This is a genomic window from Rhodopila sp. (genome assembly GCF_035548095.1).
Lineage (GTDB): Bacteria > Pseudomonadota > Alphaproteobacteria > Acetobacterales > Acetobacteraceae > Rhodopila.
The window spans coordinates 115,344-170,956 of sequence record NZ_DASZUV010000008.1; the positions used below are offsets into that span (position 1 = coordinate 115,344).

At 66.1% G+C, this 55,613-nt stretch carries 56 protein-coding genes and 2 pseudogenes (2 of these 58 cut by a window edge); 29 read left to right on the top strand and 29 right to left on the bottom strand.

Features of this window, described 5'->3' with window-relative positions; all coding sequences use genetic code 11:
* A protein-coding gene (locus VHC04_RS08715) for an alpha/beta fold hydrolase (RefSeq protein ID WP_325680112.1) crosses the window boundary here: on the bottom strand, window positions 1–123 show its 5' portion. Its footprint begins 831 nt before the window's first position; the window shows 123 of its 954 coding nt (coding positions 1–123); its start codon is at window positions 121–123; the stop codon falls past the left edge of the window.
* 84 nt (window positions 124–207) lie between these two features.
* Here VHC04_RS08715 and VHC04_RS08720 point away from each other — a divergent pair, with 84 nt between their 5' ends.
* The 5 genes from VHC04_RS08720 (at window position 208) to rplI (ending at window position 3,213) form a co-directional block, all read left to right on the top strand.
* Window positions 208–1,401, top strand: a complete 1,194-nt coding sequence (locus VHC04_RS08720; protein WP_325680114.1) for a M20 aminoacylase family protein — start codon at window positions 208–210, stop codon at window positions 1,399–1,401.
* Window positions 1,401–1,694, top strand: a complete 294-nt coding sequence (locus tag VHC04_RS08725) for a (2Fe-2S)-binding protein (protein ID WP_325680116.1) — start codon at window positions 1,401–1,403, stop codon at window positions 1,692–1,694. The genes VHC04_RS08720 and VHC04_RS08725 overlap by 1 nt, the downstream gene beginning before the upstream one ends.
* A 196-nt stretch (window positions 1,695–1,890) precedes the next feature.
* Window positions 1,891–2,358, top strand: coding sequence for a 30S ribosomal protein S6 (gene rpsF / locus VHC04_RS08730; RefSeq protein WP_325680118.1), 468 nt, complete (start codon window positions 1,891–1,893; stop codon window positions 2,356–2,358).
* A 6-nt stretch (window positions 2,359–2,364) separates the two neighbouring features.
* The gene (rpsR, locus tag VHC04_RS08735) at window positions 2,365–2,637 is read left to right on the top strand and encodes a 30S ribosomal protein S18 (protein WP_325680120.1); all 273 of its coding nucleotides are present in this window, start codon (window positions 2,365–2,367) and stop codon (window positions 2,635–2,637) included.
* Window positions 2,638–2,649: 12 nt separating this feature from the next.
* Complete coding sequence (gene rplI, locus VHC04_RS08740) at window positions 2,650–3,213, top strand: 50S ribosomal protein L9 (RefSeq protein ID WP_325680122.1); 564 nt, start codon at window positions 2,650–2,652, stop codon at window positions 3,211–3,213.
* A 64-nt stretch (window positions 3,214–3,277) separates the two neighbouring features.
* On the opposite strand, the gene VHC04_RS08745 is transcribed toward rplI, so the two are convergent.
* On the bottom strand, window positions 3,278–3,658 hold the full coding sequence (locus VHC04_RS08745; protein WP_325680124.1) for a rhodanese-like domain-containing protein: 381 nt from the start codon (window positions 3,656–3,658) through the stop codon (window positions 3,278–3,280).
* A 308-nt stretch (window positions 3,659–3,966) separates the two neighbouring features.
* Here VHC04_RS08745 and VHC04_RS08750 point away from each other — a divergent pair, with 308 nt between their 5' ends.
* From VHC04_RS08750 to VHC04_RS08765, 4 genes are all read left to right on the top strand, one after another.
* Window positions 3,967–4,821 carry an LLM class F420-dependent oxidoreductase gene (locus tag VHC04_RS08750; protein ID WP_325680126.1) on the top strand — a complete coding sequence of 285 codons (855 nt, stop codon included), beginning with the start codon at window positions 3,967–3,969 and terminating at the stop codon, window positions 4,819–4,821.
* Between the two features lie 3 nt (window positions 4,822–4,824).
* On the top strand, window positions 4,825–5,253 hold the full coding sequence (locus VHC04_RS08755) for a RidA family protein (protein ID WP_325680128.1): 429 nt from the start codon (window positions 4,825–4,827) through the stop codon (window positions 5,251–5,253).
* A 208-nt stretch (window positions 5,254–5,461) separates the two neighbouring features.
* Window positions 5,462–6,724, top strand: coding sequence for an ammonium transporter (locus tag VHC04_RS08760; protein WP_325680130.1), 1,263 nt, complete (start codon window positions 5,462–5,464; stop codon window positions 6,722–6,724).
* Between the two features lie 113 nt (window positions 6,725–6,837).
* Window positions 6,838–7,878, top strand: a complete 1,041-nt coding sequence (locus tag VHC04_RS08765) for a TIGR03617 family F420-dependent LLM class oxidoreductase (protein ID WP_325680132.1) — start codon at window positions 6,838–6,840, stop codon at window positions 7,876–7,878.
* 94 nt (window positions 7,879–7,972) lie between these two features.
* Here VHC04_RS08765 and VHC04_RS08770 read toward each other — a convergent pair whose 3' ends face one another.
* Window positions 7,973–8,515: a flavin reductase family protein gene (locus tag VHC04_RS08770; protein ID WP_325680133.1), complete on the bottom strand. Its 543-nt coding sequence runs from the start codon at window positions 8,513–8,515 to the stop codon at window positions 7,973–7,975.
* Between the two features lie 212 nt (window positions 8,516–8,727).
* On the opposite strand from VHC04_RS08770, the gene VHC04_RS08775 reads away from it, so the two are divergent.
* Entirely contained in the window at window positions 8,728–10,674 is a 1,947-nt protein-coding gene (locus tag VHC04_RS08775; protein WP_325680134.1) for an elongation factor G, read from the top strand.
* On the opposite strand, the gene VHC04_RS23005 is transcribed toward VHC04_RS08775, so the two are convergent.
* The gene (locus VHC04_RS23005; RefSeq protein WP_349255088.1) at window positions 10,589–11,107 is read right to left on the bottom strand and encodes a manganese efflux pump MntP family protein; all 519 of its coding nucleotides are present in this window, start codon (window positions 11,105–11,107) and stop codon (window positions 10,589–10,591) included. The genes VHC04_RS08775 and VHC04_RS23005 overlap by 86 nt on opposite strands.
* 167 nt (window positions 11,108–11,274) lie before the next feature.
* Between VHC04_RS23005 and VHC04_RS08780 the strand changes: the two genes are divergently transcribed.
* The gene (locus VHC04_RS08780) at window positions 11,275–12,039 is read left to right on the top strand and encodes an SDR family NAD(P)-dependent oxidoreductase (RefSeq protein WP_325680136.1); all 765 of its coding nucleotides are present in this window, start codon (window positions 11,275–11,277) and stop codon (window positions 12,037–12,039) included.
* 327 nt (window positions 12,040–12,366) lie between these two features.
* Here VHC04_RS08780 and VHC04_RS08785 read toward each other — a convergent pair whose 3' ends face one another.
* Window positions 12,367–12,615 (bottom strand): hypothetical protein, encoded by a 249-nt coding sequence (locus tag VHC04_RS08785; protein WP_325680138.1) that lies wholly within the window; start codon window positions 12,613–12,615, stop codon window positions 12,367–12,369.
* Between the two features lie 10 nt (window positions 12,616–12,625).
* Between VHC04_RS08785 and VHC04_RS08790 the strand changes: the two genes are divergently transcribed.
* Window positions 12,626–12,937 carry a hypothetical protein gene (locus tag VHC04_RS08790; protein WP_325680140.1) on the top strand — a complete coding sequence of 104 codons (312 nt, stop codon included), beginning with the start codon at window positions 12,626–12,628 and terminating at the stop codon, window positions 12,935–12,937.
* A gap of 271 nt (window positions 12,938–13,208) precedes the next feature.
* Here VHC04_RS08790 and VHC04_RS08795 read toward each other — a convergent pair whose 3' ends face one another.
* The 4 genes from VHC04_RS08795 to VHC04_RS08810 are packed head-to-tail and all read right to left on the bottom strand — an operon-like array spanning window position 13,209 to window position 17,738.
* On the bottom strand, window positions 13,209–14,507 hold the full coding sequence (locus VHC04_RS08795; RefSeq protein WP_325680142.1) for a RuBisCO large subunit C-terminal-like domain-containing protein: 1,299 nt from the start codon (window positions 14,505–14,507) through the stop codon (window positions 13,209–13,211).
* Entirely contained in the window at window positions 14,504–14,932 is a 429-nt protein-coding gene (locus VHC04_RS08800) for a secondary thiamine-phosphate synthase enzyme YjbQ (protein WP_325680144.1), read from the bottom strand. The genes VHC04_RS08795 and VHC04_RS08800 overlap by 4 nt, the downstream gene beginning before the upstream one ends.
* 50 nt (window positions 14,933–14,982) lie before the next feature.
* A complete protein-coding gene (locus VHC04_RS08805) occupies window positions 14,983–16,341 on the bottom strand; it encodes an MmgE/PrpD family protein (RefSeq protein ID WP_325680146.1) in 1,359 nt (452 codons plus the stop codon).
* 11 nt (window positions 16,342–16,352) lie between these two features.
* A complete protein-coding gene (locus VHC04_RS08810; protein WP_325680148.1) occupies window positions 16,353–17,738 on the bottom strand; it encodes an LLM class flavin-dependent oxidoreductase in 1,386 nt (461 codons plus the stop codon).
* Window positions 17,739–18,248: 510 nt separating this feature from the next.
* Here VHC04_RS08810 and VHC04_RS08815 point away from each other — a divergent pair.
* Window positions 18,249–18,785: a hypothetical protein gene (locus VHC04_RS08815; protein ID WP_325680150.1), complete on the top strand. Its 537-nt coding sequence runs from the start codon at window positions 18,249–18,251 to the stop codon at window positions 18,783–18,785.
* A gap of 85 nt (window positions 18,786–18,870) precedes the next feature.
* On the opposite strand, the gene VHC04_RS08820 is transcribed toward VHC04_RS08815, so the two are convergent.
* The 9 genes from VHC04_RS08820 to VHC04_RS08860 all read right to left on the bottom strand — a co-directional run bounded on the left by VHC04_RS08820 (window position 18,871) and on the right by VHC04_RS08860 (window position 26,348).
* Window positions 18,871–19,659, bottom strand: a complete 789-nt coding sequence (locus tag VHC04_RS08820; protein WP_325680152.1) for an ABC transporter ATP-binding protein — start codon at window positions 19,657–19,659, stop codon at window positions 18,871–18,873.
* Window positions 19,660–19,662: 3 nt separating this feature from the next.
* Window positions 19,663–20,418 carry an aliphatic sulfonate ABC transporter permease SsuC gene (ssuC, locus tag VHC04_RS08825; RefSeq protein WP_325680155.1) on the bottom strand — a complete coding sequence of 252 codons (756 nt, stop codon included), beginning with the start codon at window positions 20,416–20,418 and terminating at the stop codon, window positions 19,663–19,665.
* Window positions 20,415–20,768 carry a hypothetical protein gene (locus VHC04_RS08830; protein ID WP_325680157.1) on the bottom strand — a complete coding sequence of 118 codons (354 nt, stop codon included), beginning with the start codon at window positions 20,766–20,768 and terminating at the stop codon, window positions 20,415–20,417. Before VHC04_RS08830 ends, ssuC begins: the two co-directional genes overlap by 4 nt.
* Window positions 20,769–20,823: 55 nt before the next feature.
* Window positions 20,824–21,999: an FMNH2-dependent alkanesulfonate monooxygenase gene (ssuD, locus tag VHC04_RS08835; RefSeq protein ID WP_325680159.1), complete on the bottom strand. Its 1,176-nt coding sequence runs from the start codon at window positions 21,997–21,999 to the stop codon at window positions 20,824–20,826.
* Between the two features lie 11 nt (window positions 22,000–22,010).
* Window positions 22,011–22,997 (bottom strand): aliphatic sulfonate ABC transporter substrate-binding protein, encoded by a 987-nt coding sequence (locus VHC04_RS08840; RefSeq protein WP_325680161.1) that lies wholly within the window; start codon window positions 22,995–22,997, stop codon window positions 22,011–22,013.
* A gap of 271 nt (window positions 22,998–23,268) precedes the next feature.
* Window positions 23,269–24,054 carry an ABC transporter ATP-binding protein gene (locus VHC04_RS08845; protein WP_325680163.1) on the bottom strand — a complete coding sequence of 262 codons (786 nt, stop codon included), beginning with the start codon at window positions 24,052–24,054 and terminating at the stop codon, window positions 23,269–23,271.
* Complete coding sequence (locus VHC04_RS08850; protein ID WP_325680165.1) at window positions 24,048–25,064, bottom strand: ABC transporter permease; 1,017 nt, start codon at window positions 25,062–25,064, stop codon at window positions 24,048–24,050. The genes VHC04_RS08845 and VHC04_RS08850 overlap by 7 nt, the downstream gene beginning before the upstream one ends.
* Complete coding sequence (locus tag VHC04_RS08855; protein WP_325680167.1) at window positions 25,051–26,124, bottom strand: ABC transporter substrate-binding protein; 1,074 nt, start codon at window positions 26,122–26,124, stop codon at window positions 25,051–25,053. The genes VHC04_RS08850 and VHC04_RS08855 overlap by 14 nt, the downstream gene beginning before the upstream one ends.
* 14 nt (window positions 26,125–26,138) lie before the next feature.
* Window positions 26,139–26,348 (bottom strand): hypothetical protein, encoded by a 210-nt coding sequence (locus VHC04_RS08860; protein WP_325680169.1) that lies wholly within the window; start codon window positions 26,346–26,348, stop codon window positions 26,139–26,141.
* A gap of 368 nt (window positions 26,349–26,716) precedes the next feature.
* Here VHC04_RS08860 and VHC04_RS08865 point away from each other — a divergent pair, with 368 nt between their 5' ends.
* Genes VHC04_RS08865 through VHC04_RS08880 form a run of 4 tightly spaced genes read left to right on the top strand, consistent with a single transcriptional unit; the run spans window position 26,717 to window position 30,711 of the window.
* On the top strand, window positions 26,717–27,949 hold the full coding sequence (locus tag VHC04_RS08865; protein WP_325680171.1) for an NAD(P)/FAD-dependent oxidoreductase: 1,233 nt from the start codon (window positions 26,717–26,719) through the stop codon (window positions 27,947–27,949).
* A 27-nt stretch (window positions 27,950–27,976) separates the two neighbouring features.
* The gene (locus VHC04_RS08870; protein ID WP_325680173.1) at window positions 27,977–28,303 is read left to right on the top strand and encodes a 2Fe-2S iron-sulfur cluster-binding protein; all 327 of its coding nucleotides are present in this window, start codon (window positions 27,977–27,979) and stop codon (window positions 28,301–28,303) included.
* Between the two features lie 39 nt (window positions 28,304–28,342).
* Window positions 28,343–29,599: a cytochrome P450 gene (locus VHC04_RS08875; protein WP_325680175.1), complete on the top strand. Its 1,257-nt coding sequence runs from the start codon at window positions 28,343–28,345 to the stop codon at window positions 29,597–29,599.
* A complete protein-coding gene (locus tag VHC04_RS08880; protein ID WP_325680176.1) occupies window positions 29,596–30,711 on the top strand; it encodes an alpha/beta fold hydrolase in 1,116 nt (371 codons plus the stop codon). The genes VHC04_RS08875 and VHC04_RS08880 overlap by 4 nt, the downstream gene beginning before the upstream one ends.
* A 110-nt stretch (window positions 30,712–30,821) precedes the next feature.
* On the opposite strand, the gene dnaN is transcribed toward VHC04_RS08880, so the two are convergent.
* Window positions 30,822–31,946: a DNA polymerase III subunit beta gene (dnaN, locus tag VHC04_RS08885; protein WP_325680178.1), complete on the bottom strand. Its 1,125-nt coding sequence runs from the start codon at window positions 31,944–31,946 to the stop codon at window positions 30,822–30,824.
* A 291-nt stretch (window positions 31,947–32,237) separates the two neighbouring features.
* On the opposite strand from dnaN, the gene VHC04_RS08890 reads away from it, so the two are divergent.
* On the top strand, window positions 32,238–32,966 hold the full coding sequence (locus tag VHC04_RS08890) for an SDR family NAD(P)-dependent oxidoreductase (protein WP_325680180.1): 729 nt from the start codon (window positions 32,238–32,240) through the stop codon (window positions 32,964–32,966).
* Between the two features lie 160 nt (window positions 32,967–33,126).
* Window positions 33,127–34,293 (top strand): acyl-CoA dehydrogenase family protein, encoded by a 1,167-nt coding sequence (locus VHC04_RS08895; RefSeq protein WP_325680182.1) that lies wholly within the window; start codon window positions 33,127–33,129, stop codon window positions 34,291–34,293.
* Between the two features lie 464 nt (window positions 34,294–34,757).
* Here VHC04_RS08895 and VHC04_RS08900 read toward each other — a convergent pair whose 3' ends face one another.
* Genes VHC04_RS08900 through VHC04_RS08910 form a run of 3 tightly spaced genes read right to left on the bottom strand, consistent with a single transcriptional unit; the run spans window position 34,758 to window position 37,927 of the window.
* Entirely contained in the window at window positions 34,758–35,510 is a 753-nt protein-coding gene (locus VHC04_RS08900; protein WP_325680274.1) for an amino acid ABC transporter ATP-binding protein, read from the bottom strand.
* Window positions 35,511–35,566: 56 nt separating this feature from the next.
* Window positions 35,567–36,712, bottom strand: coding sequence for an amino acid ABC transporter permease (locus VHC04_RS08905; protein ID WP_325680185.1), 1,146 nt, complete (start codon window positions 36,710–36,712; stop codon window positions 35,567–35,569).
* 3 nt (window positions 36,713–36,715) lie between these two features.
* Window positions 36,716–37,927 (bottom strand): amino acid ABC transporter permease, encoded by a 1,212-nt coding sequence (locus VHC04_RS08910; RefSeq protein WP_325680187.1) that lies wholly within the window; start codon window positions 37,925–37,927, stop codon window positions 36,716–36,718.
* 428 nt (window positions 37,928–38,355) lie between these two features.
* Here VHC04_RS08910 and VHC04_RS08915 point away from each other — a divergent pair, with 428 nt between their 5' ends.
* The 6 genes from VHC04_RS08915 (at window position 38,356) to VHC04_RS08940 (ending at window position 44,298) form a co-directional block, all read left to right on the top strand.
* Window positions 38,356–39,480, top strand: a complete 1,125-nt coding sequence (locus tag VHC04_RS08915) for an acyl-CoA dehydrogenase family protein (RefSeq protein WP_325680189.1) — start codon at window positions 38,356–38,358, stop codon at window positions 39,478–39,480.
* A 9-nt stretch (window positions 39,481–39,489) separates the two neighbouring features.
* Window positions 39,490–40,725, top strand: coding sequence for an acyl-CoA dehydrogenase family protein (locus VHC04_RS08920; RefSeq protein ID WP_325680191.1), 1,236 nt, complete (start codon window positions 39,490–39,492; stop codon window positions 40,723–40,725).
* A gap of 46 nt (window positions 40,726–40,771) precedes the next feature.
* Window positions 40,772–41,689: a TauD/TfdA dioxygenase family protein gene (locus VHC04_RS08925; protein WP_325680193.1), complete on the top strand. Its 918-nt coding sequence runs from the start codon at window positions 40,772–40,774 to the stop codon at window positions 41,687–41,689.
* 145 nt (window positions 41,690–41,834) lie between these two features.
* Complete coding sequence (gene aqpZ / locus VHC04_RS08930) at window positions 41,835–42,530, top strand: aquaporin Z (protein ID WP_325680195.1); 696 nt, start codon at window positions 41,835–41,837, stop codon at window positions 42,528–42,530.
* Window positions 42,531–42,589: 59 nt separating this feature from the next.
* Window positions 42,590–43,375 (top strand): fumarylacetoacetate hydrolase family protein, encoded by a 786-nt coding sequence (locus VHC04_RS08935; RefSeq protein ID WP_325680197.1) that lies wholly within the window; start codon window positions 42,590–42,592, stop codon window positions 43,373–43,375.
* Window positions 43,376–43,446: 71 nt separating this feature from the next.
* Entirely contained in the window at window positions 43,447–44,298 is an 852-nt protein-coding gene (locus VHC04_RS08940) for an SDR family NAD(P)-dependent oxidoreductase (RefSeq protein ID WP_325680199.1), read from the top strand.
* 67 nt (window positions 44,299–44,365) lie between these two features.
* On the opposite strand, the gene mctP is transcribed toward VHC04_RS08940, so the two are convergent.
* From mctP to VHC04_RS08965, 5 genes are all read right to left on the bottom strand, one after another.
* Window positions 44,366–45,904 carry a monocarboxylate uptake permease MctP gene (gene mctP, locus VHC04_RS08945; protein WP_325680201.1) on the bottom strand — a complete coding sequence of 513 codons (1,539 nt, stop codon included), beginning with the start codon at window positions 45,902–45,904 and terminating at the stop codon, window positions 44,366–44,368.
* 3 nt (window positions 45,905–45,907) lie between these two features.
* A complete protein-coding gene (locus VHC04_RS08950; RefSeq protein WP_325680203.1) occupies window positions 45,908–46,120 on the bottom strand; it encodes a DUF3311 domain-containing protein in 213 nt (70 codons plus the stop codon).
* Between the two features lie 421 nt (window positions 46,121–46,541).
* The gene (locus tag VHC04_RS08955) at window positions 46,542–48,026 is read right to left on the bottom strand and encodes an aldehyde dehydrogenase family protein (protein WP_325680205.1); all 1,485 of its coding nucleotides are present in this window, start codon (window positions 48,024–48,026) and stop codon (window positions 46,542–46,544) included.
* A gap of 81 nt (window positions 48,027–48,107) precedes the next feature.
* Complete coding sequence (locus VHC04_RS08960; RefSeq protein ID WP_325680207.1) at window positions 48,108–48,563, bottom strand: SAM-dependent methyltransferase; 456 nt, start codon at window positions 48,561–48,563, stop codon at window positions 48,108–48,110.
* Window positions 48,564–48,630: 67 nt separating this feature from the next.
* On the bottom strand, window positions 48,631–50,046 hold the full coding sequence (locus tag VHC04_RS08965) for an MFS transporter (protein ID WP_325680209.1): 1,416 nt from the start codon (window positions 50,044–50,046) through the stop codon (window positions 48,631–48,633).
* Window positions 50,047–50,181: 135 nt separating this feature from the next.
* Between VHC04_RS08965 and VHC04_RS23130 the strand changes: the two are divergent.
* A pseudogene (locus VHC04_RS23130) lies at window positions 50,182–50,607 on the top strand (CoA-binding protein); the annotation flags it as partial.
* Window positions 50,608–50,697: 90 nt separating this feature from the next.
* Complete coding sequence (locus tag VHC04_RS08970) at window positions 50,698–51,984, top strand: O-acetylhomoserine aminocarboxypropyltransferase (protein ID WP_413789070.1); 1,287 nt, start codon at window positions 50,698–50,700, stop codon at window positions 51,982–51,984.
* Between the two features lie 193 nt (window positions 51,985–52,177).
* Here the strand turns inward: VHC04_RS08970 and rfaE2 are convergent, their stop codons facing one another.
* The gene (rfaE2, locus tag VHC04_RS23135; RefSeq protein ID WP_413789071.1) at window positions 52,178–52,591 is read right to left on the bottom strand and encodes a D-glycero-beta-D-manno-heptose 1-phosphate adenylyltransferase; all 414 of its coding nucleotides are present in this window, start codon (window positions 52,589–52,591) and stop codon (window positions 52,178–52,180) included.
* Window positions 52,592–52,720: 129 nt separating this feature from the next.
* A pseudogene (locus VHC04_RS23140) lies at window positions 52,721–53,701 on the bottom strand (bifunctional heptose 7-phosphate kinase/heptose 1-phosphate adenyltransferase); the annotation flags it as partial.
* 165 nt (window positions 53,702–53,866) lie between these two features.
* Between VHC04_RS23140 and VHC04_RS08980 the strand changes: the two are divergent.
* A complete protein-coding gene (locus VHC04_RS08980) occupies window positions 53,867–54,262 on the top strand; it encodes a hypothetical protein (RefSeq protein ID WP_325680216.1) in 396 nt (131 codons plus the stop codon).
* A 197-nt stretch (window positions 54,263–54,459) separates the two neighbouring features.
* A protein-coding gene (locus tag VHC04_RS08985) for a glycosyltransferase family 9 protein (protein ID WP_325680218.1) crosses the window boundary here: on the top strand, window positions 54,460–55,613 show its beginning. Its footprint extends 3,535 nt past the window's final position; only the first 1,154 of its 4,689 coding nucleotides appear in the window; it begins with the start codon at window positions 54,460–54,462; its stop codon lies beyond the right edge, outside the window.

Here is a 55,613-nt window from a genome sequence, read left to right on the forward strand (position 1 = left end):
ATAGCGTATCGCCGGCTCGTGCGGAATCTTGAGGTCCGCGGCGCTGGTCAGCAGGCTGCGGAACTCGGCGGATCCGGTCATGTCGAGCGGATCGGTGGTCTCGGCGAACAGGTTCAGGTACATGGCGGAACAAGAGCCTGTCCCGTCTGGCGTGGCAAGAGTGGCGGGATTATCGTCCTGGCTCGAACCTCGCCAGGGACATGCCGCATGCCGACCGAAGCCCCCAAGGAAGCCGCGTTGGAAGCGCTTGAGCGCGCCCGCCAGTTCCAGCCCGAAATCGCCGCGATCCGCCGCGACATTCATGCCAATCCCGAACTGGGAATGGAGGAGTACCGCACCGCGGAGCTGGTGGCGCGCAAGTTGGAGGAATGGGGGATCGAGGTGCATCGCGGCGTCGGCAAGACCGGCGTGGTGGGTGTGTTGCGCAGCGGCAACGGGGATTCGGCGGTGGGATTGCGTGCCGACATGGACGCGCTGCCGATCCAGGAGGCGACCGGCCTGCCGCACGCCAGCACGCGGCCCGGCCTGATGCACGCCTGCGGCCATGACGGGCATACCGCCACGCTGCTGGGCGCCGCGAAATACCTGGCTGAAACGCGCAACTTCAACGGCACCGTCAACTTCATCTTCCAGCCGGCCGAGGAAGGGCTGGGTGGTGCCGAGGCGATGCTGAAGGACGGGCTATTCGAACGTTTCCCTTGTAACTATGTCTATGGCATGCACAACCGCCCGGGCTTGGACGTCGGAAAATTCATCATCGGCAAGGGCGTGCGGATGGCTGGCGGTGCCTTCTTCGACATCACCATCACCGGCCGCGGCGCGCATGGTGCGCGCCCGCAGGAAAGCATCGATCCTGTCGTCGTCGCCTGCCACCTGGGCGCGGCGCTGCAGTCTGTTGTCGCGCGGAATATCTCGGCCAATGACCAGGCGGTGCTCAGCATCACGAAAATCCAGGCCGGCGACGCCTATAACGTGATACCGGAGCGCGCCGTGATGTCCGGCACCGCCCGCACCTTGAAGCGGGAGGTGATGGAAACGATCGAGCAGCGGATGAAGCAACTCTCGGTCAATATCGCGGAAGGGTTTGGCGCCACCGCCGAGGTCGATTTCCGTTTCCTGTTCGCACCGCTGGTGAACGATGATGCCGAAGCGGAGGTCTACGGCGATGCCGCCGCCGAGCTGGTAGGGGAGGAAAACCTGAACCGCAACGCCGCCCCCGCCGCGGCGTCCGAAGACTTCAGCTTCATGCTGGAACGCGTTCCCGGCGCCCATATCAATTTCGGCAATGGCGCCAGTGCGGCGGTCCACAACGACAGGTACGACTTCAACGACGACTCGATCCCCTATGCGGTCGCCCTGTTCTCCCGCATCGTCGAAAAGAAGCTGCCGAAAGGCGCCTGATGCTGATCCGCACCGCGCCCGCCGCGCTGACGATCTGGTTCGACGGCAATCCCGTCGCCGCCAGCGCGGGGGACAGCGTGGCTGCCGCCCTGTTGGCGGCCGGCGTGACGGCGACACGCACCACGCCGGTGTCGGGCGCCTCGCGGGGGCCATACTGCATGATGGGCGCGTGCTTCGACTGCCTGGCCAAGGTCGATGGGCGCCCCAACGTGCAGACCTGCATGACGCAGGTCAGGGACGGCATGCGCGTGGAAACCCAGGACGGGGCGCGGACCATCGGCGGCATGGGCTGATCGGCCAACGCCGCGGCGAAGGCGCCGGACAAGGCATCCACGACCCGCCAAACCCCTTGCCATCCTATGCCGCCTGTGCCAGAAGCGCGCCCTTCCCTGCCGGGGGCGACGGCATCGCTCCCGGCTATGCCTGCTTGCCATCCCGGCAAGGGCCCGTTCGGGCCAGGGGCAGAGACAAGCCATAGGGGGTCCTATCATGCCGTTATATGAAACCGTGCTCATCGCGCGGAACGACGTCACGCAGCAGCAGGTCGAAGCTGTCGCGGATGAGATCAAGACCGAACTTGAAGCCGAGGGCGGCGCCGTCAAGAAGACGGAATACTGGGGCCTGCGCAGCCTCGCATACCGGATCAAGAAGAACCGCAAGGGGCACTACATGCTCCTGGGCCTCGACGCCAAGCCGGCCTTCATCACCGAGATGGAGCGCAAGCTGGGCCTCAATGAAGACATCCTGCGCTTCATGACCCTGCGGGTGGAGGAGATCGAGGAAGCCCCGTCCGCCATCCTGTCGCGCAAGTCCGACGAACGGGAGCGCGGGTTCCGCGGCCCCAAGCCGGCTGGCCGGTTCGAAAGCGGCCGCCGCCGTGGCTATGACGACCGAGAGGAGTTCCGCGCCCGCGACGAATTCCAGCGCGAAGAATTCCGTCCCGGCGGTGAGGAGTAAGCGATCATGTCGGATACCGAAGTCAATCCCGCTGCCCGCCGCACCGCTGTTGGCGCGCGCCGCCCCTTCTATCGCCGCCGCAAATCCTGCCCGTTCTCCGGCCCGAACGCGCCGAAGATCGACTACAAGGACGTGCGCCTGCTGTCCCGCTTCCTGTCGGAGCGCGGCAAGATCGTGCCGAGCCGGATCACCGCCGTGTCGGCGAAGAAGCAGCGGGAGCTGGCGGTAGCAATCAAGCGCGCCCGCTTCCTGGCCCTGCTGCCCTATATCGTGTCCTGAGGAGCGAGGATCATGGCAGCCGTTGAACTGATCCTGCTGCAGCGGGTGGAAAACCTGGGGCAGATGGGCGATGTGGTGAAGGTGAAGCCGGGCTATGCCCGCAATTTCCTTCTGCCGCAGAAGAAGGCCCTCCGTGCCAACAAGGACAATCTGGCGCACTTCGAAAGGCAGCGCGTCCAGTTGGAGGCGCAGAACCTGAAGCGTCGTGAGGAAGCGGAGCGTCTGGCGGAGCGTGTCGTCGGCATGACCGTCGTCATCATCCGTCAGGCCGGCGAGTCCGGCAGCCTGTACGGGTCGGTGTCCGCCCGAGATGTGGCGGAAGCCTGCAACGAGAACGGGCTGACGGTGAACCGCTCCCAAGTCGTGCTGGAACATCCGATCAAGAACCTGGGCCTCGCCAAGGTCCGTGTGGCGTTGCATCCGGAAGTGGTGATCGGCATCACCGTGAATGTCGCTCGCAGCCAGGATGAAGCGGAGCGGCAGGCGCGCGGTGAACGCGTCACCGGTGAGGAAGACGAGGATCAAATCCCCACCGCCGAGGACATCTTTGAGGGCGACACCCCCGAAGCCGTCTGATCCGGTTCGGTTCGGAGCCACGAGGCAGGGGCGTTACCGGCGGCGGTAGCGCCCCTTGTCGTCTTCAGATCTTTTCCACCGCCCAGCCGCCGCCGACCAGGTCCTTGAACCCGCCGGCATTGCGCACATCGGTGTAGCCCATGTCATGCAGCGTCTTGCCGGCCAGCGCCGCCCGGCCGCCAGAGCCACAGTACAGGATCACCGGCTTATCCTTCTGCAACGCTTTCTCATATGTCGGCAGATCGGGATCCGCCTTGAATTCCAGCAGCCCGCGGGAAATCGCCAACGCCCCTTGCACCTTGCCGGACGCGGCGATCTCTGTCCCGTCGCGGATATCCACGATCACGGCGCCCTTGGTCTTCACGAGCTCCGCCGCGTCCCGTGGGGTGATCGTGGGCACGACGGCGCGGGCGGCTTCGATCATCTGCTTGGCACTGGTCGGCATGGCTGCATCCTCCTGAAAGACATCGATCGGCAGACTACCCAGCCGGTGCAAGGCTCGCCAGCCCGCGCCATGCGCTGACCGCGCCGCATGGATTGGCGGGCCCATGATGTGGTCCGTTGTCATCCGGCTTGAACATGGTCGCAACGATGACGGGGCCGCTGTCAACTCCGGACGAAACGATGCCCGGGGTGTGTCCCGATGCCTGAGCGTCCCGCCACGCGCCGGAGGCAGCCGTCTCCCGCGTGACGACGCTATACGTGCATGCCAGACTATGCTCAGCATTCAGCCAGCACACAGGGAGACGGACCATGCATTTCGGCGCCTCTATGTTCCTGACCGACTATTCGATGACCCCCGCCGCACTGGCCAAGGCGCTGGAGGAGCGCGGCTTCGAATCCCTCTGGGCGCCGGAGCATTCGCATATCCCGCTATCCCGCAAGTCGCCCTGGCCGGGCGGTGGGGAACTGCCGAAACAATATTATGACGTGATGGACCCGTTCGTGACCCTGACGGCCGCGGCGGCCGCGACGACGAAGCTGAAGATCGGCACCGGCGTCTGTCTGGTGAACCAGCGCGACCCGATCCAGACGGCGAAACTGGTGGCCTCGATCGACCAGGTTTCAGGCGGGCGCTTTCTGTTCGGCATCGGGGTCGGCTGGAACGCTGAGGAAATGGAGAATCACGGCACCGCCTTCACCAGCAGAGCAAAGCTGGTGCGGGAGCGGATCGAGGCGATGAAGGCGATCTGGACCCAATCGAAACCGGAATATCATGGCGAGTTCGTCACTTTCGATCCGATGATGACCTGGCCGAAACCAGTGCAGAAGCCGCACCCGCCGGTCATCGTGGGCGGCGCCTTCCCGCATGGCGCGCGCCGCGCCGTCCGCTATGGCGATGGCTGGATTCCCTTGGCCGGGCGTCCCGGCCAGCACGGTGACGTGTTCGAGGTCGTACCGAAATTCCGCGCGATGCTGGCCGAGGCGGGCAGGGACGATGCCGCCTGTCCGGTTTCCATCTTCAACGCGCCGGAGGATCTGGACACGCTGAAGCGCTACCGGGAGCTGGGGATCGTTCGTGTCGCCACCAGCCTGCCGGCGGCGAAGGAGGATCAGGTGCTGCCGATACTGGACCGCTGGGCGGCGCTGATCCGGCAGGTCGGCTGAACCATGGCTGAGATTCAGCGCCTGATGGTGGATGGGCAACTCCCGCCGGTCAGTCATTACTGCCATGTTGTCCGCGCCGGGAATCTGGTCTGGGTCTCTGGTAGCGTCGGCGCCCGTCCAGATGGAACGGTGCCGGCGGATGCCGGGGAGCAGATGGAGGTCGCCTTGGCCAATATCGACGCCTGCCTGCGGGCGGCTGGCGCGGGACCGGAGCATGTCGTGAAGGTCAATGTCTACCTGACCGACATCAACGACCGGGCCAAGGTGAACCCGCCGCGCCAGCGCTATTTCGGAGAGCATCGCCCTGCCTCAACCCTGGTCGGTGTTACCGCCCTGGTGCTGCCGGCACTGAAAGTGGAGGTCGAGGTGACGGCGGTGGTCGCTTCCGAGGCCGGGGCCGGCGAGCCACCGGGCCAGATCGTCACATTCTGATCGGCAGAGGGCCCTCGCCGCTGCGCTGGTGCCCAGTAATCAGGCATCGTTTTCTGCGGTGCGCGCGGGCAATTGCCGTCATCCTGCCTGTCGGACGGCCAGCCTCGCCTGCCTGGTTTTGAGGCAGCTACGCTCCGCTGCCGCGTTCCGCCCCTCCGTGGCCTGGCACGCTTTTTGACTATTGGCGCGCCGGCCGAGGGGAAATGAAATGCAACGTGTCGACCCGGGTGATACCGCCTGGATGCTGCTATGCACCGTTCTGGTGCTGCTGATGACGATTCCGGGCCTGGCGCTGTTCTATGCCGGGATGGTCCGCAAGAAGAACGTGCTGGCGATCATGATGCAGTCGTTCAGCCTGTGCGCGGCGATGACCGTGGTCTGGATTGTCGCCGGCTACTCGCTGGCATTCACCAACGGCAACGCCTGGATCGGCGACACGTCGCGCCTGTTCCTCAGGGGGGTGGCGATCGACTGGGCGAAGCCGTTCACCCTGGGGGCGGGCACCGGAATGGCGCAGCCGACGACCATCCCGGAATCCGTCTTCATCATGTTCCAGATGGCCTTCGCCATTATCACCCCGGCCGTCATCACCGGCAGCTGTGCCGACCGCATGAAGTTCTCGGCACTGATGCTGTTCATGACGCTATGGTCGCTGCTGGTCTACGCGCCGCTGGCACACTGGGTCTGGGCACCGACCGGCTGGCTGGCGGCGCTGGGCGTGGCCGATTTCGCCGGCGGCACGGTGGTGGAGATCAACTGCGGCATCACCGGACTGGTCTGCGCGGTGATGCTGGGCCGGCGCATCGGGCTGGGTCAGGAGAATATGGCCCCCTGGAATCTCAGCTACGCCGTCGTCGGTGCCTCTCTGCTGTGGGTCGGCTGGATGGGCTTCAATGCCGGCGGTGCGTTGGGCGCCAATGGCAGGGCCGGGATGGCGGTGCTGGTCACCCAGGTCGCGGCGGCGGGGGCGACGCTGTCCTGGACCTTCGCCGAGTGGTTCCTGCATGGCAAACCCTCCGTCCTGGGGGCGATCTCGGGCGCGGTGGCCGGGTTGGTCACCATCACGCCCGCCGCCGGCTTCGTGCTGCCCGGACCGGCGCTGGCGATCGGGCTGGTGGCCGGCGCCGTCTGCTTCTGGGCGGCCACGAGCTTGAAACTGGCGCTGCGCTATGATGACAGCCTGGACGCATTCGGCGTGCACGGCGTTGGCGGCATCATCGGCATGCTGGCCACCGGCTGGTTCGCTTACGGGCCGCTGACCGCGACCCGGGCGCAGCCCGAGGGCATCATCATCGGCGGCCTGGGCCAACTGGGGGTGCAGGCTGCCGCCATTCTGGTGACGATCCTGTGGAGCGCCGGCACGAGCTGGATTCTGCTGACCCTGGTCGATCGCACGCTGGGCCTGCGCGTCACCGCCGAGGAGGAGCGGGAAGGGCTGGATATCGTCCTGCACGGCGAACAGGTCTTCTGATCCGCATCGCCCATCCGCATCGCGCCCACCCGCACTGCGCCCACCCGCACTGCGCAGGTTGCGACCGTGGCCCGCCTGCACGACACTGACCCGCGGGAGAGGAGACGGAATCCATGCGCGTATCGATCGGACTGCCGGTGGAGGATTGGCGTGCCTGTGGCGATGCCGCGCGCCAGGCCGAAGAAGATGGCGCCGACGCCGTCACCGCCAGTGAGCTGAAGCATGACCCGTTCGCCCCGCTCGCTTTCGCGGCGGTGGCGACGCAGCGTGTATCGCTGGTGACATCGGTCGCCATCGCCTTCCCGCGTAGTCCGATGATCGTCGCCAACCAGGCCTGGGACCTGCACAGCCATTCCAGGGGCCGCTTCGTCGTCGGCCTGGGCAGCCAGGTGAAGGCGCACAACGAACGCCGCTTCTCCACCCCCTGGATCGCGCCCGCTGCCCGGCTGGGCGAATACTGCGACGCCCTGCGGGCGATCTTCCGCTGCTGGGAATACGGGGAAAAGCTGGATTTCCACGGCAAATATTACAATTTCTCGCTGATGACGCCGGAATTCTCGCCGCCGCCGCAAAAACTGCCGCTGCCGCCGATCGCCATGGCCGCGGTTGGCCCGCTGATGCTGAAGATGGCGGCCCGCCACGCTGACAGCGTCCGCCTGCACAGCTTCGCGACGCGCGACTATCTGGAACAGGTGGTGCGGCCGATGCTGGCCGAGGAACTGGCCGCCTGCGGCAAGAGTTTTGACAATTTCGAAATCACCGGCGGCGGTTTCGTGGCCACCGGTCCGGACAGGGAGGCGGTCAGGCAGGCGGCCGAGAAGGTGCGCTACCGCGTGGCCTTCTATGGTTCGACCCCCGCCTATCGCGGCGTCTTCGACCTGCACGGCCTGTCCGATCTGGGCCCGCGGCTGACTGATCTGTCGAAACAGGGCAAATGGTCGGAGATGGCGGCCCAGGTGCCTGACGATGTGCTGGACCTGTTTGTGGCCCGAGCGACTTATGACGAACTGCCGGCAGCGATCGAGAAGCGGTACGGCGGCATCGTCGATGCGGTGTCGATCGACTTCGCGGCCGGCACGTCGTCCGCCACGCGGCGGGACGTGATTGCCGCGGTGCAGCGGATTTCCAGCAGGTTCAAGGGATTCCGGACGTAGTCCGGACAGGCGCGGACCGCATGTGCGACCGGCATTTCCCGCGTGCCATGGCGGGTAGGGACGACGGAACGCCCAGCATCAATGCCGCTCGGTGTCAGAGGCCCGGCGGCAGCTTCGACCGCATCATCTCCCGACGGTCGAATCGCCGTCCATCCACGACGAACGTGCCGTCGCCGATCGCATGGATCATCCGCTTTTCCTTGCGAGCTGGATCCATGTGCGCGGCGACGCCTTCCAGGACGACGATGCTGTGGCGGTCGATGATATCGACGACCCGGCATTCGATATGGGCGACGCACTGCCGGATCAGCGGCGCCTGCACCTGCTTTGCCGCCAGGCGCGTCAGGCGGAATTTTGCAAACTTGTCGGTATTCCGGCCAGAGCACGTTCCCACACCGACGACCGTATCCAGCAGGTCGATCGTTGGCACGGCGATCACGCAGGCTCTGGTGCTCTCCAGCGCGGCATAGGAAAAATTCCAGCTGCCTGTGGTGATCGCGAATGATGCAGCGAAGTCGAGCACCATCGTCCAACTGATCGTCATCACGTTGTCCTTGCCCGCGTCATGTGTCGTGACCAGCACGACCGGTCCGGGTTCGATCAGGGTAAAGGCTCGGCTGATCGGCAAGCTGTCCATGGTCACCTCCGTTCTGTTCCGGGGCTGATGATATCCCGGGTTTCCTCACCGCTCCGTGATTCGGGTGCAAGGGCGGGCCGTTGAAGACACCGCTTCTCAGCCCGACCGAAACCGGACTAGCATTCCGGTCGCGAGGGCGCGCCGAGGGCAAGCCTCGCGACAGACAGGTGAACCTCGGCCACCGCCTTCGACGACAAGAAGGAGGTATGGCCATGCCCGAAGCAAGAAACGTCCGCTCTCCCCGCGCCGTGGCGCTCGTCGGCCCGTACAGCAGCGGCAAGTCCTGCCTGTTCGAGGCGATGCTGGAAGCTGCCGGCGCCCCGGTGAAGCGGCCCGCTGACCCGCGCAACCGTCCTGCCACGACCGAGATCCGTGTCGGCCATTGCACCTACCTGGAGGACGCGTGGGCGGTGCTGGACTGCCCCGGCTCCATCGAGTTTGCCTTCGAAACCAATGCCGCCCTGGCGGTGGCCGATATCGCCGTGGTGGTGTGTGAGCCCAATCCGGCCAAGGCCGCCACGATCGCGCCGCTGATGAAGATGCTGCGTGATGAGGGGATTCCGCACCTGCTGTTCATCAACAAGATCGACACGCTGGACGCCGGGCTGGCCGAGACCCTGGCCGCGCTGCAGGCCCAGGCCGGCGCGCCGCTGGTACTGCGGCAGATGCCGATCATGCGGGATAACGCCGTCGCCGGCTATGTCGACCTGATGAGCGAGCGGGCCTATCAGTACCGCAAGGGCCAGGCATCGGAGCTGATCCAGATTCCCGCCGCGATGCTGGCCGAGGAGCAGGACGCCCGCGGCCGCCTGTTGGAAACGCTGGCCGACCACGACGATACGCTGCTGGAAAAGCTGCTGGAGGACGTGAAGCCGACGCCGGAGGAAATCTACCGCGACATGCACAAGGACCTGCTGGACGGGTCGGTGGTGGAGGTGCTGCTGGGCTGCGCCGAAAACGCCGGCGGCGTGCGGCGGCTATGGAAGACGCTGCGGCATGACACGCCCGAGGTTAACGAGACCGCCGATCGCAAATCCATCGATGCCGGCGGTCAGGTCGTGGCGCAGGTGTTCAAGACCGCCTATGCCGGTCACACGGGCAAGCTGTCCTACGCCCGTGTCTGGTACGGAACGATTGCCGATGGTGCCCAGCTGAACGGCAATCGCCTGGGCGGCGTGTATCGTTTCGTCAACGGCGATCTGGCGAAGGTGCCCGAGGCGAAAGCCGGTGAGGTGGTCGCGTTGGGTCGCCTGGAGACGGTGACGACCGGCGCGACGCTGTCAGCCAATGGATCCGCCGAGGCGCTGCCGTTTCCAGAGGCAACACCGCCGGTCTACGCATTGGCGATCACCACGACGGATCGCAAGGACGATGTGAAACTGTCCGGGGCCTTGCAGAAACTGGTAGAGGAGGATCCGTCGCTGTTCGTGACGCAGGAGCAGGAGACGGTTCTGCACGGCCAGGGCGAAATGCATCTGCAGGCTACTATTGCCCATCTGGCGAAGGCCTTTGGATTGAAGGTGAATACGCACAAGCCGCAGGTGGCGTATAAGGAAACGATCCGCAAGCCGGTGCATGAACATGGCCGGTTGAAGCGACAGACGGGAGGGCATGGCCAGTTCGCGGACGTAAAGATCGACGTTGCGCCGCGCCATCGCGGCGAAGGCTTTGCATTTGTCGACAAGATCGTCGGCGGGGCCGTGCCGCGCAATTTCATTCCGGCTGTCGGCGATGCCGCCGAGGAGGCGACGCAGAAAGGTCCGTTCGGCTACCCGGTGGTCGATATCGCGGTCACTCTGGTCGATGGCGGATTCCACGCCGTCGACAGTTCCGACATGGCGTTCAAGACCGCCACCCAGATCGCGATGAAGGAGGCGCTGGCGAAAGCCGACCCGGTGCTGCTGGAACCGGTGGACCGGGTCACCGTCAGCGTGCCGAACGACTATACCGCCAGGGCGCAGCGCCTGTTGACGGGGCGGCGCGGGCAGATCCTGGGCTTTGCCGAACGTGCGGGCTGGGCCGGGTGGGACGACGTGGAGGCGTTGGTGCCGGAAGCCGAGCTGCATGATCTGATCATCGAGCTTCGGTCGCAGACCATGGGTCTGGGGACGTTCCGGAAGCGCTTCGACCACCTGGCGGAGACGAAGCTGGCACCCTGATCAGACGGTACATTCGGATGCCGTACCATGGCGGCCAGTGTGCCGGCCGCCATGGACTGTCCGCTCGTGGACTGCCCCTCGTAGACTGCCCCCGTGGATTGGTCCCTGTGGACTGGCCGGCCGGACCCAACCAACGACCGGCAGATACCCCGACGGTCGCCACCAACCCCGTTGTCAACCCGATGGTCACCGCGGCCGCCAGGATGTTGACGTTCATGAAGGCGAGAGTGACGCCCATCGCCAAGGCATCGAGGCTGGTCGCCACTGCCGTCCCGACCAGCGCCGGCAGGGTGTGGCGGCTGCGTGCGGCTGATCTGTTGCCATCACCGCACCAGGCCCGAAGGCACATGCGCAGGCCCGCTCTCCCAACACCCGGCTTGCCATCCGCGGGCGGAGGCAGCGGGTTAGGAGCGTGCCGGACAGATGTCAACATATCAGTTTCGTTACGAAACGGTCAAGCCTGCACTCTGTAGCCCATGTTATATTCTCGGGTTTTCATCAAATTGCCTGGTCTTGCGTCGGGCGGTTCACCGGATCATGCTGTCCGTCGTCGTCGTCCGGCCATGCCGGCGCCATCCGCGCGCATAAGGAGAAAACGTGGTGAACCTGTTCGACCTGCGCGGCAAAGTCGCCGTCATCACCGGCGGCAATGGCGGCATTGGCCTGGGCATGGCACGGGGCATCGCCTCCTGCGGCGCCAATATCGTCGTGGTCGGCCGCAACGCCGAGAAGGCCGCCAGCGCCCTGGATTCGCTGCGTGAACTGGGGGTGGAAGCGGTCTTCGTCAGCGCCGATGTCACCCGCAAGGCCGACTGTGTCGCGATGATCGCACAGTCGGTGCAAGCCCTGGGCCGGGTGGATATCCTGGTGAACAACGCCGGCACGTCGATCCGCAAAATGCCCGAGGACTATTCCGAGGAGGAATGGCATCATGTGCTGGACACCAATCTGACCAGTGCCTTCCTGGCCTCGCAGGCGGCGTATCCGGCGTTGAAGCAGGCCGGCGGTGGCAAGATCATCAACATCGGTTCGATGATGTCGCTGTTTGGCGCGCCCTATGCGACGCCCTATGCCTCCAGCAAGGGCGGCATCGTGCAGATGAGCCGAGCGCTGGCGACCGCCTGGGCGAAGGACAATATCCAGGTGAATGCGGTGCTGCCAGGCTGGATCGATACCGATCTGACCAAGCGCGCCCGCCAGCAGGTCGACGGCCTGCATGAGAGCGTCGAGAAGCGCACGCCGTTCGGCCGTTGGGGCACGCCGCATGACATGGCCGGCGTGGCCGCGTTCCTGGCCAGCCCGGCATCCGATTTCGTGACCGGAACGGCAATCCCGGTTGATGGCGGCTTCTCGGTCGCGATGTAGTCAGGCGGTCGCGCGGTGGGCGATGCCCTGCACCGCCCATCCTGCGGTGGCAGGCGAATGACAGCGTCAGCCCCCCGCCCCCCTCAACGTGTTGGGCCAGCCAATCTGCCCGCTTCCCCCTGGAGCGTCGCGTAATCCGGCCCCTGGCCGATCGTCCCTCGCCTGGCCATGTCATCCGGGATTCATGCCGCCTCCGGGCCGGCGGGAGCGGCGTGGTACGGAGCGATCGCCACGCGCCACGCATGACCTCGGACGCTGCGCCCTGCCGCCTCGGATGCGCTTTCCGGTCCGGCGGCACCGTACCGGCCTACCGCTCGCTGCCCGGGTTCACACGATCAGGCTCACGCCGCTCTGCGCCGCCGATTGGCCCGACTGCGAAATCGCCGTCTGCAACGCCTGTAGTGTCTGGGACAGCAATTGCGCGGCCGACTGAGACGAATCGCTCAATGATGCCGAACCGGTCGTGCCGGATGACAACGCGGTGTTGTCGCCACCGCTGGTGCCGGTATCGTCCGGCTGGTTGCCATCCGGCGGTGGCGGCGGCCGATGATGATGCGCGCCGGATAGGCCGGACAAGTCCTTGCCAATGTCCGCAAGATCCTGCGCCAGCGCATCGGACGATGAAGTGGCGGACGATGTGGTATCCGAGGAGGCGGTGCCGCCGCTGTCGGACGCCGTCGACGGCGAGGACGACGTCGTGGTGGCCGCCGTGCTGCCGCCGTTCTCAGCGTTGTATTCATTCAGGAATTTCTGCATGTCGCTGACCAGGCGGCTCAGCCCGCTGCCGGATCCGTCGGTCGATGACGCGTCGCTGAATGCGTTGTCGCTGTCGCCGTCGCCGTCGGACGAGGAGGACGAAGGCGGCGGTCCAGGCGGGGGGCCGGGCGGCGTGCCCTGAACGCTGCCGCCCGATGAAGCATCGCTGGCCGACGGGGCATCCTGGCCGGACCTGGCCTGGGAGGATCGCAGCGATTGCAGATATTGTAGCAGGTCACCGCTGCTGCCGATCGCACTGACTGACACGGGCCGAGACTCCTTTTGCTCTACGTGCCGTGCCACCGCAGCAAACGTTGTGCCGCTGTTACAAAATCCGTGAGCGCGCGGAAATGGCTGTCCCCATGTAACCGTCGCCCTCTGATCGGCAGAAAATGCCGGGTCGAATTCGCCTGTCAGGGTGTCCCGAAGGCCTGCAGCGCAGCCGCGAGCTCGGCGTGGCGTGCCGCGTGATCCCGCACCGGCGTGCCGGTCGCGATGGCGTCCCAGGCCTGGCGGATGCTGGCTGCCCCGCCACGCGGTCCCATGGGATGGCCAAAGACGCCACGCCCGGGCACGAACCCGAAATCCACGTGGCCAACCTTCCGGAAGACCGTTTCCAGTGTTGCCGCCGAATCGCTGCCGCCGGGCACCGGCAGGACCGGCTTGATCGGTCCCATCGAATCCAGACAGGCATGCACGCAGTCCAGCACCTCCTGCTCCGGCGTCATCATGCGCGGGCCAAAACCCGGCATGATGACCGCGTCGAACCCGGCCAGCCGCTGCAGGCGCGTCATGACGCGCGAATGGACGCCGTGCATCGGCACACGGCTGAACGCCGCGATGAAGGGGAAATGCGCGATCAGTGGCACGGTGGCATGGCGGCGCAGCATCCGCGCCCCGCTCAGCCCGACCGGCATCGCGTTCGCCAGCACCGCCCCGGCCCCAGCCGCCACGGCTTCATCATGCAGTGCCGGCATCCGGTCGACCTCGTCGGTGACGTTGGCCAGGTACAGCTTCGGCGCCCCGGTTTCCCGTGCTGCTTGGCGGGCCGCCTGCCCCAGCAGCGCGGCGCGCTCCGCCAGCGGACACCACGCCATGTCCGCCAGCATCTCGTCATCCTTGGCGATATCCAGCCCGCCCAACCAGGCCTGGTAGCCCAACGCCGCGAAGGCATCGGGCGGCAGGCCGATATTGGGCTTGATCACGCCGAAGAAGATCGGGCGGCCATGTGCGTTCAGCCGCTCCCGCAACCCGGCCAGGCCGAAGCGCGGCCCCTCGAACGCCGCCAGATAGGCGTCAGGAAAGCGGATGTCCTGCAGCCGGATCAGCGGAATGCCAGGCGCGAAGAACACACCTTCCCCACCCACGGCCGACAACAGATTCGGCAGGCGCGGGCCGAAATTGCCGTGCGGATGGGCGATGGTGGCGCGGCACGCATGGACCGGGCCGGACGCTGCGCAGGTGACGGGAAGGCTGAACCCGGCCGGGCGCGGCGAGACTTCCAGCTCCACTACCCTGGCAGCGAAACGAGGCCGAAAATCCTCATCGATTCCAATGCGGTGCCATTGCGCGGTGGATTGCTCGCTGCAGAGATGCGCCGCCGCCGCGCGCGGGTCGCCGGCACATTCGAAGTCGAAGTCCAGTTCCAGATAGGCATCCGGGTCCAAGTCGCCGCGGCGGGCAAAGAAGCCGGCGATGTCATCGTCCGTCATGCCGGGCCCATCAATTGCAGGTCCAGCGACCGCGCCGGACGCGGCCCGTCCAGCTCCACGAAGAAGATCGACTGCCAACCGCCCAAGGTCAGTGCGCCGTCCGCCACCGGGATCGTTTCCGACGACGCCATGAACAACCCCAGCAGATGCGCATGCGCATTGTCACGGTCGTCCACCGTTTCCAGGTTGTGCAGCCAGTCCCCGTCGCGCGGCGCCAGCCGCTTCAGGAAACCGGTCATGTCGCGTTGCAACCGTTCCTCGGATTCGTTGATGTTGATCCGAGCGGTGGTGTGGGGGGACAGGAGGGTGAGCAGACCGTCGCGGAGGCCGCTGGCGGCGACCCAGTCGCGGACGGGTTGGGTCACATCCAGGAACTGGATCGGCGCCACGGTCCCTAGCGTCAAGCGATGCCGGAGGATTTTCACGTTCATTCCCTTGGCGGTAAGTCGGGCCGCGCCTGCAGGCGTCTTCGGGGTCAAGCCAGCAGCGCTGCCACTGCCTTGCCGTCGGGGACGGTTTCCAGCCCGTTCAGCAGTTCCAGCAGCCGGTCGACGGTCGTGGCCTTGATCGGGCGCACCGCATGCGCCGCGCAATCGCGGAATTTTTCCACCCGCTGCGCCTCGCTCAGCGGGTTTTCCGGCGCCCCCAGCGGAATCCCGAACATGCGGCTGGCGCTGCGTCCGTCACCACGGCGGGCGGTGATGCCCGGTGGTCCGTCCTCCGACACGCCCTGGATGCGCTGTGCCAGTTCCAGCACGCGCGGATCGGAGAACTGCGCGACCTGGTCGATGCCGACGCGGCCATACAGCAGGCCGGCGGCCAGCAGGTACGGCAGAGCAAATTGCGCCTCCACGATCTGCGTCGGCGCCCGCTTGTGCGGAGCGCCGAGGAAATACTCCGCCACGACCGAGGGGGCGGCGGTGACCGTCACGCTGTCCAGCGTGCCGCCGTCATCCAGGCCCAACGCCTGGTGCAGCGCGATGGCGCCGTCGATCGCGGCATGCAGCGGCCGGCCACAAGGATACGGCTTGAAGCTGACATCATCGCCACGCCACACGCGGCCCAGCTCGGCCGTCAACATGTCCAGATCGTTCGGGCCGGGTTGATACAGCGGATAGAAGCCGAAGCGGCCGGTAAAGACGTCGACCGCGCCGGTAAATCCGTCGGCGGCCAGCAGCGCGGCGACGATGCCGGCACTGGCTGCCTGGCCGGCCTGGAAGCGCTTGGTCAGCGCCCCGTCCACGATGCATTGCCGGCTGCCGGCGGCGCTGGACAGGGCGATGCCCAATGCATGATGCATCTGGCCGGCGGACAGCCCCAGCAGCTTGCCCGCGACGGCGGTGGCACCGAACACACCGATCGCCGAGGTGCGGTGCCACCCCCGATCCACTGTCGCGGCCAGCGCGATGCGACACGACACATCCAGGCCAAGCGCGGCGGCCAGGATCAGGTCGCGTCCGGTCACATTCGCGACGATCTCGGCGGTCGCCAGCGCCGCACCGAGCACCGAGGCGCCAGGATGGATTGATCCGCCGCGGTCATAGGTGTCGTCATAATCCAGCGCATGCGCCATTGCGCCGTGGATGAAAGCGGCCTGTGGCGCCGGCAGCCGGCCGTCCACCAGCAGCAGGCCGGATTCACCGGCGCCGCCCCAGCGCCGGAACAGTTTCAGCAGCGCGGCGATGCCGGGCGCGCCGCTGCCACCCAGGGCGCATCCCAGCGTATCCATCAGGTCGCGCTTGGTCGCCTCGACCGTGGCGTCGGGAAGGTCCTGGAAGCGGGTGCTCGCGACATGGGCGGCCAGGGCGGCGGCGGGATCGGGTTGGTCTGTCATGGCAGCGCCCGTCATTCCGCTGCCGTCCGCTGGACGGCGGTGACCGGACGGTAGCCGGCGGCGGGGTGGGAGGCCGGGAGGCGCGGCGCGCCGAACAGCTTCTGCCGCAATGGGCCGTCTTCGTAACCGTGCTTGAACGCGCCGCGTTCCTGCAACGCCGGCACCACCAGCGCGACGAAGTCTTCCAGCGATTCCGGCGAGACCGTGCGGCTGAGGTTGTAGCCGTCGATATCGGTTTCATCCACCAGGCGGATCAGCGCCTCGGCGACCTCGTCTCCTGATCCGACGATGGGGGCGTTGCGGCTGCCGAGGCCCATCTGTTCGATCAGCCGCCGTTTCGTCCACGGCGTGCTGGCCTGGCGCGTAATGGCGTCCACCGCCGAGTTCATCGCATTGGTCTTCTCGTAGCGGAACGGTTCATCCATCTCGTAGCGGGAGAAATCGATGCCGGAAGAACTCGAGAAATGCGCCAGTGCTGCTTCGACGTTGGCGTGACGGTGGTACTCCTCGTATTTCTCCCGTGCCTCCTTCGCCGTGCGGCCGACCACGGTGGTGCGGCTGAGGAAGACCAGCAGATCCCGCGGATCGCGTCCGCGCGCGGCGGTTCGGCGGCGCAGGTCGGTGACGGTCTCGCGGATATTCGCTTCGTCCATGCCGTTGATGAACACGCATTCGGCGTGCGTAGCGGCGAATTCCCGACCGCGGGCTGAGGATCCGGCCTGATACAATACCGGTGTCCGTTGCGGAGACGGTTCGGACAAGTGGATGGCATCCAGCCGGTAATGCGTGCCCTCATGCTGGACGCGATGCACCTTGGCGGGATCGGCGTAGACGCCGCCGGCGCGGTCGCGCCGCACCGCGTCATCCTCCCAGCTGCCTTCCCACAGCTTGTAGACGACCTGCATGTATTCCTCTGCCAGTTCGTAACGCGTGTCATGGTCGTGCTGCACCGGCAGCCCCATGCCGCGCGCCGCGCTGTCCAGGTAGCCGGTGACGATATTCCAGCCGAACCGGCCACCGGTCAGATGATCGAGCGTGGAGGCGCGGCGGGCGAACAGATAGGGTGGCTCGTAAGTCAGGTTGCTGGTGACGCCGAAGCCGACATGGGTGGTGACCGCGGCCATCGCCGGCACCAGCAGCATCGGGTCGTTCACCGGGATCTGCACGCCGCCGGCGATCGCCGTCTCCGGCCCGTTCTTGTAGACGTCGTAGACGCCCACGATGTCGGCCAGGAAGATGCCATCGAACAACCCACGCTCCGCCGTGCGCGCCAGATGCTGCCAATAAGCCAGCGAGGTGTAGTCCATCGCCCGGTCGCGCGGATGGGTCCACATGCCGTGCTGGATGTGGCCGACGCAGTTCATATCGAAGGCATTCAGGCGGATCTGCTTGGGCATTATCGTCATTCTCCTGTCCGGCGCCGTTCTGGTGCGGGCTTCGCGCATCCATCCCTAACCCGGCGCCCCGTCCGTTTCCAGCCAAGGCGGTGACTTATCCGGTTTTTCTCCCGTGTATGCGCGCATCGTGATAGGCTGCACGGGCTTCCCGACAAAGCCAGCCGGCCCGTGCGGTCCCGGCAACCGGCGGAAGGGCGCGGCATGACCGGACTGCGGCGACAACGACCACGAACCGGAGGCGCGTGGATTGGCGCCCCGCGGACCGGTCCCTGGGATCAGGGCCTTGGACATGGGGCCGATCATGATGGCGGCGACACCGGTTGTGGGACAAACCGACGGTCTCGCCGCCGCGCGTCAGGCCAAGGATGGTTTCGTGCGGACCTACCGGGTCGAAGGACGGCTTGATCCCGGCCCGGCGCGGGCGGCGATGTCCGCCCTGCGGCCACTGGCATCCTCGCCGGACGGTCGACACGGGCCCAGGCCCTGCTCGAACTGGGCAGTCTGCAGCGCATGACGAATGATTTTGCATCCGCCGTCCAGACTTTGACTTCGGCCGCGCGGGAAGCCTCCGCCAACGGCCTGCCGGATGAGGCGTTCAATGCCTGGACGGGCGTCACCAGGACACACGCTTATGGATCAGCCGATCACGCGGCCGCCGCGCTTGCCCTTGAGCAGGCGGTGTTGGCCGCAGGTGACTTGCCCAGCGCGAAACAGCGCTACGATCTGCTGTACTATCAGGCGGAGCTGGAGATCGGCCGAGGCGAAACCGATGCCGGCCTGATCGACTCACTGGAGGCGTACCGGATCGCGCCCGGCGAGGATGATCGTTTCTATGCAATGCCGGATATTTCCGATGCGCTTCGTCATTTTGCGGATGGCTGCGATTACCGTCCGTTGATCGACGCGCGCAGCGGAGAGGGCTTCGATGTTGTGCTGCTGAGGGGTGGTATCGTCCGCAACCTGACCGACCAGGGCAACGACCGGGGCGGCCAGCCGTCATTGACCGCCGACGGCCGAGCGGTGCTGTATATCAGCCAGGAACCGTAGGCTGAAGCGCGTGTACCGCATACTTGAAGCCAAGGGTTGCAGGGCAGAATCGGGCTGATCTGGTTCGGTCATGCTCCATGACGTGTCAGGCTTCATGACGTGCCAGCAGCCGATCCAGAATACGCCCTTCGATCGCCGCGGCGGCGGCATCGCCATGCCGGCGCGGGCGTGGGAGCTCGACCATCACGTCCTTCGCGACACGGCCATGGTCGAGCACAAGGATGCGGTCTGCCAGCGTGACTGCTTCGGCGACGTCATGGGTCACGACGATCGCCGTGAAACCTTTGTCGCACCACACCTGAACAATCAGCGCCTGCATGTCGATCCGGGTCAGCGCATCCAGCGCCCCCAGCGGTTCGTCGAAGGCCAGCACCGCCGGATGGCTGACCAGGGCACGCGCCAGCGCGACGCGCTGCTTCTGCCCACCGGACAGCAAAGATGGCCAATCGCCGCCACGGGTGCCCAGGCCGACCTGCTCCAGGGCATCCTGCGCGAGATCTCTGCGCTCGCTGCTGGACCGGGCGTGCGGCAGGCCGACCGCGACATTGGCGGCGACACGCTGCCAAGGCAGCAGCCGCGGTTCCTGGAACATCAGCCGCACGCGGTCGCGCCATTTCCCGGTTTCGCCATCGATCTCGATGCGTCCGGCGCTGGGCTGATCGAGCCCGGCCAGCAGGCGCAGCAACGTGCTCTTGCCGCAGCCGCTGCGTCCGACGATGGCGACGAACTGGCCGGCCGGGATCTCAAGGTCGATGTCATCCAGCACGGTCAGAGCGCCGAAGGACTTGGTCACTCCGTGCAAGCGCAGATGGGCGCCATCGGCGCTGATCCGGACCGCCGTGTCGGGCCGCGTGTCGAGGACGCTGACATTCATCGCTTACACCTCCACGTAGACCGGGTTCCAGGCCAGGCATGTGCGCTCCAGGATGCGCGCCACCGTATCCGCCAGCTTGCCCAGCGCGGCATAGATCAGGATCGATACCACAACGACGTCGGTCATCATGAACTCGCGCGCGTTCATCGCCATGAAGCCGATGCCGGAGGACGCCGAGATCGTTTCCGCCACGATCAGGGTCAGCCACATGATGCCCAGCCCGTAGCGCAGGCCGACGAAGATCGACGGCAGCGCGCCGGGAAACACCACGCGCCAGAAGGTGGCACTGCGGCTCATGCCATAGGCGCGGGCCATCTCCAGCAGATGCGGATCGATGGACCGGACGCCGTGCAGCGTGTTGATGTAGATCGGGAAGAACACGCCCAAGGCGACCAGGAACAGCTTGGCTTCCTCGCCGATGCCGAACCACAGGATGACCAGCGGAATCAGCGCCAGATGTGGAATGTTCCGCACCATCTGGAGAGTGGAATCCGTCAGTTTCTCAGACAGGTCGGACAAGCCATTGGCCATGCCGAAGGCGAAACCAAGACCGCCACCGATCGCGAAACCAGCGAAGGCACGCCAAGTGCTGACCTGGATGTCACGCCACAGCTCACCATTGCTGGCGACACGCCAGAAGGCCTCCGCGACCGCTGTGGGCGCCGGCATCACCTGCGCGCCGAGCCAGCCGGCCACAGCGGCGAATTGCCAGGCGAGCAGGATCAGCACCGGCGTGATCCAGGGCAGGGCGCGTTTCATGCGCACCGGTCCCTGTCGTATTCGTCCCGGTCCCTGTCGTAGAGGTCCAGCAGAAGCGGGTAGCCCATCCCCTGCAGATCCAGCACGGGGACATCCACCCAGATATCGGCGGCCGGTGGCCAGGAGACCGCGGCGAGCAGGCGTTGGAGCCGCGCCAGCAGCCCTTGCGGTTTCGCTTGTGGGTTGGCTGTGGCGACGGACGTGTCTCGGGCAGGCAGGGACACGCCGCGCCGGTCGGCCCAGCTCAGCCGGTTCGCAAGGCGATAGGATGGGCGATCCAGGCCACAGGCATGCGGCATGGCGCCGGCCGTGACGGGAGCCGGCTCTTCGTAGGCAAATCGGAATGACATTGTATCGATCTCCTCTGCCAACTGTATTATATCGGTTACGATACGGATGTCGTCGCTATTCCGCCGCTATCCGGGTCATCGGCCCGGCTAGCGGATCCATCGACGGCGCCGCCCTGAAGTCCCGCCCCGGTTCGGCCTTTCGCCCGCCAATTCCCAGGGCGGGGAACAGCAGTTCCGCGACGCGATAGGCTTCCTCCAGGTGCGGATAGCCCGACGCGATGATCGTCCGGATGCCCAGTGCTTGATACTCGCGCAGCCGGGCGGCCACCGTTGCGGGGCTGCCGACCAGGGCGGTGCCGACGCCGTGGCGGACAAGGCCGACGCCGGCCCACAGGTTCGGGCTGATCTCCAGCCTGTCGCGCCGGCCATTGTGCAGGTTCAGTTGTCGCAACTGGCCGATGGAGTCGGTGTCCGCTCGCATCCGCTGTTGCGCGGCGGCGATGGTTTCGTCCGACAAGTGGCTGATCAGCCGGTTCGCTGCGTCCCATGCCTCGGCATCCGTTTCGCGCACGATCAGATGGACGCGCATGCCGAACGCCAGCGCGCGTCCCCGGGTGGCCGCGGCAGCGCGGACCGTGTCCAGCTTCTGCCTGACGTCCGCGGGCGGTTCCGCCCAGGTCAGGTAGGTGTCACAATGTTCCGCCGCCGTGCGGATGCCGGCTTCCGACGAGCCGCCAAACCACAGTGGCGGGTAGGGTCTCTGGACGCTATCGAAATAACCCAGCCGAGCCTCTCGGGCGATGAGATGCTTGCCGGCGAAATCAATCTCGCCGTCGCGCAGCAGGCCACGCCAGACGGTCAGGAACTCTTCGGTCAGGGCATAGCGCTCGTCATGGTCCAGGAACAGGCCGTCGCCGCCCAGTTCCCTCGGGCTGCCACCGGTGACGATGTTCAGCAGCAGGCGTCCCTCGCTGATCCGGTCCAGCGCCGCCGATTGGCGCGCGGCGAGGCCGGGTGTAAGGAAGCCGGGCCGTAGCGCCAGCAGGAATTTCAGCCGCTGTGTCTGGGGCGCGAGGGCGGAGCCGACCATCCAGCCGTCCAGGCAGTTGGGGCCGGTGGGCAGCAGGGCGCCGCCAAAGCCCAGCCGGTCGGCCGCCTGGGCGATGTCGCGCAGATAGCCAATATCGGCCGGCCGGTGGCCCTTCTCGGTGCCCAGATAGGCGCCGTCGCCGCTGGTGGGCAGGAACCAGAAGACGTCCAAGGGATCGGTGTGGGGATCGGTGTGGGACATGGCGCGGAGTCCTAAACGTTCTGATGCCAGAATATATCGCCGGGCTTGATCGCAACCGGGATCAGGCCCTGTGCCTTGAACCGGTCGGCAACGACCTGCTGGCTGCGGGCCAGTTCATCACTCAACGGCAGCACATCCAGCGGATGCCGCTCCAAGGCTCGGTTCCACACGTCCTGGGCGATGCCGGTCGAACCTGCCAGCAGGGCGGCGATGGCCGGCTTCTCGGCGCGCGCCTTCTCGGCCACCACGGTCAACGTCCGCAACGCGGCGGCGGTCAAGGCCGGGTTGTCACGGACGAAACCGCCATTGGCCATGAAGTACGAATACTGCGTGCCGATCTCATTGTTGGTCGTCAGCGTGCGCACACCGGGGCGATTGTTGAACAGCGAGGCATAGGGTTCCCAGATGCTCCAGGCCTCGATCGCACCTTGCGAGAAGGCGGCGCCGGCATCGGCGGGTCCCAAATAGATCGGCTGGATGTCCTGGTAGGCCAGGCCGGCTTTCTCCAGCACCATCAGCGCGAAGTTGTGTGCCGAGGAGCCGCGGCCGAAGGCCAGCTTGCGGCCTTTCAGATCCTGCAAGGCCTGGATGGGGGAGTTTGGCGGCAACAGGATCGACTGCGGCGCGCCGCGGCCGGCGGCCACGTACATCAGATCGCCACGCGCCGCCTGGGCGAAGATCGGCGGCGTGTCGCCGACCGCGCCCAGATCGATGCCGCCGACGCGCATGGCTTCCAGCATCGGCGGGCCGAACTGGAATTCAATCCATTCCACCGACAGATCCAGCGGTGCCAGGGCTTTTTCCAGGTCGCGATTGGTCCGCGCGGCCATCAGGATGGGTTCACCTTTCTGAAACCCCAGGCGCAGGGTTTTCGGCGCGGCTTTGGGCGCCGCCTGGGCGGCGCGGCCGATGAACGGCGTGGCCAGGCCGGCGATCAGTGCGCGGCGGCGGGTCAGTGCCGGCCGGCGAGTATGGAGGGGGGGAACGGCGATCGGCATCGCATCGTTTCCTTTCCTGTCATGTGTTCCTGGAACCGCGAGCGGACACGCAAGCGGCCATGTCGTGGAAGCCACCCTGATGCGCCGGCGTTGGTCGCCGGACACATAACATATAAAACAGATAGGAATTATAGGGGCACGGGATGCCCTACGGAGTCAACAGCAAATGCAGGCAAAAGCAGGGTAAGGATCGCTGCCATAGATCTGCGACCAACCCCGGTCGATCGAATTCCATATATTCTTAATGTGATATAGCCACATGGGAGTCCTCCTACCAATCCGCGTCCAGGCCCAGCAGGCCCAGGATGCGCCGCCGCAGTTCCGCCAGCCGTGGATTGCCGCGATGGCGCGGGAACGGCAGATCGACACGGATATCTTCCTTGACCGCCGCCGGACGGGGCGTCAGCACGACGACGCGGTTGCACATGAACAGCGCCTCTTCCACGTCGTGGGTGACCAGCAGGGCGGTGAAGCCGGTGCGCTGCCACAACGCCACCAGTTCCTGCTGCATGCTGATACGGGTCATTGAATCGAGCTTGCCCAGCGGCTCATCCAGCAGCAGCAGGGTCGGGTCATTCACCAGCGCCCGTGCCAGGGACACACGCTGGGCCATGCCGCCGGAAAGCTGGTGCGGGTAGGCCTGCGCGAAAGCGCCGAGGCCGACCAGCTCCAATGCCTTGTCCACGCGGTGGGCCTGGCTGCGCAACAAGCCCCGTGCCTCCAGGCCTAGCGACACGTTCGCCTTGACTGTGCGCCAGGGATAGAGCGTGGGGTCCTGGAACATGATGACACGGGATGGGTCGGGCCCATCGATCGGCTTGCCGTCGACCAGCAGCGCGCCCAGGGTCGGCCGCTCCAGCCCCGCAACCAGGCGCAGCAGGGTGGATTTGCCGCAGCCGGAATGACCCAGCAGCGCGACCATCTCACCCGGTTCCACGCGCAACGACACGTGGTTCAGGACCGGCAGGAAACCGCCATCCAGATCGAAACGATGGCTGACATCCAACACATCCAGTGCGGCCCCGACGGGCTGGATGGATTCGGCAGGCGCTACCATTGGACCAATCCCTTCTGCCAGGCCAGCAAGCGGTCACGGATACGGAACAGCAACGTGATCAGGCCGGTGCACATCAGTGCCATGACCAGCAGCGCGGCATACATGTTGGCATACGCCGCCCAGCCCTGGGCCCATTGCAGGTACCAGCCCAGGCCGGACTTCACGCCCATCATCTCGGCCACCACCAGCACCGAGAACGATGCGCCCAGTCCCATGAACAGGCCGACGAAGACGGATGGGAGTGCCGCCGGAATCGCCACCTTGGTCACCAGGAAACGCTGGCTGGCGCCCATGGTGCGGGCGACATCGTAATATGCCTTGTTGACGCCGGTGACGCCGGACCAGGTCAGCACCGTCACCGGAAAGCCGGTGGCCAGCGCGACCAGGAAGGTGCTGGCGCTGTGACTGGTGGGGAATGCGAAGAAGGCCAGCGGCAGCCAGGCCGTCGCCGGCAGCGGCCCGACCAGCCGCAGCACCGGATGCGCCCAGTAGCCCACCACGCGCGACCAGCCGATCGCCACGCCGAAGATGAAGCCGACCGCCGCGCCAATCCCATAGCCGCCGCCCAGCAGCAGCAGGCTGTGCCAGACGCTGTCACCCAGCTTGGCGTAGTCGTCGGTGAAGACTTCCAGCAAGGCCTGCGGCGAGGCGAAGAACGGCCGTGGCAAGACCGCGTATTTCGCCGTCACCAGTTCCCACGCGATCAGCCCCAGCGGCAACACCAGCAGCCACGGACCCGCCCGGCGCAGCCGCGTCGGCAGGTCCCGCCGCAGCAACGCCTGTCCGATGACGGCAACGGCCAGCAATCCGCCGACCAAGGCCGCAATCCGGGCCAGCAGGGAAGTACGCTCGAAATCGTCGATATCGGGCAGGAACTGGATGACGGCCGCCGCGGCGCCCCAGCCGGTCGCCGCCATCAATCCGACATGCCAGAAGCCCTGGCGTCCCGCTTCGATCAGGGGAAAATCGGCAAGTTCGCTGCCGACTGGCAGCGTGCTAGCTGAGGACATCGGCATACACCTTCGCGGAGAATTTTTCCGAGCTTGTTCCAGGCCTGATCACCGAGATCGCCTTCAATTCCTCGGTGTAGAGCGCGATTTCCTGTTTCAGGTCGGCACCGGCGGGGTGGTGCCCGTGGGTGTGGCTGCGCAGCATGGCGGCCAGGTCGGATGCCTTTACCTTCGGCGAATAGGGCTCGAAGATCGCCGCCGACTCGTCGGGATGGGCGGTGACGAAGTCCTGCGCCTCCAGGATTGCCTCGGTGATCGCCGCCGCCGCCGGCCGGTCGTCACGGACCAGGCTGCCGCGCACGCCCAGCACGCAGCAGGCGCGATGCGCGTACTCCGCATCCAGGTTGGTCGCGACCTGCGTCAGCCCGTCGCGGTCGCGGATCACCCAGCCCAGCGGGTCACCGAGGGTGAAGGCCTGGATCTCGCCCTTTTGCAGCGCCACGGGCAGCAGGTCGGCGGGGTAGGCGCGCCAGTCCACCTCGGTCAGCGGATCGACACCCAGCCGAGCGAGGCGGATGGAAAAGAAGTTCTTGTCCGGCGCCGCCAGGTCGGACACGCCGACCGTCTTGCCCTTCAGGTCGGCCAGGCTTTTGACGCCGCCGTCCGCCCTGGCCAGCAGCCGCATGCAGCCGCCATGCGTGGCGGTGGTGATCTTGACGTCGAAACCCTGCTCCAGCGGCTTCAGCCAGCGCAGTGCCATGCCGACGCCCGCATCCGCCTTGCCGGTCGCGATCGCCTCCAGCAGTTGGTCGGTGGAGCCGCCGAAATTTATCAGCTCCACATCCAGGTTGCGCTTGGTGAACAGGCCTTTCGCCTGCGCCACCGGCACGCCGACCACGCAGATGGCGTTGGCATTCCAGGTCAGCTTCAGGGATTTCTTCTTCGGCACCACGGTCACCGGCACCGTGGCGGCGGTGCGGCAGATCGGGGGCGCGCCGGTCAGGCCGTCGGGGACGGCCAGGCGGCTGGCGGCGAAGCCGTGGGTTGCCGCCGCGCCGATCGGCAGTAGCGCGGCGGCGGCGCCAAGCATATGGCGCCGGGACAAGGTCGGACGAGACAATGGGGCCTCCTGGGTCAGTGATGCGTGACGCCGACGGGCGGCGGCATGCGGCCGCTCAGGTAAAGGCGGCGAGCCAGGCGCTGGACATCCGCGAGTGTCGGCCAGACGGACCCGTCCAGCTCATCCAGGCGCATATCGGTGGCGATGAAGCGGTAGCCGACATCCAGCCGGACCGCGGCACCGACAAAGGCACCATCGATGTCGATCACATGGGACTGCAGCATGGGGAAACTCCTTCCAGGGTTGGGGGCGCCTCAGCGCCGGCACATCGTCCGGAAGCGCCGACAGCTCATCATTGCCGGCCGCGGACCGGCTGTGACGCGGGTCTGGAACGAGGGCGACAGAACTGTGGACATGGGTTCGGTTTCTCCTGCGATCGGCCGGTTTCCGGCTGATCCGCAGGGATAAGAGGATATTTTTTCGTTTAAGCGCAATATGCCTACGAAAAAAAGATTTTTATTCTTTCTTGCTGCGGCTGCGAACAAAGCGGCTTCTTAGATCCGACCCACGGCGAGAACCCCACACCCCGGCGCTTGCCGGCCGCCGCCCCCGCTGCTCCTATGCACAGGCAGAACAACAGGAGCGTCCCCGCGTGAGCGACCCGTCCAGGCACATCGTCATCGTCGGCGCCGGCCACGCCGGAGGCTCCGCTGCCACGATGCTCCGCCAGCTTGGTTGGCAGGAGGCCATCACGCTGGTCGGCGAGGAGCCGTTGCTGCCCTATCAGCGCCCGCCGCTGTCCAAGCAATGGCTGAGCGGCGAGGCGACCGAGGAGTCGCTCGTCCTGCGGCCGGCGACCTTCTATGCCGGTGCCTCGATCGACATGCGGCTGGGCCTGCGGGTCACCGCGATCGACCGGACGGCGCGGACCGTCACACTGTCGGATGACGTGGTGCTGCCGTACGACATCTTGATCCTGGCGACCGGTGCGCGGCCGCGGCGCCTGGCGATGCCGGGCAGCGAGCTGGCCGGTGTTCTGGAACTGCGCACCGTCGCCGACGCCGAGGCGCTGAAGGCCGCGTTGCATCCCGGAGCGCGTCTGGCGGTGATCGGTGGCGGCTATATCGGCCTGGAAGCCGCCGCCTCGGCGCGGACGCTGGGTGCCGAGGTCACCATCGTGGAGCGGGAGCCCAGGGTCCTGGCTCGGGTCGCCTGTCCGTTGCTGTCCGGCTTCTTCGAGAAGTTCCATCGGGACAGGGGGGCCGCGATCGAGGTCAACGCCCAGGTCGAGGGGCTGGAAGGGGAGGGGGGGCACGTATCCGGCGTGCGCCTGGCGGACGGCCGCGTCATCCCGTGCACCGTCGCGCTGATCGGCGTCGGCGCGGTGCCGAACGACGAACTGGCGCGGTCGATCGGGCTGGCCTGCGACAACGGCGTCATCGTCGACCTCGCGGCCCGTACCGGTGACCCGGCGATCTTCGCCATCGGCGACTGCACCCGCCGCCCGTTGCCGCTCTATGACCGGGTCGGCCGGCTGGAAAGCGTGCCGAACGCGCTGGAACAGGCCAAGCAGGCCGCCAGCGCCATTTGCGGCAAGCCCGCCCCGGCGCCGGAAGTACCCTGGTTCTGGTCGGACCAGTATGAGTTGCGGCTGCAGATCGCCGGCATCCCGTTCGACGCCACCGAGATCGCCGTGCGCGGCCGCGTGGAGGACGGCAAATTCGCGCTGTTCCACCTGGCCGCCGACGGAACCGTGCAGGCGGTGGAGGCGGTGAATGCCTCGACCGAGTTCATGGGCGGGCGGCGGATCATCCAGCGGCGCAAACAGCTTACTCGCGTGCAGATCGAAGATATGGCAGTGTCGATGCAGCAGCTCGCGGCGTAACGTCCGCGACGACAAGAAGGAATGTCCATGCCGCGGATCACGTACATCGAATACAACGGCATTGAGCACACGGTCGATGTCCCGGTTGGCAAGTCAGTGATGCAGGGTGCCGTTGACAATAATATTCCAGGCATCGATGCCGATTGCGGTGGGGAGTGCGCCTGCGCCACGTGTCACGTCTACGTGGATGAAGCCTGGCTGGGGATCGTCGGCCTGCCGGAACCCGGCTCGCAGGAAGCCAGCATGCTGAGCTTCGCCGCCGTGACCCAGCCGGACTCCCGGCTGTCCTGCCAGATTCCGGTCACCCCGGGCCTGGACGGGCTGATCGTGCGGATGCCGGAAGGCCAGCACTGAAGCAGCGCCCGGACAAGCAGAACGCGAGGAGGCTACTCAATGAATGCTCCGGTGAATATCGACCCCGCCGCCGATGCCTGGTCCATCCCGCTGGACCAGATCGACGTCAGCAATCCCCGGCTTTACCAGCAGGACTGCTATTTCCCGTATTTTGAGCGGCTGCGGCGGGAGGATCCGGTCCATTATCGCAAGGACGGGATGTATGGCAGTTTCTGGTCCGTGACGAAGTTCAAGGACATCATGCAGGTCGAGACTCACCCCGGGATCTATTCCTCGGAAGCCAAGCTCGGCGGCATCTCCATTACCGATCGGCCGATGGAATTCCGGCGGTCCAGCTTCATCTCCTCGGACCCGCCGCGCCATGATGAGCAGCGCAAGGTGGTCAGCCCGATCGTGGCGCCGGCCAACTTGAACAATATGTCCTCCATCATCCGGGAACGCACCTGTCGGGTGCTGGATGGATTGCCGCGGAACGAAACCTTCGACTGGGTGCAGGAGGTCTCGATCGAACTGACGACGCTGATGCTGGCGACACTGTTCGACTTCCCGCTGGCCGACCGCAGCAAGCTGACCTGGTGGTCCGACCGCGCCACCGAGGACGTGAACGCCGGCGGCATCGTCAATTCTGAAGAGAAACGGCTGGAGATTTTGCGGGAAGCGCTGCAGGTCTTCACCGGAATGTGGCATGAGCGGGCGGCGCGGCCGCCGTCCTATGACCTGATCTCCATGCTGGCGCATGGTGAGGCGACCAGGAACCTGGTGAACGATCCGCAGGAGTTCCTGGGCAACCTGACCCTGCTGATCGTCGGCGGCAACGATACCACCCGCAATTCCATGAGCGGCGGGCTGGCGGCGCTGTGCAAGCACCCGGCCGAATATGACAAGCTGCGGGCCAATCCCGGCTTGATCCCGAGCATGGTGCCGGAGATCATTCGGTGGGTGTCGCCGATCATCCATATGCGGCGCACGGCGGTTGCCGACGCCGAGCTGGGCGGCAAGCAGATTCGCAAGGGCGACAAGGTGGTGATGTGGTACGTCTCGGGGAACCGCGACGAGGACTCCATCGACAACCCGAATGATTTCATCATCGATCGCGCTCGGCCTCGGCATCATCTGTCCTTCGGCTTCGGCGTACATCGCTGCGTCGGCAACCGCCTGGCGGAGATGCAGCTGAATATCCTGTGGGAAGAGATCATGAAACGCTTTCCGCGGATCGAATTGATGGAGGAGCCGAAGCGCCTGTACTCGAACTTCATCCACGGCATCACCGAGATGAAGGTGCGGATTCCGGCATGATGGCGCCGTTCGGGCCGGATATCCTGCCGGCCGGTATACGGGCGCGCATGGTTCCGGATGTAAACGGGCTGACCGTTCATCTGCTGGAGGCAGGGGAGCCAGGGCACCCCTGCGTGCTGTTGCTGCACGGGTTCCCGGAGCTCGCCTGGTCCTGGCGCAAGGTCATGCCGGGCCTGGCGCAAGCCGGCTATCGCGTGCTGGCCCCGGATCTGCGCGGCTACGGCCGCACGACCGGATGGGACGCGGCGTATGACACCGACCTGACGCCATTCGGTCTGTGTAACGAAGTGCTGGACATGCTGTGTCTGCTGGCGCGGCTGGATATTCCGCATGTCCGCGCGGTGGTGGGACATGATTACGGGGCCTCGGTGGCGGCCTGGTGCGCGCTGACGCGGCCCGACATCTTCCGGTCCATGACGATCATGAGTGCGCCGTTCGGCGGTCCGCCGGATGTCACCGCGCCCGCGGTCCCTGATCCGGCGATCCATCGCGCGCTGTCGCTGCTGGACCGGCCGCGCAAGCACTATCACTGGTATTACAGCACGCGGGAAGCCAACGCCGATATGTGGCATTGCCGGCAGGGGGTACACGACTTCCTGCGGGCCTATTACCACCATAAGAGTGGCGACTGGGCACCCAACAAGCCCTTCCGCCTGGCCGGCTGGACCGCCGAGGCGCTGGCGCGGATGCCAACCTACTACATCATGGACCATGACCGGACCATGGCCGAAACGGTGGCCCCGGAGATGCCGACTCCGTCGGAGATCGAAGCCAATACCTGGCTGACCGAGGCGGAGCTGCGTATCTACAGCAGTGAATACCAGCGCACCGGCTTCCAGGGCGGGTTGCAGCACTATCGCGTCCGCACCGCCGGTGTGGGCCTCGCGGAGCTGAAGCTGTTTGCCGGCAGGACGATCGACCAGAAATCGATGTTCGTCGCCGGACGCTCCGACTGGGGAATCTACCAGGCACCCGGGGCGATCGAGCGGATGCAGGAGGTCGTCTGTCCGTCGATGACCGGCGTGCATCTGCTGGATGGCGCCGGTCACTGGGTGCAGCAGGAAAAAGCGGCCGAGGTCACCGCGCTGCTGGTGGATTTCCTGAAAGGATGACGCCGCTTCGCCGCGCAAGGTGGCGGGCGGTAGCGATCATCGGCCGCATGACGGTTGCGCCTGGCACGGCCACGCATGGCCCCATCAGTGTTTGGCATCAGTGTTTGGCATCACACCCGCATGGGCATCAGCACATACAGCGCGCTGGCATCGCCGGCGTCCTGCACCACCGTGGGGGCGGAACCATCGGCGAAGCGGAACTCCACCTGATCCTCGATCTGGTCGGTGATGTCGTTCAGGTAGCGGGCCTGGAAGCCGATCTCCAGCGGGCTCGCTTCGTATTTCACGCGGTCCGCGTCCAGTTCCTCGCTGGCGGTGCCCTGTTCCGGGCTGCTGGCCGACAGGGTCAACAGGTCACGGGCCAGTGACAGTTTCACCGGCCGCGACCGCTCCGACGAGATGGCGGCGACGCGGGCCACCGCATCGGCGAAATCCTTCTTGCCGACGCGCAGCACCTTGTCGTTGCCGCGCGGGATCACCCGCTCGTATTCCGGGAAGGTGCCATCGATCAGCTTGCTGGTCAGCAGGATCTGGTCGGCCTTGAACTGAATCCGGGTATCCGACAGCGCGACCTCCACATTGCCGGTCACCTCGTCCAGCAGCTTGCGCAATTCGTTCACCGTCTTGCGCGGAATGATAACGCCCGGCATGGAAGCGGCGCCTTCCGGCAGCGGTTCCTCTACCCGCGCGAGGCGGTGGCCATCGGTGGCGACCGCGCGCAGCACCTGGGTGCCATCGCTATCGGCGCAGTGCAGATAGATGCCGTTGAGGTAGTAGCGGGTTTCCTCGGTGCTGATGGCAAAGCGCGTGCGGTCGATCAGCGATCGGATCTGCAGCGCCGTCAGGTGGAACCGGTGCGGCAGGGAGCCGGCGGTCATCGAGGGAAATTCCTCGGCCGGCAGAGCCACCAGCTTTGTGTCATAGCGGCCGGCACGCAGCGACAACTGGGCATCGCCGCCCGGATGGTCCAGCTCGACCTCGGCTCCCTCCGGCAGCTTGCGCACGATTTCATACAGCGTCGCGGCGGGCACGGTACAGGCACCGTTGCGGCTGGTGGAAGCCGGCACGTCCTCGACGATCGCGATTTCCATGTCCGTGGCCGTCAGCGTCAGGCGACCGTCACGCACGGCGATCATGACATTCGCCAGGATCGGAATGGTATTGCGGCGTTCCACCACGCTTTGGACATGCGCCAGGGCTTTCAGCAACGTGGCGCGGTCGGCCTTCAGCTTCATGGTCCTGTTCCTATGTCGGTTTGGCCGCCCATTGACCCTGGCGCCCGCCGCGAAACGAGCGAATCGCGTTCCTCAGTTTAGCAAGTGGCGTAGTTTTCCGCCAAGGACCGTCGTGCGCGGCACCAGCGCGATCCGGAAGACCGCTTCGCCGCATGACACGCCGGGCCGCAGGCATTCACCAGTGAGTCCCGCCTGGCCCGCTGTTCCAGGGTATTGCGTGGCTGTCGGCCGTGACGGGCGCCGGGAACGGCGATACGCTTGTGTCAGGAACCCGCAAGGATGGAGGAAACGATGGGTCGTCTCAACGGCAAAGTGATACTGATCAGTGGCGGCGCCCGCGGCCAGGGTGCCGCCGAGGCGCGGCTGTTCGTCGCCGAAGGGGCGCGCGTCGTCATCGGTGATGTGCTGGAACGGGATGGCCAGGCGCTGGCCGAGGAGCTGGGCGGCGCCGTCTTCGTACGCCAGGACGTGACGCAAGAGGCCGACTGGAAGGCGGCTGTCGATGCCGCCGCGAAAATCGGCGGCCTGCACGGGCTGGTGAACAATGCCGGCATCTACCAGCCAGCCCGTCTGATGGACACCGACACCGCGCTGTTCGAACGCCATATGCGGGTCAATCAGCTCGGCTGCTTCCTGGGCATGCAGGCCGTGGTCCCGCTGATGGAACGGTCCGGGGGCGGGTCGATCGTCAATATCTCCTCGGTGGCGGGGCTGCGCGGCTCTCCCGGGTCGCTGGCCTATTGCGCGACCAAATGGGCGCTGCGCGGCATGACCAAGGCAGCGGCCATCGATCTCGCGCCGAAGAAGATCCGTGTCAATTCGGTGCATCCCGGCCCGATCGATACCGAGATGCTGAAGGTGCGCACGCCGGAGCAGAACGACGCGCGGGTGCAACTGGTGCCGATGAAGCGCATGGGGACCGCCGACGAGGTGGCCAACCTCGTGCTGTTCCTGCTGTCGGATGAAAGCGGCTACATCACCGGCGCCGAGGTTGCGATCGACGGCGGCGCCACGCTTTAGGCTGCCGAGGGGCGTCCTCGCTCAAGTGGCGGTGCCTCGAGCCGATGGACGATCCGCTCCGGATTGCTGTGGATACCCAGCAGTCGCAGCACTCCATCGCCTGGATTGCGCATGCGGCGCATGCGTGGGCAGGGAGCTTTTGCCGGAGGACACGACCCTGATGAGCGAAGACGGCCAGGACGACGAACCGACCCCTGCCATTCTGCGCGCGGCGCAGCGCCTCGTGCCGGAAGTGCGGGCCGCGCGTGAGCAGGCGGAAGCGATGCGTCAGACCCCGCCGGACCTGGCCGCGCGCCTGACCGGCGCGGGGCTGTATCAGCTCTATCTGCCGCGGTCGATCGGTGGACCCGAGGTGCCGCCGCTGACGGCCTTCCGCGTCGTCGAGACGCTGTCCCGCGCCGACGGCTCTGTCGGGTGGTGCGTGATGATCGCGGCCGCCATGTCGCTGAATCTCGGCCGCCTGCCGCCCGCGGTCAGTCGCGCGCTGGCGGGCACGCCGCCGGATTATCGCGCTGCCGGATCGGCCCGCAGCGGCGGCGCCGCTCGGGCGGTGCCGGGCGGATTCCGTGTCAGCGGGCGGTGGAACTTCGCCAGCGGCATCCAGAACGCGCGCTGGTTGTATTGCACTTGCAACATGATGGACGGCGAGACCCGAACGCCGGTGCTGCGGGCCCTCTGGGTGCCGCGGGAGCAGGTGACCATCCTGGACACCTGGCAGGTGATGGGCATGCGCGGCACCGGCAGCCAGGACTTCGTCGTCGACGACGTCTTCGTGCCAGCGGAACGCAGCGTGTTGTCGACCGCCCTGCCGGCCGAGACCACGCCGCTGTTCCATCCCCGCGCATGGTATGTGCATCTGTGGACGCCATCGGCCGCCAACGCATTGGGTATCGCGCGCGGCGCTATCGACGCGTTGAAGGAGATCGCGGCGACCGAGGCATCCACCATGTCCGCCGCGCTGCTCCGCGACCGCCCTGCCGTGCAGGCTCATCTGGGCGAAGCAGAGGCAATCGTCCAGGCCGCCCGGTCCTACGTATGCGATGCGGTCGGCCGGCTGTGGCGCGTGCTGTGTGCCGGCCGGGAACCGTCTGACCAGCAGATCGCCCAGGCACGCCTGTCGCTGGTGCACGCGATGCACGAGAGCGTCCGAGCGGTGGACAAGGTGTTCCATGCCGCCGGCACCAACGCGATCTACCAGCGCCTGCCGCTGGAGCGTGCGTTCCGTGACGTGCACGTCGCCGTCCAGCATGGCGCCGCGCTGCCCGTGTATTTCGAGGCGGCGGCCAAGGTCATGCTGGGGTTGCGGCCGAGCGAGCCGGGGTGGTGAGCGGACGGCCGAAGGAGGATGCCTTTGCGGAGACGGCGGAACGGCTCGCCGGGACGCATCCGGGGTCATGGCGGGGTTGACAGAACGACGTCGGCGTGGTGGGCGCTTCAGCCCGTGAATCACCGACTTCGTCCACACGTCCGCGCTGATATGACAATCGGTTAACGCTGCCTTCTCACACGGATATGTGATCTTTTAAAATCAATAACTTACTTCCTGCCCAAATCTTCGGCAATCCATGAAAAGGGCGGTGAGGGGCCCCTTGGAAGACCTTTCTCACAGAGTCTTCCCCCGACTTATCCACAGGCTCTGGGGAAAATTCAAAGTCCGGTTCAAGGCGCCGGACAGGGCCAGTTCGTTGCGATATCCGCCAGCATGGAAAGATTTCTGGCGCCCCGCATGGCCGTGTCACCGTTCCACGGGCGGTGGCCGTGCTGTCGACCGGCCGGCGCGCCGGCCTGGTTTCAATGCCCCCGAAGGATCTGGCTCAGGAACAGCTTCAGGCGGTCCGTCTGCGGGTTCTCGAACAGCGCGTTCGGCTCCCCCGTTTCGACCACCTCGCCGCGATCCATGAACACGACCCTGTCGGCCACCTGGCGGGCAAAGCCCATTTCATGGGTAACGCACACCATGGTCATGCCCGTCTCCGCCAGGCCGATCATGGTGTCCAGCACCTCCTTGATCATTTCGGGATCGAGCGCCGAGGTCGGTTCGTCGAACAGCATGATCTTCGGCTTCATGCACAGCGCCCGGGCGATGGCCACGCGCTGTTGCTGGCCACCGGACAGCTGGCCGGGGAACTTGTTCGCCTGTTCGGGGATACGGACGCGGCTGAGATACTCCATCGCCAGTTCCTCGGCCTCGGCCTTCGGCATCTTGCGAACCCAGATCGGCGCCAGGGTGCAGTTCTGCAGGATCGTCAAATGCGGGAACAGGTTGAACGACTGGAACACCATGCCGACTTCCCGCCGGATCGTGTCCAGCGCGCGCAGATCGTCGGTCAGTTCCGTGCCGTCGACGATGATGCGGCCTTCCTGGTGTGTCTCCAGCCGGTTGATGCAACGGATCATGGTCGACTTTCCCGACCCGGAGGGTCCGCAGACCACCACGCGCTCCGACTGCCCGATGGTCAGGGACACGTCGCGCAGCACGTGCATCGATCCGTACCACTTGTTGACCTTGTCGAGGATGATCGCGGGTTCGGCATTGGCCGGCATGGCAGCGGCGCGGTCGGCGGCGGATTGCAGGGCAGCGCTCATGCTGGGTCTCTCCTTCAGCGGGCCTTGGCGCGGTTCAAGTCGCGCTCGAGGTTGCGGCTGTATTTCGACATGGCGAAGCAGAAGGCGATATAGATCACCGCCAGCGAGATGTACATTTCGGTCGAGAAACTCTGCCATGGCGGATCGCTCAAGGCGACCTTGCCCATGGTCAGCAGGTCGAAGATGCCGATGATCAGCACCAGGCTGGTGTCCTTGAAGAAGCCGATGAAGGTGTTGACCAGCGGCGGGATCACCAGCCGCAGGGCCTGGGGCAGGATGATCAGGCTGGTCTTCTGCCAATAGCCCAGGCCCAGCGCGTCGGCCGCTTCGGCCTGGCCTTTCGGCAGCGCCTGCAGGCCGCCGCGCACCACTTCCGCCAGGTAGGCGCCGGCGAACAGGATGAAGGCGATCTGCGCGCGCAGCAGCTTGTTGACGGTGATCCCTTCAGGCATGAACAGCGGGAACATCACGGAGGCCATGAACAGCACCGAGATCAGCGGCACGCCGCGGATCAGTTCCACGTACAGCACGCAGAGGAACTTCACCGCCGGCAGCCGGGTCGAGCGCCGGCCGAGCGCCACCAGGATGGCCAGCGGGAAGGAGAAGGCGGCGCCGAAGGTGGCCAGGATCAGGGTGATCGGCAGGCCGCCCCAGGAATCCTCGGGAACCGGCGTCAGGCCCAGGATGCCGCCCCACATCAGCACGCCGATCACCGTCAGCGTGACGATCCAGATCAGTATCAGCTCCTTCCGCCAGAAGCGGCGCATTCCCGACACGACGTACAGGCCTATGAACAGCAGTACAACCACGGCCGGCCGCCACTGTTCCTCATACGGGTAGCGGCCGAACAGTACCAACCGGTACTTATCCGTTATGATCGCCCAGCAGGCGCCGACGCCCTGGGCCATCTGGCAGGCGGCGGTATTGGCCGTGCCGGTCGGCGTGTAGGGCACGGTCCAGATCGCATTCACCACGCCCCACATCACCAGCGCGTACACGATGCGGACGATGATGTAACCCAGCGCCAGGGTGACCGCGGTCGACCACCAGGAGCCGAACAGGTTGGTTCGCATCCACGCCCAGGGTCCGATCAGTGCCGCCGGCGGCCGCTCACGGGACGGTTTGGGGATGCTGCCGGCGGTGGCCGTCGTCTGGCTCATGAATCAGCGCTCCACCAGCGCGATATGCGCGTTATACCAGTTCATGAACAGGCTGATCGACAGGCTGATTGTCAGGTACACGGCCATGATGATGGCAATGCCCTCGATCGCCTGGCCGGTCTGGTTCAGTGTCGTGTTGGCGATCGAAACGATATCCTGGTAGCCGATGGCGACGGCCAGCGAGCTGTTTTTCGTCAGGTTCAGATACTGGCTGGTCATGGGCGGAATGATCACCCGCAGTGCCTGCGGCAGCACGATTTTCCGCAGCACCAGGCCGCGGTACAGTCCCAGCGCTTCCGCCGCCTCCCACTGTCCCTTCGCGACCGCCTGGATGCCGGATCGCACGATTTCGGCGATGTAGGACGCGGTGTAGGTCACCAGACCGATCAGCAGGGCGAAATATTCCGGGGTGAGTGTGAGGCCGCCCTGGAAGTTGAAACCGCGCAGGACAGGTTTGTCGACCGCGAACGGGGCACCCATCAACGCCCAGATCGCCACCGGCAGGCCGATCATCAGCACCAGGGCGACCGGCCAGACCAATGGCGGCCGGCCGGTGGCCTCCTGCCGGCGGCGGGCGTGGCGGTTCCACAGGACGGTACCGCCGATGCCGGCCAGGAAACCCAGGAAAGCCCAGCCGAACGCCGTGTCCCAGTTCAGCACGGCCAACTTCATGCCGCGATTGGTCAGATAGAAGGCGTCGCCGATGTGAAACGCCTGCCGCGGCGCCGGCAGGCCTTGCAGGATCGTGTACCAGAACAGCAATTGCAGCAGCAGCGGGATATCGCGCAGCGTTTCCACGTAGAACGCCGTCAGTTTCGCCAGCAGCCAGTTGCCGGACAGCCGCCCGATGCCGATCAGCGTGCCCAGGATCGTCGCCAACACGACACCGACCGCCGAGACCTTCAACGTGTTCAGCACCCCGATCAGCAGCGCCCTGCCATAGGTGTCGAGCGCCGGATTGTAGGGGATCAGCGTCTCCCCGATCGGGATGCCCGCGACGCGGGCCAGGAAGCCGAAACCGGTGGCGATATGCCGGGCGGCCAGGTTCTGATTCGTGTTCCTGACCAGGTACCAGACGATCAGCGCGACGCAGCCGACAATGATGACCTGCCAGAAGAAGGCGCGGAACCGCGGATCGGACCAGGACAGGCGAAGTCGTTTCCTGGGTGCGGACCTGGCATTGACCAGGCGGGGGTCGGCGACGGCTTGGGACATCGGCGGTCGGTTCCTCGCTGGCAGGCAGGACGAAATGGGTCGGGACAAAACGCGACAGGGCGAAACGGGTTGGAAAAGCAAGATCAATGCCGCTGGGTGTTGCGTGCACCGCAAACCAGTTGCGCCGCCAACTGTGCGTCAACTGGATGCGAAAGATCAACCGGGTGCCCGAAAATCGGGACGCAGCGTCAACTCGCGCCACAACCTTGCCGGCCGGTCGGTGACGGTTCAAACCCTGCGCTGACCGCCACGGCGGCGGATGTCGTGACAGATGCCATGCCGGCGACCCGGCATCGGACGCCGGAAGGCCAGGACGCCAGGATATCAGGACGCACGGGGGATAGAACCGCGCCGCCGCCATGCCCTGGCCCTTGCCGCCGCGCTTTGAGGGGGCGACAATCGGGTCGGGACGGAAAAGGCCAGGATCCATGAACTTCGACTTCTCTGAGGAGATGCTGCAACTGCGCGATCAGGCGCGCAGGTTCCTGGCCGACCGTTGTCCCGGCGCCGTGCCGCGCCGCATCCTCGACGGGCCGGACGCCTACGCGGCCGACCTGTGGCGGGAAATCGCCGAGATGGGCTGGCTGGGAGCCGCCATCCCCGAAGAATATGGCGGCGTCGGTCTCGGGCGCCTCGCGGTATGCGTCCTGGCCGAGGAGCTGGGTCGCGCCGTCGCCCCGGTGCCGTTCTCGTCCTCGGTCTATCTGGCGACCGAGGCGCTGATGCTGTTCGGGTCGGAAGACCAGAAGCAGGACTGGCTGCCGCGGCTGGCCGCGGGCGAGGTGATCGGCACCTTTGCGATAGCGGAAAAGCCCGGCGCGACGGTGCCCGAACGCCTGGCCGCCTCTGTCAACGGCGGCCGCCTGACCGGCCGCAAGCTGGCGGTATCGGACGGCGACATCGCGGATTTCGTCATCGTCGCCGCGCCTGGAGACAGCGGGGTCTGGTTGCATCTGGTCGACTTGTCCGCCCCGGGCGTCACCCGCGAAATCGTCTCGACCATCGATCCCACCCGCTCCCACGCTCGGCTGGCGTTCTCCGGCGCGGCGGCGGAACCGTTGCCGGGCAGCACCACGCCGGCGGCGATCCGCACGCTGCTGGATCACGCCGCCGTGCCGATGGCGTTCGAGCAGGTGGGCTGTGCGCAGGCCGCGATGGACATGGCCAACGCCTACGCGAAGGAGCGGTTTGCCTTCGGCCGCCCGATCGGGTCGTTCCAGGCGATCAAGCACCGGATCGCCGACATGTATATCCAGGTCGAGCTGGCGCGCTCGAACGCCTATTACGGCGCCTGGGCGGTCCATACCGGCGCGGCGGAGTTGCCGATCGCCGCGGCCGTCGCCCGGATCGCCGCCAGCGAGGCGGGGTGGTTCACCACCAAGGAAAACATCCAGGTCCATGGCGGCATGGGCTTCACCTGGCAGATGGACTGCCAGCTCTATTACCGCCGAGCGAAGCTGCTGGCGCTGACGTTGGGCGGGGCGCGGGAATGGAAACACCGGCTGATCGGTGAGCTGCGGACGCGCAACACCACCGAAACCGCCGCAGCTTAGGAGGCAGCGATGGACTTCGACGATACACCGGAAGAAGCCGCGTTCCGCATCGAAGCGCGCCGCTTCCTGGATGCCAACGCCACGCGCCGGAAGCCGGGCCAGGTGGAGGCCTATCGCCGCGGCATCGACGCCACCAAGGTGCTGGCCGGGGCCAAGGATTTCCAGCGCCGCAAATGTGAGGCCGGCTTCGTCGGCCTGCACTGGCCGGTGGACTGGGGCGGACGCGGCGGCTCACCGATCCAGACCATCATCTACAACCAGGAAGAATCGAAGTACGACGTCCTGTCGGCCCTGTTCAACATTGGCGTCAACATGTCGGTGCCGACCATCTGCACCTGGGGCACGCCCGCGCAGAAGGAACGCTACGTTCGTCCCTGCATGCGGGGCGACGAAATCTGGTGCCAGCTGTTCAGTGAACCCGGTGGCGGCTCCGACCTGGCCGCCCTGCGGACCAGGGCCGAGCAACGCGGTGACGAGTGGATCGTCAACGGCCAGAAGATCTGGAATTCCGGCGCGCATTATGCCGATTTCGGCATCCTGGTCGCGCGCAGCAATCCGGACGTGCCGAAGCACCAGGGGCTGACCTATTTCCTGCTGGATATGAAGACGCCGGGCGTGGAGGTGCGGCCGATCAAGCAGATCTCCGGCACCTCCCATTTCAATGAGGTGTTCTTCACGGATGTGCGCATCCCCGACAGTTGCCGTTTGGGACCTGTCGGCGGCGGCTGGAAGGTCGCGCTGACGACGCTGATGAACGAACGGCACGGGGTGCGCGATTCCACCGGCCCCGACGCCGACGAGTTGCTTCGCCTGGCGCAGGAGGTGGACACCGAGAACGGGCCGGCGATCGACGATCCGGCGGTGCAGGAGAAGATCGCCGACATCTATGTCCGGTCGCAGGGGCTGAAATTCACCAAGTTCCGAGGCATCACAGCGCTGTCCCGGGGGCAGAACCCAGGCCCTGAATCGTCGATCATCAAGTTCGTCGCGGCGAACAAGCTGCAGGAGGTGCTGTCCTTCGGATTGGACCTGATCGGCATGGCCGGTCCCGAGATGATGCCGGATTCACCCTTGGCCGGCGCCTTCGAGGAAGCGCTGCTCTACGCGCCGTCGCTGCGGATCGCCGGCGGCACGGATGAGATCATGAAGAACATCATCGCCGAACGCGTGCTGGGCCTGCCGCAGGACCCGCGGGTCGACAAGAACGTGCCGTTCCGGGATATCCCCGGCGGCGGGCGATCCTGACGCTGCTCCTGCCACGGATGAAAAGACGCAGATGAAGGAGGCATACATGCTGACGATCGAACCGACCGGCGCGATCCTGGGCGCCACCGTACGTGGCGTCGACCTGTCACAACCGCTGGATGAGCCGTCCTTCGGCCGCATCCTGCTGGCGCTGGGCCGGCACGGCGTGCTGCGCTTCCCCGATCAGCACCTGGATATCGGCGACGTGAAACGTTTCTCGGAGCAGTTCGGGGAAATCCAGGGCAATCCGATCATGAAGACGGATGCGACCCGACCGTTCCCCGAGGTTGGCATTCTGTCGAATATCAAGGAGGATGGTCAGTATATCGGCAGTCCCGACGCCGGCCAGGACTGGCACACCGACATGTCGTACCGGGACGTCATGGGATTCGTGAACGTCCTGTACGGCATCCGCATCCCGCGGCGCGACGGCAAGCCGCTGGGCGGCACGGAATTCGCCAATATGCACGCCGCCTACGAGGCCCTGCCGCAGGAGATCAAGACCCGCCTGGACGGCATGACGGCGACCCACAACTTCGAGAAGTTCTGGGAGCATATGCGCCAGCACAAGAACAGCGGTCGTCCGGCCATGACGGATGAGCAGCGCCGCCGCCGCCCGCCGGTGGTGCATCCGTTGTTCCTTACACACCCGATCACCGGGCGAAAAGTTCTGTATTGCAACGAAGGCTATGCGATGCGGATCAATGAACTACCGCAGGATGAAAGTGACCGCATGTTGGACTATCTGTTCCAGCATCAGTTGGAAATGCGGTTCCGCTACACGCATCACTGGAACGAAAACGATCTGCTGATCTGGGATCACCTGGGAACGATCCATCGCGCCATCGCCGATTACGGACCGGACGAAATCCGGCTGATCCGCCGCTGCCAGGTCATGGCGACGAAAGTTTTCGATCCGGACTTTCTGCGTCCCGCCAGGGAGGCCGCGGCGGTCATGGCCTGAATGTTCTTCCCGCCTTCTTGACCGATAGATTACAGTTGCCTGCATTGGTCTTACCCTGCCAGATAATGGCACCGCGGGGAGGGCAATGGCCTGCGCTTGTGCTGTGCTCTACTGCGTCGGTTGCGAATGAAAGGGCGGGGACCCGATGCAAGACCTGACGCGCCGTGTCACGGCGGAGTTTTTCGGTACATTCTGGCTGACGTTCGGCGGCTGCGGCGCCGCGGTTCTGGCGGCGACGTTTCCGCAGGTGGGCATTGGCCTGCTGGGTGTGTCGCTGGCCTTCGGCTTGACGGTGCTGACCATGGCCTATGCGGTTGGTCATATCTCGGGCGGCCATTTCAACCCGGCAGTAACCCTGGGCCTGTGGGCGGGCGGACGGTGTGCCAATATCCACGTCATTCCCTATATCGTTGCGCAGGTGATTGGCGCGATCGTTGCGGCGGCCGTGCTGTACGCCATCGCGTCCGGCAAGGCCGGCTGGATGCCGGCAGGTTTTGCGGCCAATGGTTTCGGCGACCTCAGCCCGGGCAAATACAGCCTGCTGTCCTGTATCATCTGCGAATTCGTGATGACCTTCATGTTCATCTACATCATCATGGGTACCACCTCGCGCGGTGCCGCGGTGGGCTTCGCGGGCATCCCGATCGGCCTGGCGCTGACGCTGATCCATCTGGTGTCAATCCCGGTGACGAACACCTCGGTCAACCCCGCGCGCAGCACCGGCCCCGCGTTGTTCGCGGGCGGCGCGTATATCACGCAACTCTGGATGTTCTGGGTCGTGCCGATCGTCGGCGCCATGACGGCGGGTGCTTTCGCCAAATGGCTGCATGACGAGGGCTGAACCTGCTCTCTTGCCAGCGCATCCTCCCCGGCGCACAAACGCCGGGGAGGATGGTTCCAATGCGCTATGTTCGCTTCACCCGGGATGGTGTGACCCGCTACGGCCTGGTGGACGGAGACATGGTGCGGCCGATCGCCGGCGAGCCCTGGACGGATCCGACACCGTCAGGCGACGCCGTGGCGCTGTCCGCGGTGACGCTGGAGGTACCGGTGATCCCGCGCACCTTCTATGCCGCCGGCATCAATTACGCCGCCCATATTCGGGAAATGGCGGCAAAGCGCGGGGAGACGCCGAAATTCCCCGAAAAGGCCGATATCGGCTATCGCGCCAATAACGCCCTGGTCGCGCATGACCAGGATGTGGTCATTCCGGCCCACGCCACGACAAAGATCAATTACGAGGGCGAGCTGGTCGTGGTGATCGGCAAGCAGGCCAAGCATCTGACCGAGGCCGAAGCGATGTCCTGTGTCTTCGGCTACACGATCGGCAATGACGTGTCGGAGCGTACCTGGCAGCGCGGCGACCGTACCTTCTGGCGCGGCAAGAACACCGATACGTTCAAGCCGATGGGACCGTGGATCCAGACCCAGGCAGACCTGGACGCGATGGAAACCATCGTCCGCGTCAACGGCAAGGAGGATCTTCGTTTCAAGACCAACGACATGATCTTCGGCATCGCCCACTACATTTCACAAATGACCCGCTACCTGACGCTGTACCCCGGCGACGTCATCTGGATGGGTACCGACGGGACCTCACCCGACCTGGTGCATGGCGACGTCGTGGAGGTGGAGCTGACCGGCCTGGGCGTCCTCCGGAACCGCTTCGTCCGGGAAGGCGCATAGCCCTCCGATCGGTTGCGCGCCCTCCGCGCGTGCGGAATGATAGGCCGCAAGCATTGGAGGAGAACGCCATCATGGGCAAGCTTACCGGCAAGGTCGCCGTCATCACCGGCGCCAGCCGCGGAATCGGCCAGCAGATCGCCGAATTGTTCGCATCGGAGGGGGCGCGCGTCGTCTGTGCCGCCCGTACGATGAATGAAGGCGAGCACCGCATGCTGGAGGGTTCGCTCGCCCGCACCGTCGCACTGATCCGCCAGGCGGGCGGGGAAGCGACGCCGGTGGTCGCCGACGTCTCCTCGGAAGCCGACTGCATCGCCCTGATCGAAGCCGCTCGGTCTGCCTATGGCCCGGTCGACGTGCTGGTGAACAACGCCGCGCTGAACTACTACCTGCCCACCGAGACCTATCCGACCAATCGCTGGGTCCGCTGCTTCCAGATCAACGTCCACGCACCCTTCATCCTGGCGAAGGACGTGCTGAAGGACATGATCCCCCGCCGCTCCGGCGCCATCGTCAATATCAGTTCCGGCGCGGCAATCGGGCCGGGACGCGGTCCCTACCAGGACAAGACGGTCCGTGGCGGCGTGATGTACGGGGCGACCAAGGCCGCGCTGGAACGCTTCACCCAGGGCCTGGCGCAGGAAGTGGCGCAGTACGGCGGCATCACGGTCGCCGCCGTGTCGCCATCGCAGGTGGTGCCGACGCCCGGTACGATCCACCATAAGCTGGTCACCGGCATCGACGACCCGAAGGGCGAGCCGCCGGTCTTGATGGCGCGGGCGGCGCTTCTGCTGGCGACCGAGGGGGCGGACAAGGTGAATGGCCGCGTCACCTACAGTCAACAGATCCTGAAGGAGTTCGGCTGGATCGAGAAAGCCGCCGGGCGCGGCGTCACCACCCGAGGCTCCGGCTTTTCCGAGATTTGACGCCGGCGGAAGCGGGCTCCGGCACCAGCCGTTCCGGAGCCCGCCGATCGCCGATCGCCGATCCCGATCAGTAATAATCCACCGCGGCGGTGATGTCGCGGGGCTGGCCGGAGCCGATGGTATTGAACAGCGGCGACAGGACGATGGACACGACCAGGTTCGCCGCCACCGCGATCAGCGCGATATAGCAGGGGAAAGTCAGCCCCGGCAGCTGCAGCGGGTAGACCGGCGCCCAGTTGTTGATGATCACCAGCCAGGTGCCCAGTCCGAAGCCGCACAGCCAGCCCAGGAACAGCGCCCACCCGTTCAGGAACCGCGTATAGAGCCCCAGCATCACAGACGGCGCGGTCTGGATGATCCACACGCCACCCAGCAGTTGCAACCACAGCGCGTATTGCAGCGGCAGGAAGAAGATGAAGGCCAGCGCGCCGGCCTTGATCACCAGCGACACGATCTTCGCGACCTGGCTTTCCTCGGCCGGGCTGCAGGCCGGATGGATGAACTCCCGATAGATGTTCCGCGTGCAGGTATTCGCGGTCGCGATCGACATGATCGCCGCCGGCACCAGCGCACCGATGGCGATGGCCGAGAACGCGACGCCGACGAACCAGGACGGAAACATCGCCATGAACAGCGCCGGCACCGAGAAGTTGGCCTTGAACTCATCGAAGCCCGGCTTGAACTCCGGCATCTTGGCCACGCCGATCGCGATGGCCATGAAACCCATCAGCGCCAGCAGGCCCAGCAGCAGCGAATACGCCGGCAGGATGGCGGCATTCCGGCGCACGACGCGCGCGCTGGAGGAACTCAGGATGCCGGTGATCGAGTGCGGATACAGGAACAGCGCGAAGGCCGATCCCAGTGCCAGGGTCGCATAGGCGCTGTAGGTGCCGGTGGTGCCGTCCACGGGGGATTTCAGCAGCAGCTTCTCGGGAGGGATGGCGCTGAAGACGTGGCCATAGCCGCCCAGCTTCATTGGCACCGCGATCACCGCCGCCAGCACGGTCAGATAGATCAGCAGGTCCTTCACCACGGCAATCATTGCCGGCGCCCGCAAGCCGGACGTGTAGGTGAAGGCGGCCAGGATCACGAAGGCGATGATCAGCGGCAGATCGCCGATGAGTCCGTTCGTCTCGACGCCCATGGCGCCGATCACGACCTCGATGCCGACCAATTGCAGCGCGATGTAGGGCATGGTGGCCAGGATGCCGGTGAAGGCCACGGCCAGGGCCAGCCAGCGATTGCCGAAGCGGCCGCGCACGAAGTCGGCCGAGGTGACGAAGCCGTGCTTGTGCGCCACCGACCATAACCGTGGGAAGATGATGTACAGGATCGGGTAGATCATGATCGTGTACGGCACGGCGAAGAAGCCAAGCGCGCCGGCACCGAACACCAGGGCGGGGACGGCGATGAAGGTATAGGCGGTGTAAAGATCGCCGCCGATCAGGAACCAGGCGACCATGGTGCCGAAGCGGCGTCCGCCCAGGCCCCATTCGTGCAGCAGGTCCAGGTCGCCCGCCCGCCACCGCGCCGCGATGAAGCCCAGCCAGGTGACGAAGACGAACAGGACGATGAAGACGATCAGTGCGGTCAGGTTCAGCGGCATCGCTCAGCGCTCCACCAGGTAGATGAACGCCACGATGCCTGCGCTCAGAATCACCCACAGGAGCTGGTACCAGTAGAAGAACGGAATGCCGGCCCATTCCGGTTCAAGCGTGTTGTAGGTCGAAACCCACAGCATCGCGATGAAGGGCAGCAGCAGTAGCAGCCGAGCCCAGATGACCGGGCGCATCGGCTTGTGATCGTCTTGCTTGCCGGACATGATTCCTCCGAATGGGCGAAGTTCCCACCGCAATAGGGGCTGCGTTACGAGCCGTTAAGGTCGCGGTTGCGGGTGGACGCGCAAAATTTCTGCCTGTCACCATCCGGTCACAGGCAGACGCACGAGGAATCATCATGGGTCGATGGCCGACCCGCCGCGGGTCCAGGCTGACATGTCAGCCTGCGGCTGCGAGCGCCTGGGCGGCCCTGGCTGCCGCCCAATCAGCGGCGGCGGCTAGCGGCAGGATCGTGCCGGGGCCGCCCAGGAACCGGTGCAGATCTTGCCGCCGCGACGGCCGCGGGCCGATCGGCACGACCGCGCCGGACAGCACGGCCGTCGCCATTTCCTGCCACAAGCCGCCCGCTTCGGCTTCCAGGCGCCGGCGCCGGGCCCGCCATGACGGGGAGACCCGTCCGCCGCCTCAGTCCGTCTTGATCCAGACCGACTTCACGTTGAGGTACTCGTCCAGGTGCTGGATGCCGGATTCGCGTCCATAGCCGCTCATTTTATAGCCGCCGAACGGCACCGCCGGATCCATCGCCTGGTAGCAATTGATCCACACCGATCCGGCCTTGATCGCGCGGGCCAGCTTGTGCGCCTTGCCGACGTCGCGGGTCCACACGCCGCTGCCCAGGCCGAACGTCGTGTTGTTGCCCCGAGCGATCACCTCCTCGATATCGGTGAAGGGAATGGCGGAAATCACCGGCCCGAAGATTTCCTCCTGCGCGATCCGCATGTCGTCGCGCACATCGGCGAACACGGTCGGCGGCACGAAATACCCCTTCGCCAGCGCGCCCTCGGTCAGCCGTTCCCCTCCCGACAGCGGGCGAGCACCTTCCTGGCGGCCGATGCTGAGATAGCCGGTGACACGGCTAAGCTGCTCCTGCGACACCAGCGGGCCAACCTGGGTTTCCGGATCGCGGCCGTCACCGACCCGCAGCGTCTTGCTGAAGTCGGCGACGCGACCGACGAACTCATCATAGATCTTCTTTTCCACGAACAGCCGCGTGCCGGCGCTGCAGATCTGGCCGGAATTGGCGAAGACCGCCATGCCCGCGCCAGGCACGGCCTGGGTCAGGTCGGCATCGGCGAATACGATGTCGGGCGACTTGCCGCCCAGCTCCAGCGACACGCGCTTGAGGTTCCCCGCCGAGGCGCGGACGATCGACTGGCCGGTGAAGTGGGACCCGGTGAAGGCGACCTTGTCGACATCCGGATGCGCCGCCAGCGCGGCGCCGGCGGTTTCGCCGAAACCCGGCACCACGTTCACCACCCCTGGTGGCACACCGGCCTCGACGCACAGCTCCGCCAGGCGGAGCGGTGTCAGCGGCGCTTCCTCGGCCGGCTTCAGCACGACCGTGCAGCCGGTGGCCAGCGCCGGGCCGATCTTCCAGATCGTCGCCGTCAGCGGGCCGTTCCACGGGATGATCGCGCCGACGACGCCGACCGGCTCCTTCAAGGTAAACGACACGATCTCGCCCGGCAGCGAGTTGTCGATCGTTTCGCCATGCAGTGCGGTTGCCATGCCGGCATAGAAGCGCAGCATGCCCACCGCGCGCTGGCGGTTGTTGCGGGTGCGGCTGATCGGCGCGCCCATGTCCAGCGTGTCCAGTGTCGCCAGCTCATCGATATGGGCTTCGACCAGGTCGGCCAGCTTCAGCAGGACGGCCTGGCGCTGCGCCGGCTTGAACTTGCTCCACGGCCCGGTGAAGGCGGCGCGGGCGGCGGCGACGGCGCGGTCGATATCCTCGGCATCGCCCTCGGCGACCTGGGCCAGGACTTCGCCGGTCGCCGGGTTGTGAGTCTCGAACGTCTTGCCGGAGGCGGCTTCCAGCCATTTGCCGCCGATGAACAGGCGTTTCGGCTTGCCGTCCAGGAACGGGTGCAGGTCGGTGATCGCGTTCACGCGGGTCTCCTCTCGTATCGTTGTGTTCGTCCAAACATAACGAACCCAGCGCCGGGAGTCCAATCGACGGTGTCCGAACGGCTATGGCGCCGAGGCTCGGCGGTGTGGTTTCACGTCGATCAGCGGGGTGCCGTCGATACAGTCCAGGCCGCGGACATGCAGCTGGTTACCATCGATTGCCAGCAACGCAACGACCGAGGAGGCGATAGGGTTGGGCCGTACCGGGGAGCGCAGGGCGAAGGTGCCCAGGACGCGTGCGCTGTGGCGTGGCGCCTGGACGGCCAGATCGCGGCGCGACTGGTGCATCCAGTACAGCACTTGCAGGTCCGCCTGCCCGTCCAGCCCCGTCAGGGCCGGCAGCCAGCGGGGATCGATGACGATCGTGCAGTCGGGTCCGCCCACCGCATCGCCGGCGCGCGGGCAGTCGCCGCGCCGCGCCCAGGGCGTGTGGATGCGGCCGATGAAGTAGACGCCGGCATCGGGGGCGGCGGGCAGCGGGACGGCGACCTCGCCGGGTCGCAGGGCATCATCGGTCATGGGATGCTTGTAGACCGCCCACGCCTCACCGCCCACGCCTCGCCGCCCACGCCTCACCGCGCCCATCTCACCCCGCCCGCCGAACCACCCCCAGCGGCCGCGCGGCGAGGCGGGAGAAGCTGACGATGCTGCCCGCGCCGGCGAAGAACGCGCCCAGCCCCAGCGCGAGCGACGGGCCATACGCCATCGACAGGCCGAAGCAGAACGCCACCAGCGCCGCCCCCGTGGCCTGGCCCACCAGCCGCGACGTGGCAACGATCCCGCTCGCGCCACCACTGCGCTCCGGCGGCGCGCTGCTCATGATCGCGCGGAGGTTGGGCGACTGGAAAAAGCCGAAACCGCAGCCGCAGACCATCATTCGCCAGACGATGCCGAAGGTGCCGGGATGACCGCCCAGCACCGCGATCAGCGCCAGTCCGACGCACAGCGTGGCCAGGCCGATGCCGCCCAGGATCGCCGGTGGAAACCGGTCCGACAGCGGGCCGGCGATCGGGGCCATGATGCCGGTCATCACCGGCCACGGCGTCAGCAACAGGCCCGTCTGCACCGCCGTCAGTCCCAGCCCGGTCTGGAAATAGAACGGCAGCGACACGAAAGCCAGACCCTGCGCCGCGAAGGAGCAGAACGCCGTCAGCGAGGACAGTGCGAACATCGGCCGCCGATACAGATCGACCGGCAGCATCGGCGCCGATAGCCCAAGCTGGCGACGGATCAGCAGGGAGCCGAACGCGCAGGCACCCCCCAGTACCGCCGCGGTGACGAGACGCTCTGCCCCGTGTGCCGCCTCGCCGATGCCGAAGATCAGCAGGCCGAACGTGGCGGCATTCAAGGCCGCGCTCGCCGCGTCGAACTTGTTGGCGTGGCGTGGCGTGTCCGGCAGCGCCCGCAGCGCCATGATGAAGGCAATGAGGCCCAGCGGGCCATTCACCGCGAACAACCATTGCCAGGATGCGACGGAGAGAATCCCCGCCGCGACGGACGGGCCGATGGCGGTGGACACCGCGACCACCATGGCATTGAAACCCACGCCACGTCCCAGCCGGTTGGACGGGTAGATGAAGCGGATCAGGGCGGTATTCACGCTCATGATGCCGGACGCGCCGAACCCCTGGACAATGCGGGCGACGGTCAGCGTCGACAGCGACCAGCTCATGGCGCAGGCCAGCGAGGACAGGGTGAACACCGCGACCCCCCAGACATAGATGCGGCGGTACCCCAGGATCTCACCCAGCGACGCGACCGGCAGCAGGGAGACCACCAGCGCCAGCTGATACGCATTCACCACCCATACCGAGGAAGCCGGCGAAGCATTCAGATCGGCGGCGATGGTGGGCAGGGCGGTATTGGCGATCGAGGTATCCAGCGACGACATGCCCACCGCGATGACCAGCGTGCCGACGGCCCAGAGCAGGCGCGCGCCGCGCAGCCCGTCCCGCGTCGGCACCGTGATCGTCCTCGGCGCAGCCTCCTGCCGCGCGCTCATGCCCGGTCATCCCCGCTGTCGCGGCGATTGCCACCGGACGGTCGCGGGTCCGGCCAGGCGAGCCGGGGACCGCCGCGGTTGCCAAGGGGAGAGTGCCGGGGATAGCTAACCCCTGCGTTTGGAAGGTTTCGACCCATGAGTGCTCTCGACCCTATTCCCTACAGCGACGCCAAGCTGCGCGGCATCCTTTCCAGCGTGCGGACCATCGCGCTGGTCGGCGCGTCGTCCAACTGGAATCGGCCCAGCTACTTCGTGATGAAGTACCTGCAGGGGAAAGGCTATCGCGTCATCCCGGTCAACCCCGGCCTGGCCGGGCAGGAGCTGCTGGGCGAACGGGTCTACGGTTCGTTACGCGATATCCCGGAACCGGTGGACATGGTGGAGGTATTCAGAGCCTCCAACACTGTCGGGCCGATCGCGGACGATGCGATCGCCATCGGCGCGCGGGTGCTGTGGATGCAGTTGGGGGTCCGTCATGACGAAGCCGCCGCGAAGGCCGAGGCGGCCGGGCTGGAGGTCGTGATGGACCGCTGCCCGAAGATCGAGTTCGGGCGGCTGGGTGGCGAGCTGTCCTGGAGCGGCGTCAATTCCGGTATCATCCGCAACCGTCCCGCCGATCCGCCGCGTCCCGCGCGCGGCAGGCCGCGCACATTGCCCCCTGCCAATACGACATATGGCTTCGAAACCAAGGCCGTCCATGCCGGCGCCCAGCCTGATCCCACCACGGGCGCCCGATCCACGCCGATCTACCAGACTACCGCCTATGTCTTTGAGGATGCCGACCATGCGGCATCGTTATTCAACCTGCACAATTTTGGATACATCTACAGCCGGCTGACCAACCCGACCGTTGCGGTCCTGGAAGAGCGTATCGCCAGCCTGGAAGGTGGCCGGGCCGCCGTGGCCGCGGCGTCGGGCCATGCGGCGCAGTTCCTGGTGTTCGCGACCTTGCTGGAGCCAGGCGACGAGTTTCTTGCCTCCCGCGCCCTGTACGGCGGCTCGCTGACGCAGTTCGGGCTGTCGTTCAAGAAGCTGGGCTGGACCTGCCATTTCGTCGACCCGCACGATCCGGATAATTTCCGCCGCGCGCTGACGCCGAAATGCAAGGCGATCTTCGTGGAAAGCCTGGCCAATCCCGGTGGTATCGTCGTCGACCTGGAAGCCATCGCCCGCGTCGCGCACGAAGCCGGCCTGCCGCTGATCGTCGACAACACGCTGGCCACGCCGTTCCTGTCCCGGCCGATCGAGTTCGGCGCCGACCTGGTCACCCACTCGACAACGAAATTCCTCGCCGGCCACGGCAATTCCATGGGCGGCATGGTGGTGGAGTCCGGGAAGTTCGATTGGACCCAGGGCGGCAAGTTCCCGTCGATGACAGAGCCCGAACCTGCCTATCACGGTCTGAAATTCTATGAGAATTTCGGCGATTTCGCCTTCACCACCAAGGCACGCGCGGTGGCTCTGCGCGACTATGGCCCGACCATGGCACCGATGAATGCGTTCCTGACCATCACGGGTATCGAAACATTGCACGTGCGGATGGAACGCCACTGCGCCAACGCCCAGGCGGTAGCCGAGTTCCTGTCATGCGATCCGCGCGTCGCCTGGGTGTCCTACGCCGGTCTGGACAAGAGTCCCTATAATGGCCTGGCCCGCAAATACATGCCGAAAGGCGCCGGCGCGGTGTTCACCTTTGGCGTCCGGGGCGGCTATGAGGCTGGCCTGAAACTGGTGGAAAACGTCCGGCTGTTCAGCCACCTGGCCAATATCGGCGATACCCGCAGCCTGATCCTGCACCCCGCCTCCACCACGCACCGCCAGCTCACGGATGAGCAACGTCTGGCGGCCGGCGCCGGTCCGGATGTCATCCGCCTGTCGATCGGGCTGGAGACGGCGTCGGACCTGATCGCGGATCTCGACCAGGCGCTTGGGGGGTGAGGAAGCCGGGAGGCGCTGCCCGATAAACCGGTTCCAAGGGCGTCCCGCCCTCGGAGCGCGGTCGCCTGAAGCCGGCGGTCAGACGGCGTGAAGCGCGCTGTTGAAGCAAGGCGTTGATGAAGCGTGACAGGGTCAGTCCGACTCTGTCCCGCTTCATCGCGGTCCGGGAGCGGCGCCCCTGGCCTTCCTTCCCTCAAGCCGCCGGTGCGGTCATACGCCGGATCGTGCCCGTCGTGCTGTGGCCCTCGCGCAGCGTCACCAGCAGGACGTGGCCGCCCCAGCCTTGGATGAGGTCGGCGCCCACCACCTGGTCGACCGTATAGTCCGACCCCTTCACCAGCACGTCCGGACGCAGCAGGCGGATCAGCTCCAGGGGCGTGTCTTCATCGAACAGGGTCACCAGGTCGACGGGCGCCATGGAAGCCATGACGGTGGCGCGCGCCATTTCATTCTGCAGCGGCCGCGTCGGACCTTTCAGGCGCTTGACCGAGGCGTCGGTATTGAGTGCCACGATCAGCCGGTCGCAGCCGGCGCGAGCCTCGGACAGCAGGCGGACATGGCCGGGATGGATCAGGTCGAAGCATCCATTGGCGAAGCCGACCTTCAGGCCTCGGCGTTTCCAGTCCGCAACCTTCTTCGCCGCCGCCTCGCGTCCCACCACTTTGCGGTCGGTGGCGACCAGGTCGTCCAGGTGCAGCGTGTCCAGCAGTTCCTCGGCGCTGACGGTGGCGGTGCCTTGCTTGCCCACCGAGATGCCGGCGGTGGCATTGGCCAGCATGGCCGCGTCGGGCAGGGAACCGCCGGCGCCCAGCGCGACCGACAGGGCCGCGACCAGCGTGTCACCGGCACCAGAAACATCCGCCACCTCCCGCGCGCGCGTCGGCAGGTGCAGGGCGGCCATCTCCCGCCGCACCAGGGTCAAACCTTTGGCGGAGCGGGTGACGAGCACCGCCTGGCCCTGGGTTTGTTCCAATGCGATGCGGCCGGCCCTGTCCGCCTCGGTGTCATGTTCGGCGTCGATCCGGGTTGCGGCGCGCACCTCCAGTTCGTTCGGCGTCACGATATCGGCGCCGCGATAGGCGGTGAAATCCGGCCGCTTCGGATCGGCGATCAGCAGCCTGTCGCCGCGATCCAGGGCGAGGATCGTGTCCAGCACGCCGTCGCACAGCACGCCCTTCGCGTAGTCGGACAGGACGATCACATGTGCGTCAGCCAGATGGCGGCGCACGGCATCCAGCACCGCGGCACAGCCGGCCGTCGTCAGGGGCGCCGTGGTCTCCTCATCCAGCCGCAACAGCTGGTGGGATCCGCTCATGAACCGCGTTTTCGCGGTGGTCGGCCGGCCGGCGATGCGGACGATGGCGGAGCTGACACCCAGCGTCGTGCTGACCAGCGTTTCCACCTGCTGGCCGGCGGCGTCCTCACCGACCACGCCGACCAGGATGGCCTGGCCGCCCAGCGTGGCGATGTTCAGGGCGACATTGGCCGCCCCGCCCAGGGTGCACCGGTCGGCGGTCGGACGCAGCACGGGGATGGGGGCTTCCGGCGACAGGCGGCTGACCGCCCCTGATACATAGCGGTCCAGGATGATGTCGCCGATCACCAGGATTCGAGCCTGGGGGAAGCGGCGGACGATGTCGGCCAGTTCGATATCAGTCGGCAGGTCGGATCGGGGCGCCGCCTGCTGTGAAAGCGTCACCTGCTGTGAAAGAGGCATGTGGAATCATCCGGATTGGCAAAAGCGGGCACCGGCCGTCATTAGCAGGACACGACCCATGCTGCACCTGCAAAAAAACGCGGCGCGACGGTTCCCATCTTCATGCGAACTCGGTATCAATGGCAGGCCTGTGCGTGGCAACAAACCGACACTCAGGGGTCTATAGTGAAATACCTTCCACCATTCGAATTAATTAGACGCTCTATTGAAATTGCTACCGTTCGTGGTGAACTTCGCGTCAACATCGCTTACGAAGACTTTGTGAAACTTCTGCGGCAAATGATCGCGGGGATCGAGGTCGACGAGGCATGGTATCTGCAGACCTATGAGGACATCGCCGGCGCGATCAAGGAGGGGGCCGTCCAGTCGGCGAAACAGCATTTCATCGATGACGGTTATTTCGAAGGGCGCCGGCCATTCCCGATCAAGGTGGATGAGCGGTGGTATCTGGCCCAGAATCCGGACGTCGCCGACAGCATCGGGCGCGGTGACATCGGATCGGCGCAGGAGCATTTCGACAAGGACGGCTACCGCGAAGGGCGGCTGCCGTTTGGCATGTAGTCTCTTCGCCCTTCGCCCGGCATGCGGGATGACCGTGGGCGCGGGACGCGAACGGTCCATGTCCCGTGTGCCGGCGGCCAGGGAAGCGGGTCGGGAAGCGGGTCGGCACGTGGCCGCTTGTGCCGGCCCAGGGAGCGGTCCGGGAGAGATCGTTGGCTGACGCGTCTTTGACGCCCCGGCCGGGGCAGGAGTCGACCGTGCCTGACGCTCATGAGGAAAACGAAGACGCGACCGGCCGTATCGCGGCGGATGCTGGCCGGCGGCGACGCGGCGCGAATACGGCGAAACCCCGCATCACCCAGGCTGACGCTGGTGCCAAGGTTGATGGCGGCGCCGACGTGGCCAATGCCGGTACGTCGCCGTTTCAATCCTCCGCCCGGCGCCGCGGCAGCCCCCTCCGCCTGCCGCACCTGGAGATTTTCCCAAACGCCATCGGCGGCCCGTCATATGATCGTTACGATGTCACCGTGCACGGGCGGGTGGCGAGCCGGGCGCCGATGGAAATCATCTGGCTGGAGCATGACGGCCTGACAGTGTCTGCCACCGAATATGCGCCGGACGATCATGGTACGCCGGCGGAAACGCCGGATGGCGAGACAGTCTGTCTCTACAGCTTCCAGTTCAACATCGCGCAACCGCTGGTCTCCCTGCCGGGTGAATGGGTCTTCGAGCTGATCGCGCGCGATCGCGCCGGCGACACTGCCAAGGCACCCTTGCGGCTGGCGCTGGAGTCTGGCTCCGATCAGCCCGTCGTCATGCTCAAGGCACCGCCGGCACCCGCACCGCAGGTGGACCGCGGTGCGCCGCCCGGCATGCTGCGGCTGGAGGTGGCGTCCATCGATCGCCAGGGCATGCTGCTGGTCGGTGGCTGGGCGGTCGCGATGGCGCACGTCAACGCCGTGCAGATCAGCCTGGTGTCCCACCAGGGCATCCGCCCGGTCGGCGATGCCAAGCTCGGCTGGCAGCGGCAGGATGTCGCGGGGGCCTTCCCATCCTATCCGGACAATCTGGAATCGGGCTTCACGCTGCTGATCCAGCTCGACCCGCGCGATCAGGTCGCGGCGGCGGTGCAGGCCAGGCTGGTGTGCGGCAACGGCTTTGCCATCGATGCGATCATCCCGATCGAGCGGATCGGCGCCTGGACGGATACCCCCCTGGGCGGCCTGCTGGCCCATGAGCGACGCAAGTCGGAGCCGGGAGCAGCGCCACAATCCAGCGCCGTCCCCGTCGTGCCGGCGGTGTTCCGCATGTTCTGCGATGAGGCCGTCCTGGGTCATGACGGATCGGTATCGGTGAACGGCTGGGCGGTCTGCGATCGCGGCGTCGCGCAGGTGCGCATCATGGTGGGCGA

Bases quoted from the DNA above. Each gene is read 5' to 3' on its own strand.
- VHC04_RS08720 (WP_325680114.1), top strand. From the start codon at position 208: ATGCCGACCGAAGCCCCCAAGGAAGCCGCGTTGGAAGCGCTTGAGCGC.
- VHC04_RS08725 (WP_325680116.1), top strand. From the start codon at position 1,401: ATGCTGATCCGCACCGCGCCCGCCGCGCTGACGATCTGGTTCGACGGC.
- rpsF (WP_325680118.1), top strand. From the start codon at position 1,891: ATGCCGTTATATGAAACCGTGCTCATCGCGCGGAACGACGTCACGCAG.
- rpsR (WP_325680120.1), top strand. From the start codon at position 2,365: ATGTCGGATACCGAAGTCAATCCCGCTGCCCGCCGCACCGCTGTTGGC.
- rplI (WP_325680122.1), top strand. From the start codon at position 2,650: ATGGCAGCCGTTGAACTGATCCTGCTGCAGCGGGTGGAAAACCTGGGG.
- VHC04_RS08745 (WP_325680124.1), bottom strand. From the start codon at position 3,658: ATGCCGACCAGTGCCAAGCAGATGATCGAAGCCGCCCGCGCCGTCGTG.
- VHC04_RS08750 (WP_325680126.1), top strand. From the start codon at position 3,967: ATGCATTTCGGCGCCTCTATGTTCCTGACCGACTATTCGATGACCCCC.
- VHC04_RS08755 (WP_325680128.1), top strand. From the start codon at position 4,825: ATGGCTGAGATTCAGCGCCTGATGGTGGATGGGCAACTCCCGCCGGTC.
- VHC04_RS08760 (WP_325680130.1), top strand. From the start codon at position 5,462: ATGCAACGTGTCGACCCGGGTGATACCGCCTGGATGCTGCTATGCACC.
- VHC04_RS08765 (WP_325680132.1), top strand. From the start codon at position 6,838: ATGCGCGTATCGATCGGACTGCCGGTGGAGGATTGGCGTGCCTGTGGC.
- VHC04_RS08770 (WP_325680133.1), bottom strand. From the start codon at position 8,515: ATGGACAGCTTGCCGATCAGCCGAGCCTTTACCCTGATCGAACCCGGA.
- VHC04_RS08775 (WP_325680134.1), top strand. From the start codon at position 8,728: ATGCCCGAAGCAAGAAACGTCCGCTCTCCCCGCGCCGTGGCGCTCGTC.
- VHC04_RS23005 (WP_349255088.1), bottom strand. From the start codon at position 11,107: ATGTTGACATCTGTCCGGCACGCTCCTAACCCGCTGCCTCCGCCCGCG.
- VHC04_RS08790 (WP_325680140.1), top strand. From the start codon at position 12,626: ATGTCCGCAAGATCCTGCGCCAGCGCATCGGACGATGAAGTGGCGGAC.
- VHC04_RS08795 (WP_325680142.1), bottom strand. From the start codon at position 14,507: ATGACGGACGATGACATCGCCGGCTTCTTTGCCCGCCGCGGCGACTTG.
- VHC04_RS08805 (WP_325680146.1), bottom strand. From the start codon at position 16,341: ATGACAGACCAACCCGATCCCGCCGCCGCCCTGGCCGCCCATGTCGCG.
- VHC04_RS08810 (WP_325680148.1), bottom strand. From the start codon at position 17,738: ATGCCCAAGCAGATCCGCCTGAATGCCTTCGATATGAACTGCGTCGGC.
- VHC04_RS08815 (WP_325680150.1), top strand. From the start codon at position 18,249: ATGACGAATGATTTTGCATCCGCCGTCCAGACTTTGACTTCGGCCGCG.
- VHC04_RS08820 (WP_325680152.1), bottom strand. From the start codon at position 19,659: ATGAATGTCAGCGTCCTCGACACGCGGCCCGACACGGCGGTCCGGATC.
- ssuC (WP_325680155.1), bottom strand. From the start codon at position 20,418: ATGAAACGCGCCCTGCCCTGGATCACGCCGGTGCTGATCCTGCTCGCC.
- VHC04_RS08830 (WP_325680157.1), bottom strand. From the start codon at position 20,768: ATGTCATTCCGATTTGCCTACGAAGAGCCGGCTCCCGTCACGGCCGGC.
- ssuD (WP_325680159.1), bottom strand. From the start codon at position 21,999: ATGTCCCACACCGATCCCCACACCGATCCCTTGGACGTCTTCTGGTTC.
- VHC04_RS08840 (WP_325680161.1), bottom strand. From the start codon at position 22,997: ATGCCGATCGCCGTTCCCCCCCTCCATACTCGCCGGCCGGCACTGACC.
- VHC04_RS08845 (WP_325680163.1), bottom strand. From the start codon at position 24,054: ATGGTAGCGCCTGCCGAATCCATCCAGCCCGTCGGGGCCGCACTGGAT.
- VHC04_RS08850 (WP_325680165.1), bottom strand. From the start codon at position 25,064: ATGTCCTCAGCTAGCACGCTGCCAGTCGGCAGCGAACTTGCCGATTTT.
- VHC04_RS08860 (WP_325680169.1), bottom strand. From the start codon at position 26,348: ATGCTGCAGTCCCATGTGATCGACATCGATGGTGCCTTTGTCGGTGCC.
- VHC04_RS08870 (WP_325680173.1), top strand. From the start codon at position 27,977: ATGCCGCGGATCACGTACATCGAATACAACGGCATTGAGCACACGGTC.
- VHC04_RS08875 (WP_325680175.1), top strand. From the start codon at position 28,343: ATGAATGCTCCGGTGAATATCGACCCCGCCGCCGATGCCTGGTCCATC.
- VHC04_RS08880 (WP_325680176.1), top strand. From the start codon at position 29,596: ATGATGGCGCCGTTCGGGCCGGATATCCTGCCGGCCGGTATACGGGCG.
- dnaN (WP_325680178.1), bottom strand. From the start codon at position 31,946: ATGAAGCTGAAGGCCGACCGCGCCACGTTGCTGAAAGCCCTGGCGCAT.
- VHC04_RS08890 (WP_325680180.1), top strand. From the start codon at position 32,238: ATGGGTCGTCTCAACGGCAAAGTGATACTGATCAGTGGCGGCGCCCGC.
- VHC04_RS08895 (WP_325680182.1), top strand. From the start codon at position 33,127: ATGAGCGAAGACGGCCAGGACGACGAACCGACCCCTGCCATTCTGCGC.
- VHC04_RS08900 (WP_325680274.1), bottom strand. From the start codon at position 35,510: ATGCCGGCCAATGCCGAACCCGCGATCATCCTCGACAAGGTCAACAAG.
- VHC04_RS08905 (WP_325680185.1), bottom strand. From the start codon at position 36,712: ATGAGCCAGACGACGGCCACCGCCGGCAGCATCCCCAAACCGTCCCGT.
- VHC04_RS08910 (WP_325680187.1), bottom strand. From the start codon at position 37,927: ATGTCCCAAGCCGTCGCCGACCCCCGCCTGGTCAATGCCAGGTCCGCA.
- VHC04_RS08915 (WP_325680189.1), top strand. From the start codon at position 38,356: ATGAACTTCGACTTCTCTGAGGAGATGCTGCAACTGCGCGATCAGGCG.
- VHC04_RS08920 (WP_325680191.1), top strand. From the start codon at position 39,490: ATGGACTTCGACGATACACCGGAAGAAGCCGCGTTCCGCATCGAAGCG.
- VHC04_RS08925 (WP_325680193.1), top strand. From the start codon at position 40,772: ATGCTGACGATCGAACCGACCGGCGCGATCCTGGGCGCCACCGTACGT.
- aqpZ (WP_325680195.1), top strand. From the start codon at position 41,835: ATGCAAGACCTGACGCGCCGTGTCACGGCGGAGTTTTTCGGTACATTC.
- VHC04_RS08935 (WP_325680197.1), top strand. From the start codon at position 42,590: ATGCGCTATGTTCGCTTCACCCGGGATGGTGTGACCCGCTACGGCCTG.
- VHC04_RS08940 (WP_325680199.1), top strand. From the start codon at position 43,447: ATGGGCAAGCTTACCGGCAAGGTCGCCGTCATCACCGGCGCCAGCCGC.
- mctP (WP_325680201.1), bottom strand. From the start codon at position 45,904: ATGCCGCTGAACCTGACCGCACTGATCGTCTTCATCGTCCTGTTCGTC.
- VHC04_RS08950 (WP_325680203.1), bottom strand. From the start codon at position 46,120: ATGTCCGGCAAGCAAGACGATCACAAGCCGATGCGCCCGGTCATCTGG.
- VHC04_RS08960 (WP_325680207.1), bottom strand. From the start codon at position 48,563: ATGACCGATGATGCCCTGCGACCCGGCGAGGTCGCCGTCCCGCTGCCC.
- VHC04_RS08965 (WP_325680209.1), bottom strand. From the start codon at position 50,046: ATGAGCGCGCGGCAGGAGGCTGCGCCGAGGACGATCACGGTGCCGACG.